Origin of the sequence: Streptomyces sp. NBC_00984, assembly GCF_045162475.1 — a bacterium.
In the GTDB taxonomy this organism is placed as follows: Bacteria; Actinomycetota; Actinomycetes; order Streptomycetales; family Streptomycetaceae; genus Streptomyces.
On the sequence record NZ_CP108734.1, the window covers coordinates 3,442,602 to 3,497,189 of the forward strand.

At 71.2% G+C, this 54,588-nt stretch carries 57 protein-coding genes, 3 pseudogenes and 1 CRISPR repeat array (1 of these 61 cut by a window edge); of the genes and pseudogenes, 33 read left to right on the top strand and 27 right to left on the bottom strand.

What is annotated here, in order from left to right; genetic code table 11:
* Positions 1-20 precede the first annotated feature (20 nt).
* Positions 21-212, top strand: coding sequence for a DUF1059 domain-containing protein (locus OG520_RS14880; protein ID WP_266415069.1), 192 nt, complete (start codon positions 21-23; stop codon positions 210-212).
* Positions 213-307: 95 nt separating this feature from the next.
* On the opposite strand, the gene OG520_RS14885 is transcribed toward OG520_RS14880, so the two are convergent.
* Positions 308-1,453, bottom strand: a complete 1,146-nt coding sequence (locus OG520_RS14885) for a cystathionine gamma-synthase (protein WP_406013491.1) — start codon at positions 1,451-1,453, stop codon at positions 308-310.
* 68 nt (positions 1,454-1,521) lie between these two features.
* On the opposite strand from OG520_RS14885, the gene OG520_RS14890 reads away from it, so the two are divergent.
* Positions 1,522-2,625, top strand: a complete 1,104-nt coding sequence (locus tag OG520_RS14890) for a hypothetical protein (RefSeq protein WP_406013492.1) — start codon at positions 1,522-1,524, stop codon at positions 2,623-2,625.
* 81 nt (positions 2,626-2,706) lie between these two features.
* Entirely contained in the window at positions 2,707-3,372 is a 666-nt protein-coding gene (gene msrA / locus OG520_RS14895) for a peptide-methionine (S)-S-oxide reductase MsrA (protein ID WP_406013493.1), read from the top strand.
* Positions 3,373-3,537: 165 nt separating this feature from the next.
* Here msrA and OG520_RS14900 read toward each other — a convergent pair.
* Positions 3,538-3,855, bottom strand: a pseudogene (locus OG520_RS14900) (RICIN domain-containing protein); the annotation flags it as partial.
* 275 nt (positions 3,856-4,130) lie between these two features.
* On the opposite strand from OG520_RS14900, the pseudogene OG520_RS14905 reads away from it, so the two are divergent.
* The 4 genes and pseudogenes from OG520_RS14905 to OG520_RS14920 form a co-directional block, all read left to right on the top strand.
* A pseudogene (locus OG520_RS14905) lies at positions 4,131-4,238 on the top strand (peptide-methionine (S)-S-oxide reductase); the annotation flags it as partial.
* 236 nt (positions 4,239-4,474) lie between these two features.
* On the top strand, positions 4,475-5,269 hold the full coding sequence (locus OG520_RS14910) for an integrase (protein ID WP_406013494.1): 795 nt from the start codon (positions 4,475-4,477) through the stop codon (positions 5,267-5,269).
* A gap of 303 nt (positions 5,270-5,572) precedes the next feature.
* Positions 5,573-6,430, top strand: coding sequence for a class I SAM-dependent methyltransferase (locus tag OG520_RS14915; RefSeq protein ID WP_406013495.1), 858 nt, complete (start codon positions 5,573-5,575; stop codon positions 6,428-6,430).
* 435 nt (positions 6,431-6,865) lie between these two features.
* Positions 6,866-7,303, top strand: a complete 438-nt coding sequence (locus tag OG520_RS14920) for a peptidase inhibitor family I36 protein (RefSeq protein ID WP_406013496.1) — start codon at positions 6,866-6,868, stop codon at positions 7,301-7,303.
* Between the two features lie 143 nt (positions 7,304-7,446).
* Here OG520_RS14920 and OG520_RS14925 read toward each other — a convergent pair whose 3' ends face one another.
* Positions 7,447-7,626 (bottom strand): hypothetical protein, encoded by a 180-nt coding sequence (locus tag OG520_RS14925; RefSeq protein WP_399327485.1) that lies wholly within the window; start codon positions 7,624-7,626, stop codon positions 7,447-7,449.
* Between the two features lie 499 nt (positions 7,627-8,125).
* Here OG520_RS14925 and OG520_RS14930 point away from each other — a divergent pair, with 499 nt between their 5' ends.
* A complete protein-coding gene (locus OG520_RS14930; RefSeq protein WP_406013497.1) occupies positions 8,126-8,521 on the top strand; it encodes a YrdB family protein in 396 nt (131 codons plus the stop codon).
* Between the two features lie 60 nt (positions 8,522-8,581).
* On the opposite strand, the gene gdhA is transcribed toward OG520_RS14930, so the two are convergent.
* Positions 8,582-9,961, bottom strand: coding sequence for an NADP-specific glutamate dehydrogenase (gene gdhA / locus OG520_RS14935; protein ID WP_406013498.1), 1,380 nt, complete (start codon positions 9,959-9,961; stop codon positions 8,582-8,584).
* A 206-nt stretch (positions 9,962-10,167) separates the two neighbouring features.
* Positions 10,168-10,338, bottom strand: a complete 171-nt coding sequence (locus tag OG520_RS14940; protein WP_406013499.1) for a hypothetical protein — start codon at positions 10,336-10,338, stop codon at positions 10,168-10,170.
* A gap of 168 nt (positions 10,339-10,506) precedes the next feature.
* Here OG520_RS14940 and OG520_RS14945 point away from each other — a divergent pair, with 168 nt between their 5' ends.
* Together OG520_RS14945 and OG520_RS14950 are read left to right on the top strand one after the other, a co-directional pair.
* Positions 10,507-10,638 carry a hypothetical protein gene (locus tag OG520_RS14945; protein WP_406013500.1) on the top strand — a complete coding sequence of 44 codons (132 nt, stop codon included), beginning with the start codon at positions 10,507-10,509 and terminating at the stop codon, positions 10,636-10,638.
* Complete coding sequence (locus tag OG520_RS14950) at positions 10,608-10,787, top strand: hypothetical protein (RefSeq protein WP_406013501.1); 180 nt, start codon at positions 10,608-10,610, stop codon at positions 10,785-10,787. Before OG520_RS14945 ends, OG520_RS14950 begins: the two co-directional genes overlap by 31 nt.
* A 37-nt stretch (positions 10,788-10,824) precedes the next feature.
* Here OG520_RS14950 and OG520_RS14955 read toward each other — a convergent pair whose 3' ends face one another.
* The gene (locus OG520_RS14955) at positions 10,825-11,337 is read right to left on the bottom strand and encodes a hypothetical protein (RefSeq protein WP_385334991.1); all 513 of its coding nucleotides are present in this window, start codon (positions 11,335-11,337) and stop codon (positions 10,825-10,827) included.
* Between the two features lie 84 nt (positions 11,338-11,421).
* Between OG520_RS14955 and OG520_RS14960 the strand changes: the two genes are divergently transcribed.
* Positions 11,422-12,018 carry an RDD family protein gene (locus OG520_RS14960; RefSeq protein ID WP_399327471.1) on the top strand — a complete coding sequence of 199 codons (597 nt, stop codon included), beginning with the start codon at positions 11,422-11,424 and terminating at the stop codon, positions 12,016-12,018.
* A 92-nt stretch (positions 12,019-12,110) separates the two neighbouring features.
* On the opposite strand, the gene OG520_RS14965 is transcribed toward OG520_RS14960, so the two are convergent.
* The 3 genes from OG520_RS14965 to OG520_RS14975 form a co-directional block, all read right to left on the bottom strand.
* On the bottom strand, positions 12,111-12,500 hold the full coding sequence (locus tag OG520_RS14965) for an ATP-binding cassette domain-containing protein (RefSeq protein ID WP_406016487.1): 390 nt from the start codon (positions 12,498-12,500) through the stop codon (positions 12,111-12,113).
* 104 nt (positions 12,501-12,604) lie between these two features.
* A complete protein-coding gene (locus OG520_RS14970) occupies positions 12,605-13,855 on the bottom strand; it encodes an Ig-like domain-containing protein (RefSeq protein ID WP_406013502.1) in 1,251 nt (416 codons plus the stop codon).
* Between the two features lie 278 nt (positions 13,856-14,133).
* Complete coding sequence (locus OG520_RS14975; RefSeq protein ID WP_406013503.1) at positions 14,134-14,517, bottom strand: hypothetical protein; 384 nt, start codon at positions 14,515-14,517, stop codon at positions 14,134-14,136.
* A 109-nt stretch (positions 14,518-14,626) separates the two neighbouring features.
* Here OG520_RS14975 and OG520_RS14980 point away from each other — a divergent pair, with 109 nt between their 5' ends.
* On the top strand, positions 14,627-14,914 hold the full coding sequence (locus OG520_RS14980) for a hypothetical protein (protein WP_406013504.1): 288 nt from the start codon (positions 14,627-14,629) through the stop codon (positions 14,912-14,914).
* 49 nt (positions 14,915-14,963) lie between these two features.
* On the opposite strand, the gene hutH is transcribed toward OG520_RS14980, so the two are convergent.
* The 5 genes from hutH to OG520_RS15005 form a co-directional block, all read right to left on the bottom strand.
* Positions 14,964-16,514 carry a histidine ammonia-lyase gene (gene hutH / locus OG520_RS14985; protein WP_385334977.1) on the bottom strand — a complete coding sequence of 517 codons (1,551 nt, stop codon included), beginning with the start codon at positions 16,512-16,514 and terminating at the stop codon, positions 14,964-14,966.
* Positions 16,515-16,606: 92 nt separating this feature from the next.
* Positions 16,607-17,776 (bottom strand): diguanylate cyclase domain-containing protein, encoded by a 1,170-nt coding sequence (locus OG520_RS14990; protein WP_406013505.1) that lies wholly within the window; start codon positions 17,774-17,776, stop codon positions 16,607-16,609.
* Positions 17,777-17,870: 94 nt separating this feature from the next.
* Positions 17,871-18,683: an enoyl-CoA hydratase/isomerase family protein gene (locus OG520_RS14995; RefSeq protein ID WP_406013506.1), complete on the bottom strand. Its 813-nt coding sequence runs from the start codon at positions 18,681-18,683 to the stop codon at positions 17,871-17,873.
* A gap of 123 nt (positions 18,684-18,806) precedes the next feature.
* A complete protein-coding gene (locus OG520_RS15000; RefSeq protein ID WP_266415104.1) occupies positions 18,807-19,979 on the bottom strand; it encodes an adenylate/guanylate cyclase domain-containing protein in 1,173 nt (390 codons plus the stop codon).
* 306 nt (positions 19,980-20,285) lie between these two features.
* Entirely contained in the window at positions 20,286-21,152 is an 867-nt protein-coding gene (locus OG520_RS15005; protein ID WP_399327459.1) for a biotin--[acetyl-CoA-carboxylase] ligase, read from the bottom strand.
* Between the two features lie 133 nt (positions 21,153-21,285).
* On the opposite strand from OG520_RS15005, the gene OG520_RS15010 reads away from it, so the two are divergent.
* From OG520_RS15010 to OG520_RS15025, 4 genes are all read left to right on the top strand, one after another.
* Entirely contained in the window at positions 21,286-22,869 is a 1,584-nt protein-coding gene (locus OG520_RS15010) for an acyl-CoA carboxylase subunit beta (protein ID WP_399327457.1), read from the top strand.
* Between the two features lie 14 nt (positions 22,870-22,883).
* Positions 22,884-23,108 carry an acyl-CoA carboxylase epsilon subunit gene (locus OG520_RS15015; RefSeq protein WP_406013507.1) on the top strand — a complete coding sequence of 75 codons (225 nt, stop codon included), beginning with the start codon at positions 22,884-22,886 and terminating at the stop codon, positions 23,106-23,108.
* Between the two features lie 153 nt (positions 23,109-23,261).
* The gene (gene mmpB / locus OG520_RS15020) at positions 23,262-23,390 is read left to right on the top strand and encodes a morphogenic membrane protein MmpB (RefSeq protein WP_399327453.1); all 129 of its coding nucleotides are present in this window, start codon (positions 23,262-23,264) and stop codon (positions 23,388-23,390) included.
* A gap of 31 nt (positions 23,391-23,421) precedes the next feature.
* Entirely contained in the window at positions 23,422-24,033 is a 612-nt protein-coding gene (locus tag OG520_RS15025; RefSeq protein ID WP_266415110.1) for a nucleoside triphosphate pyrophosphatase, read from the top strand.
* Positions 24,034-24,066: 33 nt separating this feature from the next.
* On the opposite strand, the gene OG520_RS15030 is transcribed toward OG520_RS15025, so the two are convergent.
* Positions 24,067-24,516, bottom strand: coding sequence for a hypothetical protein (locus OG520_RS15030; RefSeq protein ID WP_406013508.1), 450 nt, complete (start codon positions 24,514-24,516; stop codon positions 24,067-24,069).
* Between the two features lie 410 nt (positions 24,517-24,926).
* On the opposite strand from OG520_RS15030, the gene OG520_RS15035 reads away from it, so the two are divergent.
* Together OG520_RS15035 and OG520_RS15040 are read left to right on the top strand one after the other, a co-directional pair.
* Positions 24,927-26,681 (top strand): biotin carboxylase N-terminal domain-containing protein, encoded by a 1,755-nt coding sequence (locus OG520_RS15035; protein WP_266415114.1) that lies wholly within the window; start codon positions 24,927-24,929, stop codon positions 26,679-26,681.
* A gap of 212 nt (positions 26,682-26,893) precedes the next feature.
* Positions 26,894-27,457: a TetR/AcrR family transcriptional regulator gene (locus OG520_RS15040; protein WP_399327447.1), complete on the top strand. Its 564-nt coding sequence runs from the start codon at positions 26,894-26,896 to the stop codon at positions 27,455-27,457.
* 260 nt (positions 27,458-27,717) lie between these two features.
* Here the strand turns inward: OG520_RS15040 and OG520_RS15045 are convergent, their stop codons facing one another.
* Both OG520_RS15045 and OG520_RS15050 read right to left on the bottom strand, forming a co-directional pair.
* Positions 27,718-28,698 (bottom strand): DeoR/GlpR family DNA-binding transcription regulator, encoded by a 981-nt coding sequence (locus OG520_RS15045; RefSeq protein WP_399327445.1) that lies wholly within the window; start codon positions 28,696-28,698, stop codon positions 27,718-27,720.
* A 187-nt stretch (positions 28,699-28,885) separates the two neighbouring features.
* On the bottom strand, positions 28,886-30,325 hold the full coding sequence (locus tag OG520_RS15050; protein WP_406013509.1) for an NAD(P)H-quinone dehydrogenase: 1,440 nt from the start codon (positions 30,323-30,325) through the stop codon (positions 28,886-28,888).
* A 249-nt stretch (positions 30,326-30,574) separates the two neighbouring features.
* Between OG520_RS15050 and OG520_RS15055 the strand changes: the two genes are divergently transcribed.
* The 3 genes from OG520_RS15055 (at position 30,575) to OG520_RS15065 (ending at position 33,644) form a co-directional block, all read left to right on the top strand.
* Positions 30,575-31,012 carry a gamma-glutamylcyclotransferase gene (locus OG520_RS15055; protein ID WP_093549148.1) on the top strand — a complete coding sequence of 146 codons (438 nt, stop codon included), beginning with the start codon at positions 30,575-30,577 and terminating at the stop codon, positions 31,010-31,012.
* Positions 31,013-31,114: 102 nt separating this feature from the next.
* Positions 31,115-31,939, top strand: a complete 825-nt coding sequence (locus OG520_RS15060; protein WP_266415126.1) for a purine-nucleoside phosphorylase — start codon at positions 31,115-31,117, stop codon at positions 31,937-31,939.
* Positions 31,940-31,994: 55 nt separating this feature from the next.
* Positions 31,995-33,644, top strand: coding sequence for a phospho-sugar mutase (locus OG520_RS15065; protein ID WP_406013510.1), 1,650 nt, complete (start codon positions 31,995-31,997; stop codon positions 33,642-33,644).
* Between the two features lie 39 nt (positions 33,645-33,683).
* Here OG520_RS15065 and OG520_RS15070 read toward each other — a convergent pair.
* Positions 33,684-34,217: pseudogene (locus tag OG520_RS15070) on the bottom strand (phosphate ABC transporter ATP-binding protein); the annotation flags it as partial.
* 146 nt (positions 34,218-34,363) lie between these two features.
* On the opposite strand from OG520_RS15070, the gene OG520_RS15075 reads away from it, so the two are divergent.
* Both OG520_RS15075 and OG520_RS15080 read left to right on the top strand, forming a co-directional pair.
* A complete protein-coding gene (locus tag OG520_RS15075) occupies positions 34,364-34,795 on the top strand; it encodes a hypothetical protein (RefSeq protein WP_406013511.1) in 432 nt (143 codons plus the stop codon).
* A 279-nt stretch (positions 34,796-35,074) separates the two neighbouring features.
* Complete coding sequence (locus OG520_RS15080) at positions 35,075-35,326, top strand: hypothetical protein (protein WP_406013512.1); 252 nt, start codon at positions 35,075-35,077, stop codon at positions 35,324-35,326.
* 10 nt (positions 35,327-35,336) lie between these two features.
* On the opposite strand, the gene OG520_RS15085 is transcribed toward OG520_RS15080, so the two are convergent.
* The 5 genes from OG520_RS15085 to OG520_RS15105 all read right to left on the bottom strand — a co-directional run bounded on the left by OG520_RS15085 (position 35,337) and on the right by OG520_RS15105 (position 40,674).
* Positions 35,337-37,031, bottom strand: a complete 1,695-nt coding sequence (locus tag OG520_RS15085; RefSeq protein ID WP_406013513.1) for a phosphate ABC transporter substrate-binding protein PstS — start codon at positions 37,029-37,031, stop codon at positions 35,337-35,339.
* A 3-nt stretch (positions 37,032-37,034) separates the two neighbouring features.
* A complete protein-coding gene (gene pstA / locus OG520_RS15090) occupies positions 37,035-38,246 on the bottom strand; it encodes a phosphate ABC transporter permease PstA (RefSeq protein WP_406013514.1) in 1,212 nt (403 codons plus the stop codon).
* A gap of 13 nt (positions 38,247-38,259) precedes the next feature.
* On the bottom strand, positions 38,260-39,264 hold the full coding sequence (gene pstC / locus OG520_RS15095; RefSeq protein WP_406013515.1) for a phosphate ABC transporter permease subunit PstC: 1,005 nt from the start codon (positions 39,262-39,264) through the stop codon (positions 38,260-38,262).
* Positions 39,261-39,707: a hypothetical protein gene (locus tag OG520_RS15100; RefSeq protein ID WP_406013516.1), complete on the bottom strand. Its 447-nt coding sequence runs from the start codon at positions 39,705-39,707 to the stop codon at positions 39,261-39,263. Before OG520_RS15100 ends, pstC begins: the two co-directional genes overlap by 4 nt.
* 307 nt (positions 39,708-40,014) lie before the next feature.
* The gene (locus tag OG520_RS15105; RefSeq protein ID WP_406013517.1) at positions 40,015-40,674 is read right to left on the bottom strand and encodes a PH domain-containing protein; all 660 of its coding nucleotides are present in this window, start codon (positions 40,672-40,674) and stop codon (positions 40,015-40,017) included.
* 159 nt (positions 40,675-40,833) lie between these two features.
* Here OG520_RS15105 and deoC point away from each other — a divergent pair, with 159 nt between their 5' ends.
* Genes deoC through OG520_RS15120 form a run of 3 tightly spaced genes read left to right on the top strand, consistent with a single transcriptional unit; the run spans position 40,834 to position 44,130 of the window.
* A complete protein-coding gene (gene deoC, locus OG520_RS15110) occupies positions 40,834-41,796 on the top strand; it encodes a deoxyribose-phosphate aldolase (RefSeq protein ID WP_406016488.1) in 963 nt (320 codons plus the stop codon).
* Between the two features lie 5 nt (positions 41,797-41,801).
* On the top strand, positions 41,802-43,241 hold the full coding sequence (locus OG520_RS15115; RefSeq protein WP_399327422.1) for an aldehyde dehydrogenase family protein: 1,440 nt from the start codon (positions 41,802-41,804) through the stop codon (positions 43,239-43,241).
* The gene (locus tag OG520_RS15120; protein ID WP_406013518.1) at positions 43,231-44,130 is read left to right on the top strand and encodes an aldehyde dehydrogenase family protein; all 900 of its coding nucleotides are present in this window, start codon (positions 43,231-43,233) and stop codon (positions 44,128-44,130) included. Before OG520_RS15115 ends, OG520_RS15120 begins: the two co-directional genes overlap by 11 nt.
* Before the next feature lie 61 nt (positions 44,131-44,191).
* Here the strand turns inward: OG520_RS15120 and OG520_RS15125 are convergent, their stop codons facing one another.
* Entirely contained in the window at positions 44,192-44,611 is a 420-nt protein-coding gene (locus OG520_RS15125) for a hypothetical protein (protein WP_399327418.1), read from the bottom strand.
* 63 nt (positions 44,612-44,674) lie between these two features.
* Here OG520_RS15125 and OG520_RS15130 point away from each other — a divergent pair, with 63 nt between their 5' ends.
* Positions 44,675-45,382, top strand: coding sequence for a uridine kinase (locus OG520_RS15130; protein ID WP_406013519.1), 708 nt, complete (start codon positions 44,675-44,677; stop codon positions 45,380-45,382).
* A gap of 210 nt (positions 45,383-45,592) precedes the next feature.
* On the opposite strand, the gene OG520_RS15135 is transcribed toward OG520_RS15130, so the two are convergent.
* Positions 45,593-46,354, bottom strand: coding sequence for a SigE family RNA polymerase sigma factor (locus OG520_RS15135; RefSeq protein ID WP_266415157.1), 762 nt, complete (start codon positions 46,352-46,354; stop codon positions 45,593-45,595).
* Between the two features lie 192 nt (positions 46,355-46,546).
* Between OG520_RS15135 and afsQ1 the strand changes: the two genes are divergently transcribed.
* The 5 genes from afsQ1 (at position 46,547) to OG520_RS15160 (ending at position 50,367) form a co-directional block, all read left to right on the top strand.
* On the top strand, positions 46,547-47,224 hold the full coding sequence (gene afsQ1 / locus OG520_RS15140) for a two-component system response regulator AfsQ1 (protein ID WP_206433404.1): 678 nt from the start codon (positions 46,547-46,549) through the stop codon (positions 47,222-47,224).
* A complete protein-coding gene (locus OG520_RS15145) occupies positions 47,221-48,759 on the top strand; it encodes an ATP-binding protein (RefSeq protein ID WP_399327412.1) in 1,539 nt (512 codons plus the stop codon). The genes afsQ1 and OG520_RS15145 overlap by 4 nt, the downstream gene beginning before the upstream one ends.
* The gene (locus tag OG520_RS15150; RefSeq protein WP_406013520.1) at positions 48,759-49,376 is read left to right on the top strand and encodes a GerMN domain-containing protein; all 618 of its coding nucleotides are present in this window, start codon (positions 48,759-48,761) and stop codon (positions 49,374-49,376) included. The genes OG520_RS15145 and OG520_RS15150 overlap by 1 nt, the downstream gene beginning before the upstream one ends.
* A 144-nt stretch (positions 49,377-49,520) precedes the next feature.
* Positions 49,521-50,069 (top strand): VanZ family protein, encoded by a 549-nt coding sequence (locus tag OG520_RS15155; RefSeq protein WP_399327408.1) that lies wholly within the window; start codon positions 49,521-49,523, stop codon positions 50,067-50,069.
* Between the two features lie 94 nt (positions 50,070-50,163).
* Positions 50,164-50,367, top strand: a complete 204-nt coding sequence (locus tag OG520_RS15160; protein WP_266415167.1) for a PspC domain-containing protein — start codon at positions 50,164-50,166, stop codon at positions 50,365-50,367.
* Between the two features lie 69 nt (positions 50,368-50,436).
* Here the strand turns inward: OG520_RS15160 and OG520_RS15165 are convergent, their stop codons facing one another.
* Both OG520_RS15165 and OG520_RS15170 read right to left on the bottom strand, forming a co-directional pair.
* Positions 50,437-50,754: a hypothetical protein gene (locus tag OG520_RS15165; protein ID WP_399327406.1), complete on the bottom strand. Its 318-nt coding sequence runs from the start codon at positions 50,752-50,754 to the stop codon at positions 50,437-50,439.
* Between the two features lie 135 nt (positions 50,755-50,889).
* Positions 50,890-52,044 (bottom strand): adenosine deaminase, encoded by a 1,155-nt coding sequence (locus OG520_RS15170; RefSeq protein WP_399327404.1) that lies wholly within the window; start codon positions 52,042-52,044, stop codon positions 50,890-50,892.
* A gap of 103 nt (positions 52,045-52,147) precedes the next feature.
* Here OG520_RS15170 and OG520_RS15175 point away from each other — a divergent pair, with 103 nt between their 5' ends.
* Positions 52,148-52,918: an alpha/beta hydrolase gene (locus OG520_RS15175; RefSeq protein ID WP_406013521.1), complete on the top strand. Its 771-nt coding sequence runs from the start codon at positions 52,148-52,150 to the stop codon at positions 52,916-52,918.
* 134 nt (positions 52,919-53,052) lie between these two features.
* Positions 53,053-54,588: direct repeats of the CRISPR family, unit length 29 nt; unit sequence GTGGTCCCCGCGCGTGCGGGGGTGGTCCC (it continues 18 nt past the right edge of the window).

Sequence of the window (54,588 nt, forward strand, 5' to 3'; positions counted from 1 at the left end):
AACCGGCCGAGGAGGCTGCCATGACCAGGAAGATCGCTGACTGCCGCAAGCATCCGAGTGTGTCGCACTGCTCGCTCACCATCTCCGGTGAGGAAGAGGAAGTCGTACGGGCCGCGACGGAGCATGCGGTCTCCGTCCATGAGCACAGCGACAGCCCGGAACTGCGCGAACAGATCCGGGCGATGCTGGAGGACGAGAAGGTCAACGCCTGACACGCCGCGGACGGCCGGGCGGACCCGAGTGTGCGGGGCCGCCCGGATTTCTTGAGGTCCTAGGGCCTGTCCGACCATGATCCGCCGGACAGGCCCTAGCCGAGCGCCTGTGTCAGGTCGGCCAGCAGGTCGTCGGCGTTCTCGATGCCGACGGAGACGCGGACGAGGTCGGCCGGCACCTCCAGCGGGGAGCCCGCCGCCGAGGCGTGCGTCATGCGGCCGGGGTGCTCCACGAGCGACTCGACGCCGCCCAGCGACTCACCGAGGGTGAACAGCTTCGCCCGGTTGCAGACCTGGACCGCGGCCTCCTCGCCGCCCTCGACCCGGAAGGACACCATGCCGCCGAACGCCTTCATCTGCTTCGCGGCGATCTCGTGGCCCGGGTGCTCGGGCAGCCCCGGGTAGAGGACCTGGGTGACCTTGGGGTGCCGGGTCAGCAGATCGGTGACCTTGGTGGCGTTCTCGCTGTGCCGGTCCATGCGGACCGCCAGGGTCTTGATGCCGCGCAGCACCAGCCAGGCGTCGAACGGTCCGGCGACCGCGCCCATCGCGTTCTGGTGGTACGCCAACTCCTCGGCGAGTTCCGGGTCGCTGACGATCAGCGCGCCGCCGACGACGTCCGAGTGGCCGCCCATGTACTTCGTGGTGGAGTGCACCACCACATCGGCGCCCAGGGCCAGGGGCTGCTGGAGGTAGGGGCTGGCGAAGGTGTTGTCGACGACCAGGCGCGCACCCGCGGCGCGGGCCACACCGGCGATCGCGGCGATGTCGGTGATGCCGAGCAGCGGGTTGGACGGGGTCTCCACCCAGATCGCCTTGGTGCGCGGGGTGATCGCCGCCCGTACCGCCGCCACGTCCGAGGTGTCGGCGACGGAGAACTCGACGCCCCACCGCGAGACGACCTTCGCGAACAGCCGGAACGTGCCGCCGTAGGCGTCGTTCGGGATGACCACATGGTCGCCGGGGGTCAGCAGCGTACGGAGCAGGCAGTCCTCGGCGGCGAGGCCGGAGGCGAAGGCGAGTCCGCGGCGGCCGCCCTCCAGGGCCGCGAGGTTCTCCTCCAGTGCGGTACGGGTCGGGTTGGCGCTGCGGCTGTACTCGTAGCCGCCGCGCAGTCCGCCCACACCGTCCTGCTTGTACGTGGACACCTGGTAAATGGGCGGAACAACGGCGCCGGTGAGGGGATCGGCGGTGTTTCCCGCGTGGATCGCGAGGGTCTCGAAGCTGTGCTGGTCGCTCATGGGGCCCGAGCGTAGTTCGTCGCGAGGGCGCCCACCGGACTACCGGGCCGTCCGGTGACAATGGGTGCATGGAGATTCTCTGGTTCCTGCTCGCCCTGTGCATGCTCGCCGCGGTCGTCGGCCCCTTCGTGCTGCGCCGCCGCGGCGGAATCCGCCAGGTCGCGCCGGGTTCCCCGGACGCCGCCGACCCGGACGCCTACGGCTTCGTGCGCCAGGAGGAACTGGACATCCGGCTGCCGGGCCCGGACCAGGATCTTCTCGATGTGCTCGACGTCGTGCAGCGTTCCCAGGACTGGCGGGCGGCCTCGCAGCTGCTGGCCGGCACGCCCAAGGAGGGCGAGGTGCGGTGGCAGCGGGTGCAGGCCTTCGCCGGGGCCGCCTCGCTGGAGCTGGCGCAGCAGCCCGGTGTCGGTGGTGCGTGGCTGCGCAAGTGGCGGGCCCAGGCGCCGAAGGACGCGGGCGGTGCGGCGGTGCACGCCGAGTTCCTGGTGCAGCAGGCGTGGCGTTCGTCGACCGCGGGGACGGACGACTTCCGCATCATCCTGGAGGAGGCCCGCACGGTCTGCGGCGAGGCGGCGCTGCTGGCGCCGGGCGACCCCGTTCCGTACCTCACCGAACTGGCCGTCTCCCGCGGACTCGGCTACTCCCACGAGGAGTTCGACCGGCTCTGGGCGAAGGTGATGGACCGGGCCCCGGCCCACATGGGCGCGCACATCGCCGCGCTGCACTACTGGTGCGAGAAGTGGCACGGTTCGCGCGAGGACGCCGACCGCTTCGCCACCGCGGCCGCCGCCCGCGCCCCGCAGGGCTCGCTGCTGGCCGCGCTGCCGCTCTTCGCGGTGTACGAGCATCTGCCCGAGGTCAATCTGGTGCAGGGCTTCTACCGCGGCCTGGTGGTGACCAAGGCGGTCGAGGGTGCCCTGTTCGCGGTGCACGCGGCCCACCCCGACGACCCGATGCTCGCGCACGTCCGCCATCTGCTGGTCCTCTTTCTCGTCCGGATGGAGCGCTGGTCGGAGGCGATGAACCAGCTCGTCCACATCGACGGCCACGTGGGCGCCCTGCCGTGGACGCAGGACCCCGATCCGGCCGCCGAGTACACGGTCTACCGGGCGCTGGCGGTGGCCGGCTACGAGGCGAACGGCGGCAGCCCGGCGACGCTGCCGCGGTAGGGCCCGGCCCCGGCGGGCGGAATCCATGGCGCTCCCGCCGCGTTGTACGCACTGCACACCCACCCCAGGAGGAACCCCCGCATGTTCCTGCAACGCCGCACCCCTCAGCTCCCCACCCCGGAGGAGGCCCTGAAGGGCCGCCCCACCCCCGAATTCACCGTCCCGTCCCGCCACACGGTCCTCGGCAACCAGTTGCTCGGCCCGTACCCGCAGGGCCTGGAGGTCGCGGACTTCGCGCTGGGCTGTTTCTGGGGCGCCGAGCGCAAGTTCTGGCAGACGGACGGCGTCTGGACGACGCTCGTCGGCTACCAGGGCGGCTACACCGAGAACCCCGCGTACGAAGAGGTCTGCTCGGGTCTCACCGGCCACACCGAGGCGGTCCGCGTCGTCTTCGACCCGAAGACCGTCTCGTACGCCGAGCTGCTGAAGCTCTTCTGGGAGTCCCACGACCCGACCCAGGGCTTCCGCCAGGGCAACGACGTGGGCACCCAGTACCGCTCGGCGATCTACACCCACTCCCCCGAGCAGGAGGCCGCCGTGGCAGCCTCCCGCGAGGCGTACCAGAAGGTCCTCACGGCCTCCGGCCACTCCACGATCACCACGGAGATCCTCCCGGCGGAGGGCCGCACGTTCTGGCCGGCCGAGGCGTACCACCAGCAGTACCTCGACAAGAACCCGGCGGGCTACTGCGGGATCGGCGGCACGGGGGTCTCGTGCCCGATCGGGGTGGCTCCCGCCGGGGAGTGAAGGCCCGGAAGCCGCGCTGTCACCGCAACGACACTGCGCTCACGCTGTGTGTGCAGCGGTGATCGCCGTGCGGTGGGTGGGAAATGCCCACGGATGCCGCACACGCTGGCGCCAGACACAACGGAGCCCCACCGGGTGCAGCCGACGGAGCTCCGAAGGTGCGGTTCAGCCGAGGCGGAACTGCTGGTTGGGCTTGTCCTTGTCGGTCCACTGGACGAGCTTGGCGCCGTCCGCAGTGTCCTCACCGATGACGGACAGAAGCTTGCCGCTGTGGCGTGCCTCCAGGGAGAAGTACCCGTCGTCCTTCTGGACGAGCTTCCACTCCTGGTTGGGCTTGCCCTTGTTCGTCCACTGCACGACTGTCCCACCGTCCTCGGTATCCGAAGCAGTGACGGACAGGGCCTTGCCACTGTGCACGGCGATGACGTTGTAGTAGCCACCCGTCGTCGCCACCAGGTTCCAGTGCTGGTTGGGCTTGTTCTTGTCCGTCCACTGGACGACCTCAGCTCCGTCCTCGGTCCCCCGAGGCGGTGAAGGACACGAGCTTGTTGCTGTGACGGGCTACCAGAGCGGCAGTGAACACGGCCATGATTTCTCCTCGTTCAGTGATAAATCGACCACTGAAGTAACGACCACCAACCCGTCTACGGTCTGGCAACTGAGCCATACGGCCAGAAATCAACTCCTGACGACTCAGAAGAATCGACACGCCCTCGAACGACCGATCGGCGGGCATCGCACGACTGCGCCATGACACCGCCGATGACCGTCACCAGCAGTACCTCGACAAGAACCCGGCGGGCTACTGCGGCATCGACGACACGGGGGTCTCGTGCCCGATCGGGGTGGCTCCCGCCGCACCGCGACAGGCCGCCTGCGGCCCGGCGAATGCCCGCCCGCCTGCTTGTGGCCGGCGGGCACGTCTACGCCTATGCGAGAGGGGCGCGGCGAGGATCAGGCAGCGCTTCCGATGCGGTCCTCGCGCACCCCGGCCCCGGCCCCGGCCACTGAATCGTCGGGGTCAGCCGTCCGGTTACTGCCCGTGATCCGGACGGCTGCCGGGTGGCGCGTGGCCCTACCGCCGGGAGGGCAGGATCAGGGCATGCGGGTGACGATGACGAGTGCTGTGGCGCGGACCGGCCGCACGAATGAGGACTTCACCAGCGCCCTGCCGACGGCAGCGGTGCTGGTCGACGGTGCCGGCATCCCCGGCACCGCATCGGTCTGTCGGCATGGCGTGGCCTGGTACGCCAACCGCCTGGGAGGCGGCCTCCTCGTCCTTCTGTCCCTCGCACGGAACCGCAGCCTCCCGGAGCTGCTGGCCGAGGCCATCGAGCGGGTGACAAACGATCACCGGGACACCTGCGACGTAGCCGCCCCGATCAGCCCGTCGGCAGCCGTAGCCGTCCTGCGCCTGTCCGACGGCCTCGTCGAGTATCTGGTGCTCGGTGATTCGACCTTGGTGCTCGACCGGGCGGACGGCGCGCCGCTCGTCGTCTCCGATCCCCGGGAAGTGGTCATCAGCCGCCCCTACGCGTCCGCGCTCGAAGCCACTGCCGAGGGGAGCGACACGTACCACCGCGTCCTCCGAGAGCTACGGGCCAACCGGAACCAGCCGGGCGGCTTCTGGGTGGCCAAGGACGACCCCCGGGCGGCGGACGAAGCGATCACCGGGAGGTGTCCGGTCTCCGAGCTGGCCGGTGCCACTCCGCTCAGCAACGGGGCCAGCCGCATCGTGGACCGGTTCCGGCTCGCCGACTGGCCGACGGTCATCGCCCTCCTGGCATCGAGCGGACCCGCCGAAATCATCCGCCGTGTCCGGCAGGCGGAGGCCCGCCACGCGGTGGCGGCGGACGATGCGACGATCGCGCACTGCACCGGCCTCGGCGAGACTTGACCGCTGCTGACAGAGGGTGCCTGCACCTGCCATCCGACCCTGCGCGGTGGGAGGCCGGGCCCGCCGGCGCCGTACGGACGGCCCTCGTGGATACCGGGGACCGATCCGGGAAAGGATCACCGGCGTCCGAAGCATCGCCGACTCCACCGTCAACACCAAGCCCACCACCTCCGCCGCCTTCACCGCCTCCACTGCCTCCACCGCCCTGACCGAACAGCGCTTGCGGGACCCGTGGCTCACCCTTCTCGGCCGTCCAACCGATCGAAAGGTTCCCCCTCCTTGCACACGCAGACTTCGAATGCCGTGCCCGAACCCACTCCCACCCTGCTGGAGCGGCTCCCCGTTTTACGCCGTGGACTCGACCGGCTGGAGCGCAAGCCCACCGCGTTCGGCCTGGTCATGTGGGCTTTCGGCCTGGCCAAGCCGGTGTTTTTGGACCATGTGGTGACACCCGAGCCGCGCGCCGAACTCGGCCCCGTGCGCGAGCTCCTGGAGAGGAACCGGGAGTGTTACGCCGAACACCTCACCGGCTTCCTGGAGTACGCCGACCAGCTGGCCGGGATCCCCTTGAAAGGGGTGGAGAAGGCGTCCGCCGCCTACTGGGGCAACACCTGGCTGCCCCCGCTGGACGCGCTCTCGCTCTATGGCTTCCTCGCCTCCGAGAGGCCGGCCCGCTATCTCGAAGTCGGCTCCGGGAACTCCACCAAGTTCGCCCGCCGGGCCATCCGGGACCTCGGCCTGAACACCCGCATCACGTCCATCGACCCGGAGCCCCGGGCCCATATCGACCACCTCTGCGACGAGGTGATCCGTCTCCCGCTCCAGGACGCCGACCTCGGCGTCTTCGCCGAACTGGAGCCGGGCGACATCCTCTTCGTCGACGGCTCGCACCGGCTCCAGATGGGCTCCGACGTCATGGTGTTCTTCTTCGAGCTGCTGCCCCGCCTCAAGCCGGGGGTGCTCATCCAGGTCCACGACATCATGCTTCCGGCGGACTATCCGGAGTCCTGGCGCTGGCGCCTCTACTCGGAGCAGTACCTCCTGGCCGCGCTGCTCACCGCCGCGCCGGAGCGCTTCGACTCCAGTTGCCGAACGCCTTCATCCACGCCGACCCGGAACTGTGGAGGATCCTTGACCCGCTCTGGCGCCGGCTCGGCGTGACCAGGCACTTCCACCCGGGCTCCTTCTGGTGGCGGCACGCGGGCTGACGCTCCTCCGCCGCACCGGCTCCGGAGCGCCGCCGGCCGGCGGCGCTCCGCGCCCACCGTCGCCCAACTGCCGCGCGATGCGTCCGGTCGGGTACAGCAGCGCCTCCGGCACGCCTGCCGGAACGCGGCTGCCGACGGCCGCGCCCCGACATCCGTGCTGATCAAAGCGGTGCCGGAGGGCGGCGGCCCCTGCGGGACCACGAACACGCCAGCGCGAACACATTCGGTAATAATTTAAATACACAGAGTAATTTCCCCGAGGTGGAGACGCCCCATCGAGGAATCCGCGGTTTCCGGTCAACTCCGGGGCCGGTACAGGACTCCCGGGGCCCGAGCAGTTCCCTGCGCGCCCGGCACGGCCAGGCGATCAGCCCCTTGGAGAGAAGTGATGACGACCAGCTTCCAGCGACCCAGCAGTCTGGCCCGCGTGGCCGCCTCGGCAGCCGCAGCCGTGGTCATCGTGCTGTTCCCCGGCACCACCACTGCCGACGCCGCTGCCAACCACCTGCCGCCCGGCGTGGTCAAGCTCCAGGACAGCGAGCCGTGCCCGCCCGCCACCCTGTGCCTGTACCGCGACTACAACAATCGAGGCCCGGCCTACGGCATCGGCGCCGGCCACCACGTCGACCTGCGCGACCTGCCCATGAGCGGCGGCGTCAACGGCCCCACCGCGGCCGACGAAGTCTCCTCGTGGGTGAACAACACCAACCACCTCGCCGTGCTCATCGACACGGACGAGGAGACAATCCGCCCGCTGTTCCCACAGCAGTCCCTCCAGGAGCCCCCGCAGACGAACGACACGGTCGACATCGTCCGCTGGGTGTAACACCGGCCGAACCGTCGGCGAGGCCGCACCCGAGCGGCCCATCGACCCGCAGCCCCGGTGCCGTGGCCGTCTCCTGCGATCAGGGGGCGGCCACGGCCATGTGAAGGCTCCGCAATGCCCCGTCCCACGACGCCGGGCGCCGATCAACGACGACGGGTTGATACGAGTTCGGCGAAGGCACGCAGCACCGCCGCTCGTTGCGCGGGAGCGGTGCCGCGCACGGCGATGACGAGGGCCAGCAGGAAGGTCACCGCGAGGACGACGACCACCGCGAGCAGCACCTTCGGCGTGCCGACCGCTAATTGCAGAATGAGAGTGTTCATGAGACCCCTCCGATGGCGGGAACGATGAGATACCGACCGCTTGGAGTCCGGGAACCAACAGGGTGCGCTGCAGCCCATCACATGCGACCGACGGCGATCACCGCCATGTCCGGTCGAGGCTGCGCCCCAAGACAGGCCCCGGCTAACGTCCGTAGCGGGTAGGGCAGCTCATCCACCTGTGGAAGGTGTTCATGTCCGTCCCCCCAGAGGTCGGGTCCTCGTCGACACGAGCACCATCGGGTTGTGTTGAGCACCCCCAGCCTGCCCCATCCCTGCCGTCCGGCGCCTCCCGCAAGAACGCCTGTGGCCGAGTCGTTACGGATCGGCCGCCCGGCCGCCCGTCGCTTTGCGCAGGGCAGGGATCGGGAGGTAGGGCAGGCGCCCTGCCTCTCGGGTGCATGCGATCAACGGGCCCGGCATCAGGGAAAATGAGCCATCGCACTCGCGCCGGAAACAATTCCGGCGGGATCAACCGCCGCACGAAGAGGGCCGTCCACCGATGACGAGCGAAGACCACAGCATTCCCGCCTCCCCGGCCGGGCGGCCCTGGTTCATGGTCAATGAAGTCGTGGCGTTCGTCGTCGAGTTGGCGGCGCTGGCCGCTCTGGGCTGGTGGGGTTTCGCCACCGGGGACGGTGTGGCTTCCCGGCTGCTGCTCGGGATCGGGGCGCCCGCGGTCGCCGCCGTGGTCTGGGGCCTGCTCGCCGCCCCTCGCGCCCGCTTCCGGCCACCGCTCGTGGGGGTTCTGCTGGTCAAGGCGGTGGTGCTCGGCTGTGGTGTGTACGCGGTCCACGCGGTGGGGCATCCGGGGGCGGCAGCGCTCTTCGGGGTGGTGGTGGTCGTGAACACGGGGCTGGCGGAGACCTTTCGGCGCCGCGTCGCGGCGGCTGCCTGACACGGCCGGGGCCCGGCCGCGCGAGGCGGCCGGGCCGGGGTTGGTGTCAGGGGTGTCGGGTCAGATCAGGCCCTGTGCCAGCATCGCGTCCGCGACGAGTTCGAAGCCGGCGATGTTGGCGCCGACCACGTAGTTGCCGGGGCTGCCGTAGCGCTCCGCCGTGGTGTAGCAGGAGTCGTGGATGTGGCGCATGATCTCCGCGAGGCGCTCCTCGGTGTGGGCGAAGGTCCAGGAGTCGCGGGAGGCGTTCTGCTGCATCTCCAGGGCGCTGGTGGCCACGCCGCCCGCGTTGGCCGCCTTGCCGGGGGCGAAGGCGACACCCGCCTCCTGGAGGACGCGTACGGCCTCGGGGGTGGTGGGCATGTTGGCGCCCTCGGCGACCGCCTTCACACCGTGGCGCACCAGGGCCACGGCGTCGGCCTCGTGGAGTTCGTTCTGGGTGGCGCAGGGCAGGGCCACGTCACAGGGGACGTTCCAGACGCCGGTGCCGGAGACGTACTTGACGTGCTCGCCGCGGCGTTCCGCGTACTCGGAGACGCGGCCGCGGCCGGCCTCCTTGATCTCCTTGAGGAGGGCGAGATCGATGCCCTTCTCGTCCACGACGTAGCCGTTGGAGTCGGAACAGGTCACCACGGTCGCGCCGAGCTGCTGGGCCTTCTCGATCGCGTAGATCGCGACATTGCCCGAGCCCGAGACGACGATGCGCTGGCCGTCGAGCGACTCGCCCCGGCTGCGGAGCATCTCTGCGGTGAACATGACACAGCCGTAGCCGGTCGCCTCGGTGCGTGCCTGGGCGCCGCCCCAACCGAGGCCCTTTCCGGTGAGTACGCCGGACTCGTAGCGGTTGGTGATCCGCTTGTACTGGCCGAACAGGTAGCCGATCTCCCGGCCTCCGACGCCGATGTCACCGGCGGGGACGTCGGTGTACTCGCCGAGGTGGCGGTGGAGTTCGGTCATGAACGACTGGCAGAACCGCATGATCTCGGCGTCCGAGCGGCCCTTGGGGTCGAAGTCCGCGCCGCCCTTGCCGCCGCCGATGGGCATGCCGGTGAGCGCGTTCTTGAAGATCTGCTCGAAGCCGAGGAACTTCACGATGCCGAGGTTGACCGAGGGGTGGAAGCGCAGCCCGCCCTTGTACGGTCCGAGGGAGCTGCTGAACTCGACCCGGAAGCCGCGGTTCACGTGGATGTCGCCGGAGTCGTCCGACCACGGCACCCGGAAGATGAGCTGGCGCTCCGGCTCGCACACGCGCTCGATGATCCGGGCGTCCACGAACTCCGGCCGCTTCGCGAGTACCGGGCCGAGGGTCTCCAGGACCTCCCGTACCGCCTGGTGGAATTCCCTCTCGCCCTGGTTGCGCCGGAGGATCTCGGCGTACAGCGGCTCGATGACGCGGCTCTCGGTGGCGTGCGGGGTTACGGAATCAGGGGTGGCCTGCATCAGGTCAAGACCTTCCGTCGGTGGGCATGCGCGCGAAGACGCCCCCGTCCCGGGGGCGCCGGCGGTCCCCCCTCGCCATTGAGGGCGTCGCCCAGACATCGCACGCTCTGCGGCTCACGGAAGCGACGTACAGAACCGTTGTGGCATGTCGATTGTCCCAGTCGCTCCGGAAGTCCTTCAACGGGACCCGCACAGTGGGCCGCGGACTACGCTCGCGCCTCGCGGCGCAGCATCCACAGCCCCGCTCCGGACGCGAGGGCGACCACCCCGGCGACCACGCTCAGCGCGATCTGCAGACCGCTCTCCTCCACCAGGAAGTTGAGCGAGACGTTGGCGGCGATCGCCGCGCAGAACATGAACCAGAGCAGTGCTTTCATGGGATTCCTCCGTGGTCGGGACGGTGTCTCGTGATGACTCCATGTTGCTGGCGGGAGGCGGCCACCACGAGGGGCCGGCCCCCCGGATCCATGGTGTAGACAGCTGCACCACGGTGCCGGTGCGCGAAGCCGCGGTCCCGTCCGGAGGGCGCCGCCAGGGTTTGCCGGGTGGGGATCACCGAGAGCGCCGGGACGCGCGACAGGGAACGCGAGGCCGTACCGCTGGTCTCCGCGCCGGGCGCCGTCGTACGCGGGGACGACGCCCCCTGGTGGTGCGGATACCCGCCGCCGGGCCGGTGACGGTACGGATCGCCTGCTCGCCGTGGCTCCGGGCGGACGGCGGCGGGTGCCTGCGGCAGGAGGGCGAGTGGACGCGGCTGACGGTGGAGCGGGCCGGTGAGTACCGGCTGGACTCCCACTACCGGCTGTGGCCGTTCGGGTCGTGCTGACGGAGCGGGCGGGACTTCACCGGTACGGCCCCGGGGTTCAGTCCGTGACACCGAGGTCCCGACGCATCAGCTCCCGCATCGTGTCGAGGAAGGGGTCGGCCGCCTTCAGGTCCTCCAGGGCCTGTTCGACGCTCTCGCCGTCCCGGGCGAGGCCCCGGTCGAGGCGTTTGACGGTGCCGTCACCGGCGGCGAGCACCCGGTTGAGGTCGCGGGACGCCTGGAGTATCCGTTCGGGGACGATCATCTGCGCCTCGGCGTAGCGGTCGCGGTGGTCGAGGCGGGCCTCTTCGAGCTGGGTGCGTTCCTGCTCCGTGTAGACGCCGTCACGGATGCGGTGCAGGGCGTCCTTGAGGAGGGTGTGGAACTGCCGGGAGGCCCGGTTCATGGCCGTGTACTGGGTGCGCCGCTCCTCGAACTTCCGCTGTTCGCCCGCCAGTCGTGACTCCTCGGCGCGCTGGCGTACGGTCAGCCGCTGCACGAACACCGGGGCGAGGAGGGTGCCGAGCACTCCGACTACTGCGGTGATCATGGCGGTGATGGCGGCGGTCATGGGTGCGAGACTAATGCGGGGTGCGCGGCGGTGTGAGTGTGGTTCCCGGGCACACGGTGACGCCTCATCAGACATGATGCTGTCATGACAATTCCACGGGGTGAGGGTCGTACCCGGAACCTCTCCGGACCACCTCTGCCGACGGCCCGCGCGGCCTTCCCGCCCGCGCCCGGGTACCACGCCGAACCGCGCGCGGCACGCGTACCGCCACGTGCGGGCGACATGCGCCGCTATCTCGCCGTCGGCCTCGACTGCTACCTCTGCCTGGTGGCCGCCGGCTTACTGGTCCGGCCGTACGTGGACACGGCCGGGGTCACCGAGGCGGTCGGCCTGCTGCTCGGCCCGACGCTCGCCTTCTCGTTCCTCAACCATGTGGTGCTCACCGCGTTCACCGGGGCGGGCGCGGGCAAGCTGATCATGGGGATACGGGTGGTCAGACTGCCCGACGCCGGGCGCCCGGGGCCCTGGCTGCTGCTGCGGCGCTGGCTGTACGGGCTGTGCTGGCTGCCGCTGCAACCCTGGTACGGGCTGCGCTCACTCCTCTCGGGCCCCGGTGTCCTGCCCCGCAACACGCTCTGGAACGGCGGGAACGGCGAGCTGCACGCCGATCCGCTGGGCCTGCGCCAGGTCCGCCGCGGCGACCTCACCGCCCACCGGACCGCGCCGGACGCCCGCCGCTGACCGGCCGATCGACCGCGCCGGACGCCCGCCGCTGGCCTCCCTCCCGCCTCTCCGTGCCCGCCCCCGCCCCGCCCCGCCCCTCAAGTCCCGTATCAGGCCGACGCGTTCTCCGTGATCGTGACCTTTCCCTTGCGGATGGTTCCGACGGACTCTCGCGCCTCGGCGGCCCTCCTACGGCGCTCGGCCGCCCGGCCGCCGAGCGGCACGAGCGCGGTCTCGACGTTCTCCTGGGCGGTGAGCGTCGGGATGAGGTTGAAGCTCTGGAAGACGAAGCCGATGTTCTGGGCGCGCACCCCGGTGAGCTCGGCCTCGCTGAGCTTCGCGAGGTCGGCGCCGTCGAGTTCGATGCTGCCGCTCGCGGGTCGGTCCAGACCGCCGAGCATCTGGAGCAGGGTGGACTTGCCGCCGGTGGGGCCCTGGATGACCAGCCGGCCGCCGTCCTCGATGGTCTTACGAACGCCGGAGGCGGCGGCACCGCGGATCCGAGGGGATCCGGGTGCCGCCGCCTCCGTACGGGATTCGGGGGCCGGTCGTCGCCTAGGGCCACGACCAGCGGCTCGCGCCGGGTATGGCGCGTGGGGTCGGGTCAGGCCTGGGAGCCCGCCGTCCATTCCGCCCAGCTCATGTTCCAGCCGTTGAGGCCGTTGTCGGGGGTGATGGTCCGGTCCGGGGAGTTCTTGACGATGACCACGTCGCCGACCATGGAGTTGTCGTAGAACCAGGCGGCGGGCTGGTTTGCGTCGCTCGCGCCCTTCACATCGGCGAGGCCGACGCAGCCGTGGCTGGTGTTGGCGCTGCCGAAGATCGACCGCGAGCCCCAGTAGTTGCCGTGGATGAAGGTGCCCGAGGTGGACAGCCGCATGGCGTGCGGCACGTCCTTGATGTCGTACTCGCCGCCGAAGCCGACGGTGTCACCGTTCATCCGGGTCTCCTTGAACTTCTCGGAGATCACCATCTGCCCGTTGTACGTGGGGTTGGCGGAGGAGCCGGAGGAGATCGGGATGGTCTTGATCGTCTTGCCGTCCTGGGTGACGGTCATCATCTTCGTGTTGGCGTCGACCGTCGAGACCTGGTTGCGGCCGACCTTGAAGGTGACCGTCTTCTGCTGCACGCCGAAGACGCCGTCCGCGCCCTCGACGCCGTCCAGCGCCAGCTTCAGCGTGACGGTGGAGCCGCCCTGCCAGTAGTTCTCGGGGCGCAGGTCGAGACGCTGCGAATTGAACCAGTGGCCGACGACCTGCTGACCACTGCTGGACGTCACGGTGATACCGGCCTGGACGGCCTTCTTGTCCGTGATCGCCTTGTTGAAGTTGATCGAGACCGGCATGCCGACGCCGACCGTGGAGCCGTCCTCGGGGGTGAAGTTCCCGATGAAGCTGTTGGTGGGCGAGACGGTGGTGAAGGAGGAGTTCTCGTGCGCCTCGCGGCCCTTGGAGTCCTTCGCCGTCGCGGCGATCTTGTACGTGGTCGAGCGCTCCAGCTGGACGTCCGGCTTCCAGCTCTTGCCGTCGGCGGAGAGCGTGCCCTTGACGGTGGCTCCGGCCGAGGTGGTCATGGTGACCTGGGACAGCGTGCCCTTGGCGACGGTGACCTTGGCGTCGTTGTTGATGCTCGCGTTGGTCGCGCTGTTCTTCGGCGAGATTGCTATCTGCGCTTCCGAGGCGTCCTGGGCCGCCGCCTTGTCGACCTCGGCCGCCTGCGACTTCTTCGAGCTGTCGGCGCCGCTCTTGCCCCCGCCGTCGTTGCAGGCAGTGAGCACCAGAACGCCGCCGAGCAGTGCGGACGCGGCCATCAGGCCCCTGCGCCGCTTGCTGTCCGTCATCACACGCTTCTCCATCGTTGCCGAATCCCCAAAAACCCCGAGCAGAGCCGCCGTCGCCCGGCGAAACCCGTCAATGGTCCTAGAACCCATGGAAAGGGTCCTCCGTTCCCCATCCGCGAAAGATGTGGGGAACAACACTCATCGACGCATCCGCGGCTGCGGTGGTTCCCGACGCCGATCACGTAAGGACGACCGGCGAACGACACGGCCCCGGTCCGCGTGCGAAGCGGTCCGGGGCCGGTGTTCACCAGCTGCTGATCCCGCCGCTCACGGCGACGTGACCGTCGTCGTCCTCACCCATTGTGCGGGACGCCGCCACCGCCCTCTCCGTCGTCCTCCTCGTCCTCCTCGCCGTCCTCGTCGTCGAGGTCCCAGGCGTCCGGGTCGTCCGGGTCGTAGTCGACGATCTCGCTGCTCCAGGACGCCTGGGCGAGCTCGACCCCGGGCACCTCGCCGACCAGGTCGAACGGGTCGACGAGGGAGGCGAGGGCCTCCGCACCGTCCTCCCGTACGGCGTCCTCGGCGAGCATGCGTTCCTCGGCGGACTCACCGCCCGGTTCCCCGTACTCGACGGCGATCGACTCCAGTGCGGTGCCGCTGAGGGCCGCGGAGTCCGTGATCTCCAGCAGCATTTCGACCCGAAGTCGAACAAACCGTGATGTCTCAGATGTGCTCATGTGCCGGAGCGTAAGCTCCCCCACGCCCCCGGCTTTCCCGCGACCCGCTGCTTTCACTAGCATCGGCGCACACGCCTAACTCACGGCTGTGACAAGGGGGATCGATTCCGTGGTCGTCGCTCGTCGCCCGCTCCTGACCGCCACCGCCGCGGCCACGTTGCTGGCCGCCCTGTGGTTCGTCCCGTCCGCCAACGCGACGGACGAACCGGCCGGCGCACCGGGCGCACAAAGCAAACCGGCCGCCACCGCCGGGGACCCCGCGGCCGGTCCGAGACTGGCCGACACCGGGACCGGGATCGACACCACCCCGTATCTGATCGGCGGCGTCGCGTTCCTGGGCATCGGCGCGGCATTCGTCTCCCACTCGGCACGCCGCGCCGACGCCCTGTCCGCCTAGAAAGCGACGCTTTCTCCGCCTGGCACGCGCCCGGACCGCCGGACAGGCCCTATGCCAGCGGGCCGGTCACCGGTTCGACCGCCGCGACCAGCTTCCCCGCGCGCACGAACGCGTCCGCCGCGGCCAGGTCCGGCGACAGGAAGCGGTCCGGCCCCGGCCCCTGGACCCCTGCCGCACGCAGCGCCTCGATGGCGGCCTGCGAGGCGGGCGCGGGGGTGAGGCCCTGGGCGGCGCGCAGTTCGATGGCGCGGGTCGCCGCGTAGAGCTCGACGGCGACGATCCGGGCGAGGTTGTCCACGGCGGTACGGAGCTTGCGCGCCGCCGACCAGCCCATGGAGACGTGGTCCTCCTGCATCGCGGAGGACGGGATCGAGTCGGCCGAGGCCGGGACCGCGAGCCGCTTCATCTCGCTGACCAGGGCGGCCTGGGTGTACTGGGCGATCATCAGGCCCGAGTCCACCCCGGCGTCGTCGGCGAGGAACGGCGGCAGCCCGTGCGAGCGGTTCTTGTCCAGCAGCCGGTCGGTGCGGCGCTCGGTGATGGAGCCGAGGTCGGCCGCGACGATCGCCAGGAAGTCGAGCACGTACGCGACGGGGGCGCCGTGGAAGTTCCCGTTGGACTCGACCCGGCCGTCGGGCAGGACGACGGGGTTGTCGACGGCGGAGGCCAGTTCGCGGCCCGCGACGATCCCGGCGTAGTCGAGGGTGTCGCGTCCCGCGCCGTTGACCTGGGGGGCGCAGCGCACCGAGTAGGCGTCCTGCACACGGGGCGCGTCGTCCTGGTGGTGGCCGGTGAGGCCCGATCCGGCGAGGACCCGGAGCATGTTGTCGGCGCTGACGCCCTGGCCCGGGTGCGGGCGGATGGCGTGCAGCTCCGGGGCGAGCACCTTGTCCGTGCCGAGCAGCGCCTCCAGGGAGAGGGCGGCGGTGATGTCGGCGGAGGTGTAGAGGTTCTTCAGGTCGGCCAGGGCCATCACGAGCATGCCGAGCATGCCGTCGGTGCCGTTGAGGAGGGCGAGGCCCTCCTTCTCGCGCAGCTCGACCGGGGCGATGCCGTGGGCGGCGAGCAGCTCACCGGCGGGGCGCACGGTGCCGTCGGGGCCCTCCGCGTCGCCCTCGCCCATCAGCGCCAGGGCGCAGTGGGAGAGCGGGGCCAGGTCGCCGGAGCAGCCGAGCGAGCCGTACTCGTGGACGACGGGCGTGATGCCCGCGTTGAGGACGTCGGCCATGGTCTGCGCGACCTCGGGGCGTACGCCGGTGTGCCCGGAGGCGACCGTCTTCAGCCGCAGGAACATCAGCGCGCGGACGACCTCGCGCTCGACGCGCGGCCCCATGCCGGCGGCGTGCGAGCGGACGATGTTGCGCTGGAGCTGTGCGCGGAGATCCTGGCTGATGTGGCGGCTGGCCAGCGCCCCGAATCCGGTGGAGACGCCGTAGACCGGCTCGGGCTTGGCGGCCAGCGCGTCCACGATCGTGCGGGCGGCGGCGAGCGCGTCGACGGCGGCTGCGGAGAGCTCGACACGGGCGTTGCCGCGGGCCACGGCGATGACGTCCTGAGCGGTGGTACCGGACGTCCCCACCACGACTGTATGCATATCCATATTCAGAAGCGTACGGACTGAATCCCTTCATGTCACTAGTGGTCGCGTCACTAGTGGTCGCGTGGTTGACCCCTTACCGATCGGCGCGGCATTCAGGGACGGCTGCCCCGCAGATGGCGGCGGTCGTGCGCGGGCTTGGGCGGCGAGTCGGCCAGCCGGAGCACCTCGCCGTCGCGCCCCGCCACCACCGGTTTGACCGACCGGGCCGCCTTCGCCCGGTACTGGGCCGCGTCCGCCAGCCGGAACAGCCGCCGCGCCGACACCACCGGGCCGATCGGATCACCGGTCGACGCGATCCCGCACGCCACCCCGTCCCCCTGCTCCAACTCAACTGCCCGTTCGCAGAGTTCGGTGGCCACCCGGACCACGTCGTCCGCCTCCGGGCCCACCGTGAGCAGACAGAACTCGTCACCGCCGAGCCGGGCCGCGAGCGCGCCGGGCAGCATGGCGCCGCAACGGGACAGCACCGAGCCGAAACGTTCCAGCAGCCGGTCGCCGACCGCATGGCCATGGGTGTCGTTGACCTGCTTCAGACCGTTGAGATCGCAGACGACCAGACTGACCACCGCCCCGTCCGCCCGGTGCCGCTCCACCGCCTCGTCCAGCCGCACATCGACGGCACGGCGGTTGGCCAGACCGGTGAGCGGATCGGTGAAGGCGAGCTTGCGGACCTCTTCGAGCCGTTCGGTCTGGGAGATCCCGGCGGCGACGACCGCGGCCAGCACGGTCGCGAAGTCCGCGTCCGCCCGCCCGAACACCGGCACCCCCACCGGGCGGGCCACGTACAGCTCGCCCCAGGCCCGCCCGTGCAGCACGATCGGCGCGACCACGCAGCAGCCGCGCCCGCGCCGGCGCAGGGCGGCCACCCGCTCCCGGCCGTACCCGCTCCCGTACTCCCGCGGCCCCGCGTCCCCGCCCGACATCGCGCCCGCCGAGCCGTCGGCGGTCTCGACCCAGGCGTCCGGTTCGCCGCCCCCGGCCCACCGTTCATGCAGGAACTCGGCGATCTCCGGGAACTGGTGCACCGGATACGCCTCCGCCTCGGGGAACTCCTCCTCCCCTTCGGCCCGTTCACCCGCGTTCACCAGCACGCGCAGCTGCCCGCGCCCGCGCTCCCACACGGAGAGCGCGGCGAAACTGCCGCCCAGCGCCTCGCACGCCCCCAGCGCAGCCGCTCGCCACGACCCCCGCGGGGTGTGTGCCGCCGCCATCGCCTGCGCAAGCGAAACCACGGCCCGCAGCCGTGCATCATCACCACCCATCGCTACAGCTTATGTAGGTTTGTGGTGATTTGATCAGTTTGGGGCTGAGCCGCGTTCGCTTCGTGTCTATTCAGTTATGGAAAGTCGCACTGCGTCACTCGCCGGGCCAGCTCGGCTTCCTCTTCTCGTTGAACGCGGCCACGCCCTCGGCCCGGTCGCCGGAGAAGGCCACCGACCGCCAGGCGGCGTCCTCGACTTCGAGACCGGACCGGAGATCGAGGCCGTGGCCGAGCCGCAGCGCCCGCTTGGCGGCCCGCAGTCCCACCGGTGAGTTGGCGGCGATCCGGCCGGCGAGCGCCAGCGCGGCCGTCCGGTCCTCCCCGGCCTCCACCAGTTCGTCGACCAGTCCGCTGTCGAGCGCCTCGGCCGCCTCCACCCGCCGGGCCGTGAAGACCAGCTCGGCGGCGCGCGCCGCACCGATCCGCCGCGGCAGCAACTGCGTACCGCCGCCGCCCGGGATGACGCCGACCGACACCTCGGGCAGGCCGACCACGGCCGTGCGGTCGGCGACGATCAGGTCGCAGGACAGCGCCAGCTCGAATCCGCCGCCGAGCGCGAACCCGTGCACGGCGGCGATCGTCGGCATCGGCAGTTCGAGCACGCCGGTGTACGCGGACCGGGCGGTGGGGCGCTGGCGCAGCAGATCGGCGTCGGTGAAGGAATTCCGCTCCTTCAGGTCCGCGCCCACGCAGAAGGCCCGCTCATGGCTGGAGGTGAGGACGGTGACGCGTACGCCGGGATCGGCGGCGAGCGCGAGGCACGCGGCGGCGATCGAACGGGCCATGTCGGTGCACACGGCGTTCATCGCCCTGGGCCGGTCGAGGACCAGCTCGGCGACGTGTTCCTGCCCCTCGTGGACCCGTACGACGACGAATTCCCCGAACCGCTGCTCGGACGTGACGGTCATGACTGCACCCCTCCGGTTAACGATCGTTACCGGAGGGATCCTATGGGGCGGCCCGGACAGCGGTCCCGGGCGAGTCCGGGCCCGGACGAGGGGGCGGAATCCGGGATTGCGGAAGGGCCGGGTTCAGGAGGTGCCGCGGCGCGCCAGCAGCCAGGGCTCCACCACGCCGAGTCCGCGCACCGGGCGCTGCCACATCGGCTGCAGCCCGTAGCGGTACTTGGGCACGGCGGCCGACTCCACGCCTTCCTGGCGCTCCTTCTCCGCCACCGCGGCCTCCTCCGCCGCCTGCGCCTCGGAGGCCGGGGCGTCGCCGGTACGGGTCAGCTCCTCCGCGAAGGCCCCGTCCACCAGCACGGCGTCCTTCGGCGCTATCGACGTCAGCCGGCTGGCGAGGTTCACGGTCGTACCGAAGACATCGCCCATCCGGGTGGTGACCGTGCCGAACGCGATGCCCACGCGCAGCGCCGGCATGATCTCGTCCTGGTTCATCGCCTCGATCAGGCGCAGCGCGATCTCGGCCGCGGTGCCCGCGTCGTCGGCGGCGAAGAGGACCTCGTCGCCGAGGGTCTTGATGAGACGGCCGCCGTGGGCGGCGACCAGGTCGGCCGAGGTGGTCTCGAAGGCCTCGACCAGCTCGCCGAGCTCCTCCTCCTCCAGCCGCCGGGTCAGCCGGGTGAACCCGACGAGGTCGGCGAAGCCGACGGCCAGGCGGCGGTCGACCATCTCCTCGTCGTCGGCGGCCTGCACGACCCGCCCGGTGGCGGCGGCCAGCTGGCGCCGCCACACGTAGACCAGGAACTCCTGGAGCTCCGGGAGAAGCAGCTCGACCAGCGGGTACGTGACCTCGGTACGGGTCATTCCGGGCTCGGGCGGCTCGGTCAGCCCCTCCAGGAACGAATCGATCTGCCACTCCGCCAGCCGGGCGGTGGTCTGTCCGGTGGACCGGGCCACCTGGATCGCCATCGGTTCGCTGAGCAGCCCCGCCTCGACCAGACCGGCGAGCCGGCGCAGCGCCAGCACATCGGCCTCGGTGAGCGCCTTGGCCTGCCCGATGTCGGCGAAGCCCATGGCCCGCCAGAACCGGGAGGCCAGATCCATCGAGACACCGGCGGTACGGGCCGCCTGGAACGGCGTGTAGCGACGGTCGGCGCCCAGGATCAGCTGTTCCAGCCGGATCGCGAGGGGGTCGTCGGTCGGTTCCGCCGTATGGTCGACTTCGTGATGCGGTGTCGCGTGGACCGAGGGTTCCGACGGGGGCTGTGTGCCCGCACCGGAGGTCGTGTCGTCGACGGTCACCAGCCGCCTCCTGCCCGTTCCCTGCGCACTGCCCTGCCGATCTGTCGGTGGATCGCCTCAACGATACGGCAGGTGTGCCGTGGCTCACGCCCCTATGGCGTCCCGGAATGTTCCTGGGTGAGCCGGGGGGCGTGGGTGGTGACGGCCGGTGGGTGGTTTCCAGGAGGGCATGGTCTCTATGCCCCGGGTACGTGTTCGGGTGGCTCGGCAGGGGCGGCACCGCCAAGCCGCGGCGGACGCGGCGCAAGTCCCTTCGCGCGGGCCCGGCGAACCGGCGCCCGGCGCGACGGCCCACCGCTGCCCGCCTCAGACCAAACCGCCGCCCGCACCCCGCAGGTGGACGATATCGCCGGCCGATACCGGTTCCTGGAGGCCGTCGTCGGTGGACAGGATCAGGCGGCCGTCGCCGTCGATCGCCACGGCCTCGCCGATGAGCGTGCGGTCGCCCGGCAGCTGGGCCCGTACCGTCCGGCCGAGCGTCGCACAGCCCGCCGCGTACGCCTCCTGGAGGCCGCTCGCCGCCGCGTCGCCGTCCGCCGCGCGCCACTGGCCGTACCAGTGCTCCAGCGAGCGCAGCACGCCCCGCAGCAGCGTCTCGCGGTCGGTGGAGACGGCCCCGGCCAGGGCCAGCGAGCCGGCCGTGGGGGCGGGCAGTTCATCGGCGCGCAGGGAGACGTTGAGGCCCATGCCTACGACGACACCGTCCCCGGCGCGCTCGGCCAGGATGCCGCCGGCCTTGCGCTCCGCGCCCTCCACCGTGACCAGGAGGTCGTTGGGCCACTTCAGGGCCGTGTCGACGCCCGCGGCTTTCGCCAGGCCGGTCGCCGCGGCGACACCGGTGAGCAGCGGCAGCCAGCCCCACCGCTCGACGGGGACGGCGCCCGGCGTCAGGTAGACGGAGAAGAACAGGCCCGAACGGGCCGGAGCCGTCCAGGTGCGATCGAGGCGACCGCGGCCCGCGGTCTGCTCCTCGGCGACCAGCACGGTGCCTTCGTCGAGCCCGGCCGCCGCGCGCCGGGCAAGATCGGAGTTGGTGGAGCCGATGGTCTCCACGACGTCGAGCGAGGTCCACAGCCCGCCCGGCCGCAGCAGTCCGCGGCGCAGCGCGGGAACGTTCAGGGGCGGCCGGTCCAGGTCCGACCAACGGCTCTGTGGCGCATCCGAAGGTGTCATGCAAGCCAGACTAGGTGTGGCAAACGACGCACTGCCGAACCGTATCCACGCCGATACCCTACGGATCAGTAGGTGTTCAGCACCTGATCAGCAGCACAGTCGTCCCCGTGACCAGGCAGGGAGCCGCCACCCGATGTCCGAGCCGGAAGAGACCGACATCCACACCACCGCGGGCAAGATCGCGGACCTGCAGCGCCGAATCGACGAGGCGACGCACGCGGGCTCCGCGCGCGCGGTCGAGAAGCAGCACGCCAAGGGCAAGTTGACCGCCCGCGAACGGGTCGATCTGCTGCTCGACGAGGGTTCCTTCGTGGAGCTCGACGAATTCGCCCGGCACCGCTCCACCAACTTCGGCATCGAGAAGAACCGCCCGTACGGAGACGGCGTCGTGACCGGCTACGGGACGGTCGACGGCCGCCCCGTCTGCGTCTATTCGCAGGACTTCACCATCTTCGGCGGCTCGCTCGGCGAGGTCTACGGTGAGAAAATCGTCAAGGTGATGGACTTCGCGCTGAAGACCGGCTGCCCGGTCATCGGCATCAACGACGGCGGTGGCGCCCGGATCCAGGAGGGCGTGGCCGCGCTCGGTCTGTTCGCGGAGATCTTCCGCCGCAATGTGCACGCCTCGGGTGTCGTGCCGCAGATCTCGCTGATCGTCGGACCGTGCGCGGGCGGCGCGGTCTACTCCCCCGCGATCACCGACTTCACGGTCATGGTCGACCAGACCTCGCACATGTTCATCACCGGCCCCGACGTCATCAAGACGGTCACCGGCGAGGACGTCGGCTTCGAGGAGCTCGGCGGCGCCCGCACCCACAACACCACCTCCGGTGTGGCGCACCACATGGCGGGCGACGAGAAGGACGCCATCGAGTACGTCAAGTCGCTGCTGTCGTACCTCCCTTCGAACAACCTGTCCGAGGCGCCCGCCTTCCCCGAGGTGGCGGAGCTCGCCACCACGGACGAGGACCGCGAGCTCGACACCCTCATCCCGGACTCGGCGAACCAGCCGTACGACATGCACACCGCCATCGAACACGTGCTGGACGACGGTGAGTTCCTGGAGACCCAGGCCCTGTTCGCGCCGAACATCATCACCGGCTTCGGGCGCGTCGAGGGCTACCCGGTCGGCATCGTCGCCAACCAGCCGATGCAGTTCGCGGGCTGCCTGGACATCAACGCGAGCGAGAAGGCCGCGCGCTTCGTCCGCACCTGCGACGCCTTCAACGTGCCCGTGCTGACCTTCGTCGACGTCCCCGGCTTCCTGCCCGGCGTCGACCAGGAGTACGGCGGCATCATCCGCCGCGGCGCCAAGCTGATCTACGCCTACGCCGAGGCGACCGTCCCGCTGATCACCGTGATCACCCGCAAGGCGTTCGGCGGCGCGTACGACGTCATGGGCTCCAAGCACCTGGGCGCCGACATCAACCTCGCCTGGCCGACCGCGCAGATCGCGGTGATGGGCGCGCAGGGTGCGGTGAACATCCTGCACCGCCGGACGATCGCCGCCGCCGAGGATCAGGACGCCACCCGCGCCGAGCTGATCGCCGACTACGAGGACACGCTGCTCAACCCCTACGTGGCGGCCGAACGCGGTTACGTCGACGCGGTGATCATGCCGTCCGACACCCGCGCCCACATCGTGAAGGGGCTGCGCCAGCTGCGTACCAAGCGGGAGTCGCTGCCCCCGAAGAAGCACGGCAACATCCCCCTCTAGAAAGGGTCCTGGCCATGATCAAGGTCGTACGGGGCAACCCGACCCCTGAGGAGCTGGCCGCCGCGCTGGCGGTGGTGCGGGCGCGCGCCGCGGCGACGACGACGTCCGACGAGTCGTCCGGTGCGCCGGCCGGCGTACCGGCGCTGCCCGGCGAGTGGTCCGACCCGGGACGCATCGCCCGGCGCACGCGTCATCTGCCGGGGCCGCGGGCCTGGGCCCGGACGTACTGGCCCGGGTAGTCGCGGGAGTGTCCCTTCGCGCACGTTCCGGAGGTCCGGGCCCTTTCGGGTCCGGACCTCCGGTGCATCCGGAGCGAACTGGTCCGTACGCACCACGGCGGCTGAGTACCCGTACTCAGGCGCGCCGTCCGTCACGGCAGCAGGATCGTTTCCATGCTGTGGTCCGACCCCGAGAACAAGCCGCCGAAGGAACTGCGCGACGCGCAGGACATGATGCGCCGCGTGGGGCTGGTGCTCGCTCTCGCGATGGTGGTCGCGATGTTCGTGGCCGGCCTGCACTGAGCGGGGCCGGGGTCCGTCCGCCTCTTCTACGATGGCGCGTATGACTGATCAGCGCCGTCTCGTGCTCGCCTCCGCCTCGCCCGCCCGTCTCGGTCTGCTGAGGCAGGCCGGATTCGCGCCCGAGGTGATCGTCAGCGGGGTGGACGAGGACGCGCTGAGCGCCCCGACACCGGCCGAGCTGGCGCTCGTGCTCGCCGAGGCCAAGGCCGCGGCGGTGGCCGGCCGGGCGGAGGCGGCGGGTGCCCTGGTGATCGGCTGCGACTCGGTGCTCGAACTCGACGGCGAGGCGCTCGGCAAGCCGGCCGACGGCGAGGAGGCCATCGCCCGGTGGAAGTCCATGCGCGGCCGGGCCGGTGTGCTGCAGACGGGCCACAGCGTGATCGACACCGCTACCGGACGTACCGCGTCGGCGACCGCCTCCACGACCGTCCGCTTCGGCGAACCGACGGACGCCGAGATCGCCGCCTACGTGGCCACCGGCGAACCGCTCCATGTCGCGGGCGCCTTCACCCTGGACGGCCGCTCGGCGCCGTTCGTCGACTCCATCGAGGGCGACCACGGCAACGTCATCGGGCTCTCGCTGCCGCTGCTGCGCCGGCTGCTGGGCGAGCTGGGGATCTCCGTCACCGAGCTCTGGGTCTGAGCGGACGTCCCGGGTCCGGGCGGACGCCCCGGATCAGACCGGCGCCGGAGCGCTCGCCCCGGCGTCGTCGGCGGGCTCGTCGGACCGGGTGCCGTACGCCACCAGCGTCAGCACTATCAGCCCGAGCACCACCATCAGACACCCGAACGCGGTCCAGCCGACCAGCCCGACCGTCAGCGCGCCCAGCACCCCGTGCACCACCGCGCAGACGATCAGGACGATGCGGGCGATACGGCCGGGGGCCCGGTCACGGATGCCGGCGAGCAGCAGGAGCAGCCCGCACAGCAGCAGGTACAGGCCGAAGGCGCCGCCCGTCGCCCAGGTGCCGTTGGACATGACGGCGGGGTCCATCCCGGCCAGTGACATGTCCTGGTTCTTCACGACCGTCGCCAGGATGCCGTTGATGAGCACGATGCCCACGGCTTCCACGAACAGCACGATCGCGGCCACGAACGCCACCGGTCTGCGCACCACGGTGCTCACCCCCTGTTACCTGCAGTACGTGCGATAGCGCGGACCCTACTAACCGGTAATCCTCCGGACAAGGGTCCGGCGATCTCCGCTTCCGCCCCGCGCTCGTGGCGCGCGCGGGCGCACACTCCGCGCGCCCCCCTTGTCGCGGCTCTCGTGCGTCGCGCAAAGAATCGTTCGCCCATTAGTGGGGACTCGACAAAGAAACGCGGGGAGTCACAGCTCGTACGAACAGAGACCTGGACCACACCTCGTGGCTACTGTGCGGTTATGAAACCCGGCGTACCGTGGTGCCACAAGGGATTTCGCGACTTGAGCAAGCCTCGAATCACACTCCGTGTGGGCAAGCTCACCATTGGGGACGGGTCGTAGGGCCGTGTCGGTAGTCCCTAAACTCAGCTTGTTTCAAGGAGGGAGCCATCGTGCGCAAGGTGCTCATCGCCAACCGTGGCGAAATTGCTGTCCGTGTTGCTCGGGCGTGCCGGGATGCCGGGATCGGGAGCGTGGCCGTCTACGCGGACCCGGACCGGGATGCTCTGCATGTGCGTGCGGCCGACGAGGCATTCGCTCTGGGCGGTGACACCCCGGCGGCCAGCTATCTGGACATGGCCAAGGTGCTCCAGGCGGCCAAGGACTCCGGGGCCGACGCGATCCATCCCGGGTACGGGTTCCTGTCGGAGAACGCCGAGTTCGCGCAGGCCGTGCTCGATGCGGGGCTGACGTGGATCGGGCCGCCGCCGCAGGCGATCCGGGACCTGGGCGACAAGGTCGCGGCCCGGCATATCGCGCAGCGTGCCGGGGCCCCGCTGGTGGCCGGCACGCCCGACCCGGTGTCGGGTTCCGGGGAGGTCGTCGCCTTCGCAAAGGAGCACGGGCTGCCGATCGCGATCAAGGCCGCCTTCGGTGGCGGCGGTCGCGGGCTGAAGGTGGCGCGCACGCTGGAGGAGATCCCGGAGCTGTACGACTCCGCGGTCCGTGAGGCCGTCGCGGCGTTCGGCCGGGGCGAGTGCTTCGTGGAGCGCTACCTCGACCGGCCGCGCCACGTCGAGACGCAGTGCCTGGCCGACACCCACGGCAACGTGGTCGTGGTCTCCACCCGTGACTGCTCGCTCCAGCGCCGCCACCAGAAGCTGGTCGAGGAGGCCCCGGCCCCGTTCCTGAGCGACGCGCAGAACGCGGAGCTGTACGCGGCGTCCAAGGCCATCCTCAAGGAGGCCGGCTACGTCGGTGCGGGCACGGTGGAGTTCCTCGTCGGCACGGACGGCACGATCTCGTTCCTGGAGGTCAACACCCGCCTGCAGGTCGAGCACCCGGTGACCGAGGAGGTCACCGGCCTCGACCTCGTGCGCGAGATGTTCCGCATCGCCGACGGCGAGGAGCTGGGCTACGGCGACCCGGCCGTGCGCGGCCACTCCTTCGAGTTCCGGATCAACGGCGAGGACCCGGGCCGCGGCTTCCTGCCCGCCCCGGGCACCGTCACCCTCTTCGCCCCGCCGACCGGCCCCGGCGTCCGTCTCGACGCGGGCGTCGAGTCCGGCTCCGTCATCGGCCCCGCCTGGGACTCGCTGCTGGCGAAGCTGGTCGTGACCGGCGCGACCCGGCAACAGGCACTCCAGCGCGCCGCCCGTGCGCTGGCCGAGTTCAACGTCGAGGGCATGGCCACCGCCATTCCCTTCCACCGCGCGGTCGTCGTCGACCCGGCCTTCACCAGCGAACCGTTCCAGGTCCACACCCGCTGGATCGAGACCGAGTTCGTCAACGACATCAAGCCCTTCACCGCCACCGCCGACGCGGAGGCGGAGGAGGAAGCCGGCCGCGAGACCGTCGTCGTCGAGGTCGGCGGCAAGCGCCTGGAGGTCTCCCTCCCCTCCTCCCTCGGCATGTCCCTGGCCCGCACCGGACTCGCCGCGGGCGCCAAGCCCAAACGCCGCGCCGCCAAGAAGTCCGGCTCCGCGGTCTCCGGCGACACCCTGGCCTCCCCGATGCAGGGCACCATCGTCAAGATCGCCGTCGAAGAAGGCCAGCAGGTCCAGGAAGGCGACCTCATCGTCGTCCTGGAGGCCATGAAGATGGAGCAGCCGCTGAACGCGCACCGCTCCGGCACCGTCAAGGGCCTCGCCGCCGAGGTCGGCAGCTCGGTCTCCTCCGGCGCCGTCATCTGCGAGATCAAGGACTGATCGAGCGGTACCCGACGTTCCACCGGGGCCCCTGCCGAGTCGTGCGACTCGGCAGGGGCCCCGGTCGTGCGTCGCGCCCCGGCAGCGCGCCCCGGCCTCGCTCCTCGGCCTCGGTCCTTTTGACGGACGCGCGATGGCATCCTGGACCTCGGGGCGGAGAAAGGGAGGACTGCGCAATGGCGATCAGTACGGCACGGACGCCGGCCCGGCACATGCGTGCCGACGCGCGCCGGAATTACGACCGGCTGCTGAACGAGGCCCGGACCGCCTTCGCGGAGCACGGCACCGACGCGTCCCTGGAGGACATCGCGCGGCGCGCGGGCGTGGGGATCGGCACGCTGTACCGGCACTTCCCGAACCGGCACGCGCTGATGAACGCGGTATTCCAGGAGGCCCTGACATCCCTGATCACCCGTTCCCGTGAACTCGCGGGGGCGGCGCAGCCGTGCGCGGGCCTGGTGGAGTGGCTGGGCGCGATCATCACCCACGCGGGTGAGTATCGCGGGCTCGCCCAGGCGCTCATGTCGACGTCGCGGGACGAGACTTCGGCGCTGTCGCAGTGCAATGTGCCGCTGCGCGAGGCGGGGGCGGTACTGCTGGCGCGGGCGCAGGCGAGCGGGGCGGTGCGGCCGGATGTGTCGATCGACGACCTGATGCAGCTGACCAATGCCATCGCGCTGGCCGCCGAACAGTCGCCGGACGACCCGGAGTTGGCGGGTCGGTTGCTGATGCTGACCTTGCAGGGGCTGAAGGGGGCACATGCGGAGGCGGGTTGAGGGAGTGGGGGCCGGGGGCATGCCTTGTGGTCCGCTGCGCGGGGCCTGTTCCCCTGCCCGCCCCTTCCCGTAACCGGGGCTCAAACGCCGGCGGGGCAGGATATTCGCCCCCGGCGACCCGAGAAGACGGGCCCGGCAGGGCTGGGTTTTCGACCCCCGCGACCTGAGGAGACCGGCCCGGAACGGCTGGAATTTCGACCCCCGCAACCCAAGGAAACGAGCCCGGCAGAGCTGGGTTTTCGCCCCACCGAGGCCGGGTTCTATCGGCGGCGCAGGTCCGCGACCCTCGCGCGGTCTCCCGGGCCCTGGCCCGACTCCGTCAGGGACGCCGCGCTCCGCAGTTGCTGCGAGCCCTGGCCTCCGGGGCCGCCATGTGTCGTACGACGCTGTCCGGGCAGTGGCATGTCGCGGCGGCCCTGCCGGCCGTGCGGAAGGGGCTCGGCCGCCGTGGGGCCGCTGCCCGAGCCGGCCACCGCGATCTGCACCCCCTGGTCCGCCAGGGCCTGCAGTTCGGTGGCGGCACGGTCGTCGTGACCGGGCGGCTCGTCCGTCACCAGGCGGGTGATGAGATCCGTCGGCACCGTCTGGAACATGGTGTCGGAGCCGATCTTGGTGTGGTCCGCCAGGACCACCACCTCCGCGGCCGCCTGCACCAGCGCCCGGTCCACGCTCGCGGAGAGCATGTTGGACGTGGAGAGGCCGCGCTCCGCGGTGAGCCCGCTCCCGGAGAGGAACGCGCGCGCGACCCGCAGCCCCTGGAGGGACTGCTCGGCACCGCTGCCCACCAGGGCGTAGTTGGAACCGCGCAGCGTGCCGCCGGTCATCACCACCTCCACCCGGTTGGCATGGGCCAGCGCCTGGGCGACCAGCAGCGAGTTGGTGACGACGGTCAGACCGGGAATCCGCGCGAGCCGGCGGGCCAGCTCCTGCGTGGTCGTTCCGGCGCCGACGACGATGGCCTCGCCCTCTTCCACGAGACCGGCGGCCAGGTCGGCGATGGCCGTCTTCTCCGCGGTGGCGAGATGGGATTTCTGCGGAATGCCGGACTCCCGCGTAAAACCGCCCGGCAGTACCGCACCGCCGTGCCGGCGGTCGAGGAGTCCTTCTGCCTCCAGTGCCCGCACGTCCCGCCGTACGGTCACTTCGGAGGTCTGGACGACGCGGGCGAGCTCACGGAGCGATACCGCCCCGTTGGCACGCACCATTTCGAGGATCAACTGACGACGTTCTGCAGCGAACACGAAACTGACAGTAACGTGACCGCCCGAGTGTTTTCAGCAGTTTGCGCCGAATAACGGATGTTGTACATACAAGGGGCCGCCAAGTGGTATAGGCGGCCCCGTTGTTGTTCTGTACTGATCGGACGGCGGTCGTCGGGCCGCCCGGGTTGCCGGGAGTTGCCGGGGATTACCGGGTTCCCGAAGGCGCTTACGCCTCGCCCGCGCGCTTACGGGTGTGCAACTGCCTGGCCACTTCCGCGATCGAACCCGACAGGGACGGATACACGGTGAAAGCGTTTGCGATCTGTTCTACCGTCAAATTGTTGTCGACCGCGATCGAGATGGGGTGAATGAGTTCACTCGCACGCGGTGCGACGACACAGCCGCCGACCACGATGCCGGTGCCCGGCCGACAGAAGATCTTGACGAATCCGTCGCGGATTCCCTGCATCTTGGCGCGCGGGTTGCGCAGCAGCGGCAGCTTGACCACCCGGGCGTCGATCTTGCCGGCGTCGACATCGGCCTGGGTGTAGCCGACGGTGGCGATCTCGGGGTCGGTGAAGACGTTCGAGGAGACCGTCTTCAGGTCCAGCGGGGCCACCGCGTCGCCGAGGAAGTGGTACATCGCGATCCGGCCCTGCATGGCGGCGACCGAGGCGAGGGCGAAGATCCCGGTGACGTCACCGGCCGCGTACACGCCGGGCGCGCTGGTGCGGGAGACCTTGTCGGTCCAGATGTGGCCGGACTCCTTGAGCCGGACCCCGGCCTCCTCCAGGCCCATGCCCGCGCTGTTCGGGATCGCGCCGACCGCCATGAGGCAGTGCGAACCGGAGATGACCCGGCCGTCGGCGAGGGTGACCTCGACCCGGTCGCCGACGCGCTTCGCGGCCTGGGCGCGGGAGCGGGCCATGACGTTCATGCCGCGGCGCCGGAAGACGTCCTCCAGCACGGCGGCCGCGTCCGGGTCCTCGCCCGGCAGCACCCGGTCGCGGGACGAGACGAGGGTGACGCGTGAGCCGAGCGCCTGGTAGGCGCCCGCGAACTCGGCGCCGGTCACGCCGGAGCCGACCACGATGAGCTCCTCGGGCAGCTCGTCGAGGTCGTAGACCTGGGTCCAGTTCAGGATGCGCTCGCCGTCGGGGAGGGCGTCCGGGATCTCCCGGGGGTGCCCGCCGGTCGCGATCAGCACGGCGTCCGCGGTGAGCGTCTCCTCGGTGCCGTCGGCGGCGGTCACGACGACCTTGCGGGAGCCGTCGGAGGCCTGGAGGCCCGCCAGGCGGCCCCGGCCGCGCATCACGCGGGCACCGGCGCGGGTGACGGAGGCGGTGATGTCGTGGGACTGGGCGAGCGCCAGGCGCTTCACCCGTCGGTTGACCTTGCCCAGGTCGACGCCGACCACGCGGGCGGCCTGCTCGACGTGCGGGGTGTCGTCCGCGACGATGATGCCCAGCTCCTCGTACGAGGAGTCGAAGGTGGTCATCACCTCAGCCGTCGCGATCAGGGTCTTCGAGGGCACGCAGTCGGTGAGCACGGACGCGCCGCCGAGGCCGTCGCAGTCGACGACGGTCACCTCCGCGCCGAGTTGGGCGCCCACCAGTGCCGCCTCGTAGCCGCCGGGTCCGCCGCCGATGATCACGATCCGGGTCACGAAAAGTCCGCCTCGCGTATGTCATCCCGCGGCCGTCTGCTGCCCCGGCCGGGGGTCCGGGGGAACGCCCCGGGGGAATGCAGTACGTACTTCATTGTCCCGCACGCGCCAAGGTGCTTCGCCCCGGGGCCCTCCATACGTGCGCCGGGGCGTGCGCGCCGGGGCCCGGGGGTGGCGTGCGGAACCCCGTAAGTGGTCTTCCGCACCGGAGTCGACGTTCTTCCCGTCACCTCCCGTACCCTCGAACCCATGTCGCTCTACGCCGCGTACGCCGGCAACCTCGACGCGCGGCTGATGACGCGCCGCGCACCGCATTCCCCGCTGCGCGGCACGGGCTGGCTCAACGGCTGGCGGCTGACCTTCGGCGGGGAGCAGATGGGCTGGGAGGGCGCGCTCGCCACGGTGGTGGAGGCGCCCCGTTCCCAGGTCTTCGTGGCGCTGTACGACCTGGCGCCGATGGACGAGGACTCCATGGACCGGTGGGAGGGTGTCGGCCTCGACATCTACCGCCGGATGCGGGTGCGGGTGCACACCCTGGACGGCGAGGAGCCGGCCTGGATGTATGTGCTGAACGGCTACGAGGGCGGGCTGCCCTCCGCCCGCTATCTGGGCGAGATCGCCGACGCCGCGGAGTCCTCGGGCGCCCCGCACGACTATGTGATGGAACTGCGCAAGCGCCCCTGCTGACCCGGCCGACCAGCGCTTTTGTGTGAAAGTACGAGGATGCGTGTGCAGACTCTGCGCATAGGCATCTACGCGCGTAGGGAATCACCGGCTACCCTCATCCGCGTGAACGCATCAGTTATTCCGGACCACATCCAGGGCGACCCGTACGCCGCCGCCTCCGACGCCGCCGCCCGCCTGCGCGAGCTGACCGGTGCCGAGACCCACGACGTCGCGCTCGTGATGGGTTCCGGCTGGGCACCCGCGGGCGATGCGCTCGGCACTCCGGAGGCCGAGTTCCCGGTGACCGAGCTGCCAGGTTTCCCGGCGCCCGCCGTACAGGGGCACGGCGGCACGATCCGCTCGTACAAGATCGGCGACAAGCGGGTCCTGGTCTTCCTCGGCCGCACGCACTTCTACGAGGGCCGGGGCGTCGCCGCCGTCGCGCACGGGGTCCGTACCGCCGTCGCGGCGGGATGCGGGACCGTCGTCCTGACGAACGGCTGCGGCGGTCTTCGCGAGGGCATGCGCCCCGGTCAGCCGGTGCTGATCAGCGACCACATCAACCTGACGGCGGCCTCCCCCATCGTCGGCGCCAACTTCGTCGATCTGACCGATCTGTACTCGCCGCGGCTGCGCGCGCTGTGCAAGGAGGTCGACGAGACCCTCGAAGAGGGCGTGTACGTGCAGTTCACCGGTCCGCACTACGAGACCCCGGCCGAGATCAACATGGTCCGCGTCATGGGCGGCGACCTGGTCGGCATGTCCACCGTGCTCGAAGCCATCGCCGCGCGCGAGGCCGGCGCCGAGGTGCTGGGCATCTCGCTGGTCACGAACCTCGCGGCGGGGCTGAGCGGGGAGCCGCTCAACCATGCGGAGGTGCTGCAGGCGGGGCGGGACTCGGCGACCCGGATGGGTTCGCTGCTGGCCCGGGTGCTCGAGCGGATCTGAGCCGGGCCCGAACACCGGCGAGGCTGAATTCCCACACCGCAGAAAGGCGGACACCGTGCAGCAGGACCTCATCGCGCAGGCCAGGACATGGCTCGCGGAGGACCCCGATCCCGAGACCCGCGACGAGCTCGCCGGGCTCATCGAATCCGGGTCCGCCGAAAGTGCCGACGAGCTCGCCGCACGGTTCGCCGGCACGCTGCAGTTCGGCACCGCCGGGCTCCGCGGTGAGCTGGGGGCCGGGCCGATGCGGATGAACCGTTCCGTCGTCATCCGGGCGGCGGCCGGTCTCGCCGCGTATCTGAAGGCGCAGGGGCAGGGCGGCGGGCTCGTCGTCGTCGGGTACGACGCCCGGTACAAGTCCGCCGACTTCGCCCGCGACACCGCCGCCGTGATGACCGGCGCGGGCCTGCGGGCGGCGGTGCTCCCCCGCCCGCTCCCCACCCCCGTGCTCGCGTACGCCATACGGCACCTGGGCGCCGTCGCCGGCGTCGAGGTGACCGCCAGCCACAATCCGCCGCGCGACAACGGCTACAAGGTCTACCTCGGCGACGGCTCGCAGATCGTCCCCCCGGCGGACGGCGAGATCGCCGCCGCCATCGCCGCGGTCGGCCCGCTCGACGGCGTGGCCCGGCCCGACGACGGCTGGGACGTCCTCGGCGACGAGGTCCTGGCGGCCTACCTGGCCCGTACGGACACCGTGCTCGCCGCCGGATCGCCGCGTACCGCCCGGGTCGTGTACACCGCCATGCACGGTGTCGGTACGTCCGTGCTGACCGCCGCCTTCGACCGTGCCGGATTCCCCGCGCCGGTGCTCGTCGCCGAGCAGGCCGAGCCCGACCCGGCCTTCCCCACCGTCGCCTTCCCCAATCCGGAAGAGCCCGGCGCGATGGACCTCGCCTTCGCGACCGCGCGCCGCGCGGACCCCGACATCGTCATCGCCAACGACCCGGACGCCGACCGCTGCGCCGTCGCCGTCCCGGACCCCGGCGCCGACGGCGGCTGGCGGATGCTGCGCGGCGACGAGGTCGGCGCGCTGCTCGCCGCCCATCTGGTGGACCGCGGCGTGACCGGTGTCTTCGCCGAGTCGATCGTGTCGTCCTCGCTGCTCGGCCGGATCGCCGGGAAGGCCGGGCTCGGCCACGAGGAGACGCTGACCGGCTTCAAGTGGATCGCCCGCGTCGACGGCCTGCGGTACGGGTACGAGGAGGCGCTCGGCTACTGCGTCGACCCCGACGGCGTACGCGACAAGGACGGCATCACGGCCGCCCTGCTCGTCGCCGAGCTCGCCTCCGGGCTCAAGGAGCAGGGGCGTACGCTCCTCGATCTCCTCGACGACCTCGCGGTCGCCCACGGGCTGCACGCCACGGACCAGCTGTCGGTCCGGGTGAAGGACCTGTCGGTGATCTCCGACGCCATGGCGCGGCTGCGCGAGCAGCCTCCGACCGCGCTGGCGGGCCTCGCCGTCACCTCGGCCGAGGACCTGGCGCGGGGCACGGCGCAGCTGCCGCCCACCGACGGGCTCCGCTACCAGCTGGAAGGCGCCCGGGTGATCGTCCGCCCGAGCGGCACCGAGCCGAAGCTCAAGTGCTATCTGGAGGTCGTGGTGCCGGTCGGTTCGGCGGACGAGCTGCCGACGGCCCGCGCGAAGGGCGCTGAGCTGCTCGACGGGATCAAGCGCGATCTGGCGGCGGCGGCCGGTATCTGAGCGGGAGCGGGGCGGCCGGCGCGGCGGGGCCCCGGGGCGTCATCCGAAGCGGCCGTTCACGTAGTCGGCGGTCCGGGCGTCCTGCGGGGCGCCGAACATCGCGCCGGTCGGGCCGTGTTCGACGATCACACCGGGCGTGCCCTGTTCGGCGAGGAAGAACGCGCAGTGGTCGGAGACCCGCGCCGCCTGCTGCATGTTGTGCGTGACGATCACGATGGTGACCTCCTCCTTGAGGTCGGCGATGGTCTCCTCGATCCGGCGGGTGGAGGTCGGGTCCAGCGCGGAGCAGGGTTCGTCCATCAGCAGCACCCGGGGGCGGACCGCCAACGACCTCGCTATGCAGAGGCGTTGCTGCTGTCCGCCGGAGAGCGCGCCGCCGGGCTGGCGGAGCCGGTCCTTGACCTCGCGCCACAGGCCCGCCTTGGTCAGGCATTCCTCGACGAGATCGTCCCTGCCGTCCCTGGCCGCCTTGATGCCGTTGAGCTTCAGGCCCGCGAGGACGTTGTCGTACAGGGACATGGCGGGGAACGGGTTGGGCTTCTGGAAGACCATGCCGATCTCGCGGCGGGCGCGGGTGATGCGGCGGCCCCGGCATTTCGACGAAGAAGCCGACGACCAGTCCGCTCACCGCCACCGGCGCGTGCACCGCGCTTCCGCCCGTCCCCTCCCCCGGCGGGAGCAGCGGGTCGACGGTGAAGGCGAGGTGCGGGGACCCCGGCGTGGGCCTGGCGAGGGTCTCCCGTGCGCCTGCCTCGCCGCTCTGGCTGAAGGCGAACTTCGCGTTGCCCGCACCCGCGCAGAGGGTCGACTGCCATGAGCTGATCGCCTCGGTGACGAGCTCCGACCCGGTCACCCGGCGCTCCGCCCGGTCGGCCGGGCAGGTGTTGCCCACCGGCTGGAAGTGCAACGGCACCACGAGGCGCTGGGCCCAGTTGGACGTGGTGAGGGGCGAGGTCTCCAGCCGGTGGTTCGAGCCGGTCCCGCCGTCCACGTCGTGCCCGCCGCGCGGTACGACGACGAGCCAGCAGGGACGGGTCCCGGTCCGGCCGGACTTCTTCACCGGCTCGCCGCAGCCGAGCTGCGAGGCCTCCTGCCCGGACTGCATCTGGAAGGTGAACTCGCCCGTGCCGTCCGCGTGCGTGACGGCGTAGGGCTCCTCGTTGGAGTCGATCGAGCTGAAGTAGGTCCAGTCGCGGGACCCGGCGGCCGCGGGGCCGCCGTCGGCGGGCCGGAACGGGACGTACGACTCGCCGGAGCCGTTCCCCACGTACTCCTTCTCGGCGGGGTCGGCGGCCCCCACCCCGATCTGGCGCAGCGCGGTCCAGTTGCCGCCCTGCCCGCCGCTCCCCTGGGCGCCGAACTGGCACTGCTCGCGCGAGGGCCCCCGGGGGTCGTCCCCCCAGCACTGCATGATCTGGAGGTAGTCGTAGGTGAAGCCGTCCTGCGTCGGCCTGCCGCCGGTCCAGGTGATCCGCACCCCCTGGCCGCGCAGCTGCTCGGTCTGGTGGACGGTGACCTTCAGCTTCGAGAAGTCGTCGTACGGGCCCTTGCGGCCGGTCACCGTCACCGCCGAGCCCGTCGCCGCCCGGGCGGGGGACGTGGTGGCGGGCAGCGGCAGCAGCGCGACCACCAGGGCGGCGAGCAGGGCCCCGATGCCGGTGGCGATGCGTCGGCGGGTGTGACGTCCGGGTGTCATCGCAGCCCTTCCTTGCGACGGCTGCGGGCGGCGAGCGCCCGCGCGGTGAGCGGTGGTCCGACGACCACGCCGACGAGCAGGACGGCGGAGAGCGCCATCAGCACGCCGCGCAGCCCCGGTGAGCCGCCCGCGGCGAGGGTGACCGGGTTGCCGACGACGGAGGCGTCCCCGGTCCCGGCACCGGCCGAGCCGTCGATCCGTTCGCCGGTGTCGGGGTCGACGGCGCCCGAGGCCGCACCGCCCCCCGTCCCGCCGGACGCCCCGTCCGTACCGGTGGAGCCTCCCGACGCTCCCGCGGCCCCGGCGCCGCCCGCGGAACCCGCGCCGCCGCCCGTACCGCCACTGGTGGATCCGCCGCCGGAACCGCCGCCGTTCGCACCGGCGTTCACCCGGGTCCGCTCCTTGGCGCCCGCCGTGCCGTCCGCGCACTGCGTGGTGCCGCGCTTGTCGCAGGCCTGGGGGTACGGGGCGTTCCTGGCAAGGGTGTTGGAGCCGTCGGCGGAGAATGTGGGGTTGCGGCAGCTCTTGATGTCGACGGCGGCGGTCGGCGCGCCCGGGATCCGGCGGACCTGGGTGAATCCGGCTTCGACGAGGTTCTTGGGCAGCGGCGAGTAGCCGAGTTCCTCGGCCTGCTGCTGGCCCTCGCAGAGGAAGTAGTTGGCGAAGGCGCCGAGCGTCCTGCCCTTGGCGGCGGTGAACGGCGACTCGGCCGCGGTGGGCACGATCATGTAGCTGTAGGAGGAGAGCGGGTAGGTGCGCCGGTCGGCCGAGCGGTAGACGCCGTCCAGGATCTGGGTGAGGTAGTTCTCGGAGTTCTTGTCCTCGTTGATCCGGGCCTTCATCAGCGCCACGGCGACACTGGAGGCGGTCGGCTCGACGTAGTAGCCGGAGGCGTTGAGCACCTTCGCCACCGGGAAGTGGGTCTTGATCGCGTACGAGTACTCGACGTAGGTGATCGCGCCTTCGGCGTGCCCCTGCTTGGTGTAGCCGGAGACGCCCAGCGAACCGGACTTGGCGATCGTCGAGGAGCCCGGCACGACGGGGAAGTACGAGGTCATCCCGCAGGGGGTGGAGCGCCCGGCACGCCTGCAGTACGCGTCCCACAGCGCGCCGTGCTCCTTGGCCAGCCAGGTGGTCAGCTGGGCGGTCGTGCCGGAGCCGTCGGAGCGCACGACGGGGATGATGCGGCGGGCGGGGAGCACGAGACCGGGGTTGTCGGCCCGGATCTCGGGGGCGTTCCACATCGTGAGCGTGCCGGTGAAGATCTTGGTGATGACCTCGCCGGAGAGCCGCAGGTTGGTGACCCTCCGGCCGCCGATCCGCAGGTTGTACATGAAGGCCGTGCCGCCGGCCACGATCGGCATGTACGCGTATCCGCGCTTCGGCGGCGCGTCCCGCATGCCGGACTCGGTCAGTCCGTACGGGATCTCGGAGACGGCGAAGTCCGCCGTGCCGTTCTTGAACTGCTCACGGCCCACCGAGGAACCGACCGGCGAGTAGTTGACCGTCATGCCGCTGTTGGCGGCGACGTTGCGGCGCCACTGGTCGAGCGCGTTGGAGCTCCAGGTGGAGCCCCCGCCGCTGATCTTCGTGTACGAGGCGGCCTGGGCGGTCGTCGGGTGCAGGGCGAGCAGCGCGCACACCAGCGCCGCCACCGCCATGGTCAGTCGGGAGACGGTTGCCGGTCTCACTGGTCACTCACTCCTCGTATCCATGGGTGTTTCGCGGGGCGCGCGCCGCCCGGACCGGGCGGCGAACCGTTCGGCGTCACGCCGCGACGCCTGGACCCGGCGGTGCTCCTGACGCCTGGTCAGCTGCCCCGGTCCCCGGCCGCCGATGACGCGGGCGACGACGAACAGCACGAGCACCAGCGCCATCAGGACGGCCGCCGTACCGAAACCGCGGGCGATCATCGTGGGCTCGGGCGACTTGACGAACTCGAAGGTGGCGAGCGGCAGCGAGACCTGCGGCCCCGACAGCGGATCGCCGTTGATCTCGGCGGTGAATCCGGCGGTCAGCAGCACGGGCGAGGTCTCGCCGATCCCGCGCGCGGTGCCGAGGATGACGGAGGTGGTCAGCCCGGACCGCGCGGTCGGCAGCACCACGTGCCGGACGGTGCGCCAGCGCGAGGTGCCCAGCGCGTACGCGGCCTCCCGCAGCGTCCCCGGCACCAGCCGGATCACCACGTCCGCCGCCCTGATGATGATCGGCAGCATCATCACGGCGAGCGCGAGGGAGGCGGCGAGGCCGGACCGGTCGAAGCCGAGGGCGAGGATCACCGTCGCATAGACGAACAGGCCCGCGACGATCGACGGCAGCGCGGTCATCGCCTCGACGACGGTCCGCACGAACCGGGCGAAGCGTCCCGACACCTCGTTGAGGAAGACCGCGCAGACCATGCCGGTGGGCACGGTCAGGGCGAGCGCGACGGTGATCTGCTCCAGCGTGCCGAGGATCGCGTGCAGGATGCCGCCGGCCGAGAGCGGGTCCAGCGGGCCCGCCTCGGCCATGTCCTGGGTGAAGAAGTTCAGGTGCGGCAGCGCCTTGCGGCCCTCCCACAGGGTGAAGACGACGACGAAGCCGAGCGCGACGACCATGACCAGGCCGAGGCTCTGCACGACGACGGCGGCCAGCCGGTCCCGTACCGCGGGGCCGTTCTCGTCGAAGGAGACCAGCAGTCCGTACAGGGCGAGGAACAGCCCGTACGCGACGGCCAGGAAGCCGACGGTCCCGCTGAACGGCAGCAGCCGGGCGAACAGCAGCCAGGTGATCGACAGCGCGGCTGCCGCGGCGCCGAGCAGCGCGTACACGTCGGTGGCGCGCAGCAGGCCGAGGGACCGCCGCCGCTCCCCCACGGGCGCGTCCCGTTCCGCGGTGGTGACGGGCCTCTCGGGTGCGATGGTCATCTGCTGGGTCCCCTCACTCACTCGCCGCGCCGGACCGGCTGCGGGCGACGATCGACGACGCCGCGAAGTTGACGACGAGCGTCATCAGGAAGAGCGCGAGGCCCGCGGCCATCAGCGCCGACATGCCGAATTCGCTGGCCTCGCCGTAGCGCAGGGCGATCAGCGCGGCAACCGAACTGGCCCCGCCCTGCACCACGTGCCACTGGATCTCGAAGACCGGCGAGATGATCAGGTAGACCCCGATGGTCTCGCCCAGTGCCCGGCCCAGACCGAGCATGGTGCCGCCGATCATGCCGCCCTTGCCGAACGGCAGGACGACGCTGCGGATCATGCCCCAGCGGGTGGCCCCCAGCGCGTACGCGCCCTCGCGCTCACCGGCCGGCGCCTGCGAGAACACCTCGCGCATCACCGAGCAGGCGATCGGCGCGACCATCAGTGCCACGACGACCCCCGCGACCAGCGTGGAGGAGGTGTACACGCTCTCCGGGGCGAGCGGGTCGGACGGGTCGGCGCCGTCCACCCGGAAGAGCGGGATCCAGCCCAGGTAGGTCGCGATCCACCGGGCGGTGGGGAGGATCTTCCCCTCGAAGAAGAACAGCCCCCACAGCCCGTAGACGACCGACGGTACGGCCGCCATCAGGTCGACGACGCTGATCAGCGTGCGGCGCAGCCGGGGCGGCGCGTACTCGGAGATGTACAGCGCCCCGCCGACCGCCAGCGGTACGGCGACGGCGATGGCCACCAGCGCGATGAGCACCGTCCCGACCAGCACGGCGGCGATCCCGAAGCGGCCGGCGTCCGGCTCCCACGTCTCGGTCGTCAGGAACGACCAGCCCGCCCGGGACAGCGCCTGCCAGGCCCGGTAGAGCAGGAATCCGCCGACCAGCAGCATGACCGCGAGCACCAGCCCGCCGCCGTCGCGGGCCACGCCCCTGAACACGCGGTCGGGCAGCCCCGGATCCGCGTACAGCCGCCGCGGCGCGTCCGGCGCCGCGGTCCCACTCGTATCTCTCGTCACGCGGTCGACGCTGCTGCCGCGTCATGGACATGCACGCTCCGAGGTGTGAATGAGGTGTGCCCTAAAGGCAACTTCCGGTGACGCCCCCCCATCTCGGCGAGCAGCGCGCGGAACCGTTCGTACGCGGCCCGGCACGTCGAATGGCGCTCGTAGGCCCGCGCCGAGACGACCGTGGCCCGTCCGCCCCGGTCCCGGAGTAACCACATCCAGCCGTTGCCCCCGGGCGTGTGCTGCACGCCGCCCGTCAGATCCTGCTGCCGCGCGCACAACTCCTCGAAGGCGGCCCGGCATTCGCCGTACTCGCCGTACGAGCCCGCGGAGACCGCGACCACGCGTCCGTTCTGCGCGACCATCCGCCAGCCGTATCCGCCGTCCGAGTCGATGTCTATCCGGCAGCGCGCGCCCGTGGCGTCCGTTCTGCCGGGACCGCCGTCGTCCGTCATCTCGTCCCACCCCCCGCCGCCCGCTTCGGAAGTCGGGCGGCACGCGCAATGTATGGAGGCGGGCATGACCGCCGGGACCGGAAACCGTCGCAGCGGTCGGCTTTCACCCGGAAGTTGCCCCTCGTGCGCCCGGCATACACAGATGCGGCAACTCGCATACCTACCGGAGACGTCCACGACGGGCGGCGCGACCGCCGCCGGCGACTACGTCGACGTCAAGCAGGACCCCGGGCATGAGTGAAGCCCGCACCGGCCCGGTGCGGGCTTCACCGGATCAGGCTCCGGTACGCGCCCTCCCCGACCGGCCTCAGCCGGCCGCGAACAGCACCACCAGCAGCACCGCGCCCACCACCGCCGGTGCGATCACCTCGTACGCCCAGCGCACCGCGACGGACGGCTCCATGGAATCCGTGGCCGCCGGGGCGGCACCCGGGCCCGTCTTCGCCCGCTCCACCAACTCGCGCAGGTCGGCCATGCTCTGGTCGGCCGACGCCATCCGGGCCTTGGTGTCGCGGACATCGGCGTGCACGGACGTGCGGTCGTACGGGTCGTCCAGCGACCGCCGGGACTGCTGCCGGGCCGCCTTCTTCCGCTGCCGCAGCGAGACCGGCACCGCCCACAGCTGGTACTTGGCGCCGCCCTCGGTGAACAGCTCACTCGAATACCCGGCCCGCAGATCGGCGACCTCGGTCCACGGCATGGTGATCGTCCGGAACGGGTTACGGATCCGGATGCGCCGCTCATTGGCGAGCACGACGGGCCGCAGCGTGAACGCGACGACCAGCGGCACCGCGGTCAGCATCCCCGCCACCGCCAGCCACCGCACCCGGTCGTCCCCCCGGATCACGGCGTCCCCGCCGATCCAGCAGATGAGCAGAAGCAGCAGGACACCCCCGACGATCCCGGCGGGCGAGCGGAAGGTCCGGTCGGCGTAGACCGGCTCGGCGGGTGGTGTGGGGCTCGTCATGGGCCCGATTCTGCCTGACGGGCGCAAGGGGCGCCGGGGCGGCCGCCCCGGTACCGCGCCGCACGATGCAGGGGTGGCCGCCCCGGTACCGCGCCGCACGCGGAGAACCGGTCCCCCTGTACAGGTCGCTACGCGCGTAGATATGCTCCTCTGGTGACCATGCCCACCACAGCTCCTGCATTCTCCGACGCGACCGCGTCCGACAGTGCGCTGCGCCGCTTCCTGCACGGGCTGCCCGGCGTCGACGCCGTCGGCCTCGAAGCGCGCGCCGCGTCCCTCGGAACCCGTTCGATCAAGACGACGGCCAAGGCCTACGCCATCGATCTGGCCATCTCGATGATCGACCTGACGACGCTGGAAGGCGCGGACACCCCGGGCAAGGTCCGGGCCCTCGCCGCCAAGGCCGTCCGTCCCGACCCGACCGACCGCACGACCCCGCACACCGCGGCGGTCTGCGTCTACCCCGACATGGCGGCGACCGCCGTCGCCGCGCTGGCCGGTTCCGGTGTGAAGGTGGCGTCGGTGGCGACGGCCTTCCCCGCCGGCCGCGCCGCGCTCGACGTGAAGCTCGCGGACGTCCGCGACGCCGTGGCCGCCGGGGCCGACGAGATCGACATGGTGATCGACCGGGGAGCCTTCCTCTCCGGCCGCTACCTGAAGGTGTACGAGGAGATCCTCGCCGTGAAGGCGGAGTGCGCGCGGGCCGACGGCCCCGACGCCCGGCTGAAGGTGATCTTCGAGACGGGCGAGCTGTCCACGTACGACAACATCCGCCGCGCCTCCTGGCTCGGCATGCTGGCGGGCGCCGACTTCATCAAGACGTCGACCGGCAAGGTCGGGACGAACGCCACGCCCGCGAACACCCTGCTGATGCTGGAGGCCGTGCGCGACTTCCGGGCGCAGACCGGCGTGCAGATCGGCGTGAAGCCGGCCGGCGGCATCCGTACCTCCAAGGACGCGATCAAGTTCCTGGTGCTGGTGAACGAGACCGCGGGCGAGGACTGGCTGGACAACCACTGGTTCCGCTTCGGCGCCTCCAGCCTGCTGAACGACCTGCTGATGCAGCGCCAGAAGCTCAGCACCGGCCGTTACTCCGGCCCCGATTACGTGACGGTGGACTGATCCCCATGGCATCTGCATTCGAGTACGCCCCCGCCCCCGAGTCGCGCTCGGTCGTCGACATCGCGCCCTCGTACGGGCTCTTCATCGACGGCGAGTTCACCGAGGCGGCCGACGGCAAGGTCTTCAAGACCGTCTCGCCGAGCAGCGAAGAGGTGCTCTCCGAGGTCGCGCAGGCCGGTGCGGCCGACGTCGACCGGGCCGTGAAGGCGGCCCGCAAGGCGTTCGAGAAGTGGTCGGCACTGCCCGGCTCCGAGCGCGCCAAGTACCTCTTCCGGATCGCCCGGATCATCCAGGAGCGCAGCCGCGAGCTTGCCGTTCTCGAAACCCTCGACAACGGCAAGCCGATCAGGGAGACCCGTGACGCGGACCTCCCCCTGGTCGCCGCGCACTTCTTCTACTACGCGGGCTGGGCCGACAAGCTGGACCACGCCGGCTACGGCGCGAACCCGCGCCCCCTCGGCGTCGCGGGCCAGGTCATCCCGTGGAACTTCCCGCTGCTCATGCTCGCGTGGAAGATCGCCCCGGCGCTCGCCACCGGTAACACAGTGGTCCTCAAGCCCGCCGAGACGACCCCGCTCTCCGCGCTGTTCTTCGCGGACATCTGCCGCCAGGCGGGCCTGCCCAAGGGTGTCGTGAACATCCTCACCGGGTACGGGGACGCGGGCGCCGCCCTCGTCGAGCACGAGGACGTCAACAAGATCGCCTTCACCGGCTCGACCGCGGTCGGCAAGGCCATCGCCCGCCAGATCGCCGGTACGGACAAGAGGGTCACCCTCGAACTGGGTGGCAAGGGCGCCAACATCGTCTTCGACGACGCCCCGATCGACCAGGCCGTCGAGGGCATCGTCACCGGCATCTTCTTCAACCAGGGCCAGGTCTGCTGCGCGGGCTCGCGACTCCTGGTCCAGGAGTCGATCGAGGACGAACTGCTGGACGCCCTGAAGCGCCGGCTGTCCACGCTCCGGCTCGGCGACCCGCTGGACAAGAACACCGACATCGGCGCGATCAACTCCGCGGAGCAGCTCGCCCGGATCACCGCACTGGCCGAGACGGGCGAGGCGGAGGGCGCCGAACGCTGGTCCGCCCCCTGCGAACTCCCCTCCGCCGGTTACTGGTTCGCCCCGACGCTGTTCACCCACGTCACCCAGGCGCACACCATCGCCCGCGACGAGATCTTCGGCCCGGTGCTGTCGGTGCTGTCGTTCCGCACGCCCGACGAGGCGGTCGCCAAGGCCAACAACAGCCAGTACGGCCTCTCGGCCGGCATCTGGACGGAGAAGGGCTCCCGCATCCTCGCGGTGGCGAACAAGCTCCGGGCGGGCGTCGTCTGGGCCAACACGTTCAACAAGTTCGACCCGACCTCGCCCTTCGGCGGCTACAAGGAGTCGGGCTTCGGCCGCGAAGGCGGCCGTCACGGCCTGGAGGCGTACCTCGATGTCCGATAACCGTCTGAGCGTCTTCAAGACCTACAAGCTGTACGTCGGGGGCAAGTTCCCCCGCTCCGAGAGCGGCCGGGTGTACGAGGTGACGGACTCGAAGGGCAAGTGGCTGGCGAACGCCCCCCAGTCCTCCCGCAAGGACGCGCGCGACGCGGTCGTGGCCGCCCGCAAGGCGTTCGGCGGCTGGTCGGGGGCGACGGCGTACAACCGCGGCCAGATCCTCTACCGCATCGCGGAGATGCTGGAGGGCCGCAAGGACCAGTTCGTACGGGAAGTGGCGGACGCGGAGGGCCTGTCGAAGTCCAAGGCGGCGGCCGTCGTGGACGCGGCGATCGACCGCTGGGTCTGGTACGCCGGGTGGACCGACAAGATCGGCCAGGTCGTGGGCGGGGCGAACCCGGTCGCGGGCCCGTTCTTCAACCTGTCCACCCCCGAGCCGACCGGCGTGGTCACCGTCCTGGCACCCCAGGAGTCGTCGTTCCTGGGCCTGGTCTCGGTCGTCGCCCCGGTGATCGCGACCGGCAACACGGCCGTCGTCATCGCTTCGGCGGACTCTCCGCTGCCCGCGCTCTCGCTGGGTGAGGTACTGGCCACCTCCGACCTGCCGGGCGGAGTGGTGAACATCCTGTCCGGGAGGACGGCGGAGATCGCGGCGCCGCTCGCGTCCCACCAGGACGTGAACGCCATCGACCTCACGGGCGCCGATGCCGAGCTGGCGAAGGAGCTGGAGATCGCGGCGGCCGACAACCTGAAGCGGGTCCTGCGCCCACAGCCTGTGGACGGAACCGTGGACTGGACGACCGATCCGGGCACCCACCGGCTGACGGCCTTCCTGGAGACGAAGACGGTCTGGCACCCGACGGGCGCACTGGGCGTCTCGGGCTCCTCCTACTGACCGGCCCCGCGCAACAGCGGCCCGTTCCTCCGGCACTCCGGCGGAACGGGCCACTCCCGGCTCAGCTGCCGTGCAGCGCCTTCGCCACCGGCCCGACCAGCGGCAGGTCCTTCAGCGCACCACCGCTGGTCAGCGGGTCGGTGACGGCGGCCGTGGACAGCGGCTTGAAATCGGCGAGCTGCGTGCCCACCGCGTTGTCCAGCGGATCCGTGCCCGTGCCGGCCAGCGGGTCGAGCGGCAGATGCGTCACCGGGGCGATGCCGTTCCTGAGCGAGTGGCCGAGCGCCCCGGTCACCGCGCCCCCGGCGGCCTCCCCGGCCTCGCCGAGGCTGCTGTCGGCGCCCACGACCGGCACGTGGGGCAGCGGCGCCGCCTGGGCCGCCGCACCCCCCGCACCGAGCGCGGCACCCACCGCGGTGACGGTCAGACCTGCCCTCAGCAGAGCGCGGCGCCGGGACTTGGAAAGTGCATGACGTGCCATGGAATTCCCACCTGATCGAGACGATCGAGTAATCACCCGAGTGCGCAGAGTAGTTGAGGTGTGATGCTCGATACCAACACGGGCACCGGGGGATCCCCTGCGCGGGTCAATGCCTCACACTCGTGTTCTGTGAATTCCCAACCGATCCCGACCCGCGTCGTGCTGCTCGCGGGCCCTTCCGGCTCCGGCAAGTCCTCCCTCGCCGCCCGCACCGACCTGCCGGTGCTGCGCCTGGACGACTTCTACAAGGAGGGCGACGACCCCACGCTGCCGCTCGTCCCCGGCAGCACGGACATCGACTGGGACTCCGCGCAGTCCTGGGACGCCGACGCCGCGGTCGCCGCGATCACGGAACTGTGCCGCACGGGCCGCACGCACGTCCCGGTCTACGACATCACCACGAGCTCCCGGGTCGACCGGGAGGCCCTCCACATCGAGCGCACGCCGCTGTTCGTGGCCGAGGGGATCTTCGCCGCGGACATAGTCGAGCGGTGCCAGAAGCTGGGCGTACTGGCGGACGCGCTGTGCCTGCGCGGCCGTCCGACGACGACGTTCCGCCGCCGCCTGCTGCGGGATCTGCGCGAGGGGCGCAAGTCGGTGCCGTTCCTGCTGCGGCGCGGGTGGCGGCTGATGCGGGCGGAACGGCGGATCGTGGCGCGGCAGACGGCGCTGGGCGCGCACCCGTGCGGCAAGGAAGAGGCACTGGGCCGGCTGGCCGCCGCGGCGGCCGGGCGGTGCCGCCGGGCGCCCGCGGCACGGGGGACGGTCTAGGGCCTGTCAGGCGGATCAGGGTCGGACAGGCCCTAGCGACCCTCCCCCCGACCGGGGCTCCGCACGCGCACACACGCACACATACGCACGCAGACACGCGAACGGGGCCGGACGGGACCCCCCGGCCCCTCCGACCCCGCAGCACTTCCCCCGTACTCCGCCGCCTCCCCCGAAGCAGCGGCCCCGTTCTCCCCCGTGTCCCCCCTCGCCTCAGGCCACCAGCTCGCCGAAGGACTCCTCCTCGTCACGGCCGAAGCTGAGGACCTCGTCCTCGCGCAGCCGGCGGAGCGACCGCCAGATGCTGGACTTCACCGTGCCGACACTGATGTCGAGGATGGCCGCGATCTCCGGATCGGTGCGGCCCTCGTAGTAACGAAGGACCAGCATCGTGCGCTGGAGTTCCGGCAGCCGCGCCAGCGCCTGCCAGAGCACGGCGCGCAGTTCCGTGCCGCGCATCGCGTCCGTGTCGCCCGCCGTCTCCGGCAGCTCCTCGGTCGGGTACTCGTTGAGCTTGCGCCTGCGCCAGGCGCTGATGTGCAGGTTCGTCATGGTGCGGCGCAGATAGCCGCCGACCGCCGCCTTGTCACTGATCCGGTCCCACGCCCGGTACGTCGAGAAGAGGGCGCTCTGCAGCAGATCCTCGGCCTCGAACCGGTCGCCGGTCAGGTGGTAGGCGGTTGCGTACAGGGAGGCGCGGCGCTCCCGGACGTAGGCCGTGAACGCCGCTTCGGCGTCCTCGCCCTGTGCCGGGACCTTCCGCTCCCCCGTGACCTCCCCGTACGCGCTGCCCCCGTTGTTCCCCCCGTTGCCCCCCACAGGCGCGTCAACCACCGTCATGTACGACGGGTGCTGACGCCCGGCGCCACGAACGCACCCCCGTCCACTCCCGGCGCCGGACTTCTCGATACTCCGGCCGACGTCATGGAGACGCGTGACAACTGCGCTTGCGGTGATGCTGTGAGTTGCGTTCATCTCGCGCCCCCCATCGGTGGAGTCCGTCCGTTCCTTGTGCCAATGAGCTTGCCGGGGCAGTTTCATGGCACTGTCCGCCGACTGTCACAGGCCTGTCACAGGGCCTGCCGTCCGTGCGCGGAGGGTGCGCCGGATGTATGAGTCGGCCCCAACTGTCGAACTGGGGCTCCACCATGGGTCAGAATGACCAGCGTGCCTTTCCTGTTGCTGATCGAGGACGACGACGCCATCCGCACGGCCCTCGAACTCTCGCTGTCGCGCCAGGGCCACCGTGTGGCCACTGCCGCGACGGGAGAGGACGGCCTGAAACTGCTGCGTGAGCAGCGGCCGGACCTGATCGTGCTGGATGTGATGTTGCCCGGGATCGACGGCTTCGAGGTGTGCCGGCGTATCCGGCGCACCGACCAGCTGCCGATCATTCTGCTGACCGCGCGCAGCGACGACATCGACGTCGTGGTCGGGCTGGAGTCCGGTGCCGACGACTATGTGGTGAAACCCGTGCAGGGCCGGGTGCTCGACGCCCGTATCCGTGCGGTGCTGCGTCGCGGCGAGCGCGAATCCACCGACTCCGCGTCCTTCGGGAGCGTGGTGATCGACCGTTCCGCCATGACCGTGACCAAGAACGGGGAGGATCTGCAGCTCACGCCGACCGAGCTGCGCCTCCTGCTGGAGCTGAGCCGCCGGCCGGGTCAGGCCCTGTCCCGGCAGCAGTTGCTGCGGCTGGTCTGGGAGCACGACTACCTCGGTGACTCCCGGCTGGTCGACGCGTGTGTGCAGCGGCTGCGGGCCAAGGTGGAGGACGTGCCGTCCTCGCCGACGCTGATCCGTACCGTCCGGGGTGTGGGCTACCGACTGGACTCGCCTCAGTGAGCGATGCCGTCAAACGGAGCCTGCTCACCGGGCTTCGCTGGACCAGTCTGCGGCTGCGTCTCGTCGTGGTGTTCGCGCTGGTGGCGCTGACCGCCGCGGTGTCCGCCTCGGGGATCGCGTACTGGCTGAACCGCGAAGCCGTGCTGACCCGTACCCAGGACTCCGCGCTCGGGGACTTCCGCCAGGAGATGCAGGGCCGGGCCGCCTCGCTGCCGCTCCATCCCACCAGGGACGACCTGCAGAACGCCGCGGTGCAGATGGCGAGCAGCTCGCCCGGCTACAGCGTGCTGCTGGTCGACGAGCGCGACACCGGCAAGCCGATCGTCGGCAACTCCGACCTGGACACCTTCACGCTCGACAACGTGCCGCTGTCGCTGCAGAAGGCGGTCAACAAGAAGCAGCCGCTGGAGACGGGCAACAAGTACGAGTACCACCTGTTCTGGCAGCGGACCAGTATCCGCGGCACGCCGTACCTGGTGGGCGGTACGAAGATCATCGGCGGTGGCCCGACCGGCTACATGCTGAAGTCGCTCGACCAGGAACGGCAGGATCTCAACTCCCTCGCCTGGTCCCTGGGCATCGCCACCGGGCTCGCGCTGATCGGCTCGGCCCTGCTCGCGCAGGCCGCGGCGACGACCGTGCTGCGGCCCGTTCAGCGGCTCGGCGACGCGGCCCGCAAGCTCGGCGAGGGCAAGCTCGACACCCGGCTCGTGGTGTCCGGCACGGATGAACTGGCCGATCTCTCCCGTACGTTCAACAGGACCGCGAGTTCGCTGGAGAAGCGGGTCGCGGACATGAGCGCGCGGGACGAGGCGAGTCGGCGGTTCGTCGCCGACATGTCGCACGAGCTGCGTACCCCGCTCACCGCGCTGACCGCCGTCACCGAGGTGCTGGAGGACGAGGCGGACAGCCTCGACCCGATGATCGCGCCCGCGGTACGCCTGGTGGTGAGCGAGACCCGGCGCCTCAACGACCTGGTGGAGAACCTGATGGAGGTCACCCGCTTCGACGCGGGTACGGCCCGGCTCGTCCTCGACACCGTCGATGTCGCCGACCAGGTCACCGCCTGCATCGATGCCCGTGCCTGGCTGGACGCGGTGGATCTGGACGCCGAGCGCGGCATGATGGTCCGCCTCGACCCGCGCCGGCTCGATGTGATCCTGGCGAATCTGATCGGCAACGCGCTCAAGCACGGCGGTTCGCCGGTACGGGTCGCGGTGCGGACCGAGGGCGACCAGCTCGTCATCGAGGTGCGCGACCACGGTCCGGGCATCCCCGAGGACGTGCTGCCGCATGTCTTCGACCGGTTCTACAAGGCCAGCGCCTCGCGCCCGCGTTCCGAGGGCAGCGGTCTCGGCCTGTCCATCGCCATGGAGAACGCGCACATCCACGGCGGTGATATCACGGCCGCGAACTCGCCGGACGGCGACGGCGCGGTGTTCGTACTGCGGCTGCCGCGCGATGCCGAGCAGCTCACCCGTTCCGCCGGCGGGCACGACCCCGGGGACCGGGACGAGGAGGGCGAGGCCACGTGATGGGCAGCGACAACCGCCGGGCGCGCCGTTCGGCCCTGGCGCTGGCCGGGGCCGTGGCCGTGGCCGTACTGGCCGCGGGCTGCGGGATCAGGTCCACCTCGGTGCCGGTGGACGCGGGGGCCGCGCCGTCCCAGGTGCCGTGCGCGATGTCCGCGGAGGACATCACGACGCAGGCGCTCAAGGGCATACCCGTACAGATCTATCTGGTCTGCTCCTCGCAGCTGGTCACGGTGGACCGTACGGTGCAGGTCGCCGGGACCGGCTCGGACCGGGTCCCGGTGGCGCAGGCGCTCCTGGACGAACTGCGGCAGAAGCCGCCCGCCGAGGAACGGCGGGCCGGGTACTCCACGGCCGTCCCGGAGAACCTGCGGGTCGGCGCGGCCCGCACCGGCGACCGGCAGGGCACGCTGCGGCTCAGCGAGCAGCCGGAGGACCTGCGGTCCGAGGCGCTGGCGCAGATCGTGTGCACGTACGCGGAGAGCGACACGCTCGCCCCGAACGGCACGGTGGTGCTGGGCGGGCCGGGGAACTACGCGCCGCGCGGCTATCTGTGCACCTCGGAGATGAAGGCGCGGCCCAAGGTGGTCCCGACGCCGGGGGCGGGCAAGGGGGCCTGAGCGGCGCGCACGGGGTGTCCGGCGGCCGGTTCTCCGGCCTCGGGCGGCTCGGGGCGGCCGGGCCCGGATCCGTGCTCCCGCGCCGGACGGGCCGGATTCCGGGTCGGCGGAACCGATCCTGCCGTTCGCCGCGTCTTGGGGGACGTGCGTCAAGGTTCGGACGGTCAAGCCGTCATCCGCTTCCGCGCGGCCGGGGTCTCTCTCCTCCTCGCGCATCTGCTGCTTGTCGGGTGGCTGACCCTGCGCCCCCTCGACGTGCCCTGGACGACCGCCTCGAATCTTCATCCGCTCGCCGGTATCCGAGCCGATCTGTCCCTCGGCCCGGTCGAGGCCGCCCGCCGGATCGGTGAGGGCCTGCTGCTGCTCGCCCCGCTGGGCGTACTGCTGCCGATGGCCGGGGGTCGGCTCTCCGTCTCCCCGTGGGCCTCGCTGGCCCGTACCGTCGCGGCGGGGGCGCTGATCTCCACGACCATCGAACTGGCCCAGACCGGGGTGCCCGGACAGGTCGTCGACGTCGACTCGCTGCTGCTGAACACGACCGGCGTGGCGCTCGCCCACCTGCTCGTCGTACCCATGTGCCGGGCACGGCTGCGCCGCAGGAAGCAGGAGCGGGTCAGGGTGGCCCCCCGCCCCAGGGACGAGCCGGGCCAGGGTGCGACCCCGACGATTCCCAGGGTCGGTATCGCCCCGTAGAGCGACGCTTTGCCCCCCTTCGCCGGGCCACCATGGAGCCATCGGGAGCACGACGGAGCTGCTCCCTCAGCAACGGTTCGCGAAGGAGCCCACCATGGCCGCACTTGCCCGCCCCCGTGACGGACGCATGATCGGCGGAGTGTGCGCAGCGCTGGCACGGCGCTTCGGCACCTCCGCGGGAACCATGCGCGTCATCTTCCTGGTCTCCTGCCTGCTGCCGGGGCCGCAGTTCCTGCTCTACCTGGCACTGTGGGTGCTGTTCCCGTCCGAGAAGACGTCGTCGGCCACCGCCTGGTGACCCTCGTACAGACACGCCTGTGGGGCGGGCACCCGGTCCGGGTGCCCGCCCCACAGGCGTGTACGGGTGTCAGCCGCCGAGCGGGAGACCGTTGGCCGACAGGCCGCTGGTCTTCATGCCGCCCGCGGGCAGACCGCCGAGCAGGCCCTTGACCGGGGTGGTGACGTCGCCGACGAGCTTCTGCTGGCCGGTACCGAGGAGCTTGGTGGCCGTCTCCTGGACCGGCAGGCTCTGGGTCGCGGTCTCCAGCGCCGCGCCCGCGACCGGCAGGGCGGTGGTCGCGGCGTCGGTCGGCAGCACCGCGGCGGAGGCGGTACCCGCGGCGGCGGCGGCGAAAGCGGCACCGAGAGCGGCGACGCCGAGAGTCCTGACAGCAGACTGCTTCATGTGAAATTCATCCTTGGGGAGAGGGACGTGGGGGCTCCGAAACGTAGCCATCCCACCGCCCTTCCCGCAAACATGCCGACACGCGGAGAAAGGCCGGGAATTCGACGTCCCGGCCTTTCTCCGCAAGGGCGCCGATCAGCCCGCGGAAGTGGAAGAAACGCTGGTCGCAGCGGTCTGCTCGAAGAGCCACTCGGACTTCAGCTCGGCATATCCGGGCTTGATGACATCGTTGATCATCGCCAGGCGCTCATCAAAAGGAATGAATGCCGACTTCATCGCATTGACGGTGAACCACTGCATGTCGTCGAGCGTGTATCCGAAAGTCTCGGTCAGCTTCTCGAATTCGCGACTCATGCTCGTACCGCTCATCAGCCGGTTGTCCGTGTTCACGGTGGCCCGGAAATGCAGCTTCCGCAGCAGCCCGATGGGGTGCTCGGCGTACGAGGCGGCGGCGCCTGTCTGAAGGTTGGAGGTCGGGCACAGCTCCAGCGGGATGCGCTTGTCCCGTACGTAGGAGGCGAGGCGGCCGAGCTTCACGCCGCCGTCGTCGGCGACCTCGATGTCGTCGATGATGCGGACCCCGTGACCCAGCCGGTCCGCACCGCACCACTGGAGCGCCTGCCAGATCGACGGCAGGCCGAAGGCCTCGCCCGCGTGGATGGTGAAGTGGTTGTTCTCGCGCTTGAGGTACTCGAAGGCGTCGAGGTGCCGGGTGGGCGGGAAGCCCGCCTCCGCGCCCGCGATGTCGAAGCCGGCCACGCCCTGGTCGCGGTAGCGGTTGGCCAGCTCGGCGATCTCCAGGGAGCGGGCGGCGTGCCGCATCGCGGTGAGGAGGGCGCCCACACGGATACGGTTCCCGTCCCGGCGGGCCCGCCGCTCGCCCTCGCGGAAGCCCTCGTTGACCGCCTCGACGACCTCTTCGAGGGTCAGCCCGCCCTCCAGGTGCTGCTCGGGGGCGTACCGCACCTCGGCGTACACGACACCGTCCGCGGCCAGGTCCTCGGCACACTCGGCGGCCACCCGGACCAGCGCCTCACGGGTCTGCATGACGGCGCAGGTGTGGGCGAAGGTCTCCAGATAGCGCTCCAGCGATCCGGAGTCGGCCGCCTCGCGGAACCAGATGCCGAGCTTGTCGGGCTCGGTCTCGGGAAGTCCTTCGTATCCGCTCGCGAGGGCGAGGTCGACGATCGTCCCCGGGCGCAGGCCGCCGTCGAGGTGGTCGTGCAGAAGCACCTTGGGGGCACGCCGGATCTGATCCTGGCCGGGCACATGAAGGGTCGGGCTCATCATCTGCGCACTCTAGTCCCTACGCGCGTAGATTGTCGCTTGTCGATACGTAACAGTGACCGCCAATACAGGTGGAGTACACCCGCCCTTCTGACACTGTTCTGTCATGGCACAGAGCGCACTCCCCCTGCCTGCAGCCAGGCTGGGACGGGCCGTCAGGACGGCCGGAGCTCCAACCGCGGTCAGCGGCGTGGTCCTGCTGCTCCCGGACGGCGAGGCCGACTCGCACCGCCGCCCTTCCCCTCTCTCCTACGCATCCCAACTCCCGCTGGCCCGCGCCCTGGCCCGCGCCGGCCAGGAGGACGGGCTCGCCGCGCACGTCGTGCGCTACCGCTGCCGGGGCTGGAACGCGACAGCCGCCCACCTCGCGGCGGACGCCGAGTGGGCGGTGGACGAGGTCGTACGGCGTTACGGCGACGTCCCCGTCTGCCTGGCCGGCCACGGCATGGGCGGCCGGGCCGCACTCCGCGCGGGCGGCCACGCGGCGGTCGACTCCGTCCTGGCGATGGCCCCCTGGCTGCCCGAGGGCGGGGCGGACGGGCCGGACGGCCCGGAGCCGGTGAAGCACCTGCTCGGCCGCCAAGTACTGCTCGTCCACGGCACCAACGACGCCCGCACCGACCCCGAGCTGTCCTTCCGGCTGGCCGAGCGCGCCAAGAAGACCAACCGCGACACCTGCCGCTTCGAGGTCCACTCGGACGGCCATGGCCTGCGCCAGCACCGCGCCGAAGTGATGGCCCTGGCCGCGGACTTCGTCCGGGGATCCCTGTTCGGCCGGGCCTACGCACGACCGGTGGCCGACGCACTGGCGGCACCGCCTCCGCTGGGGTTGCGCATGCCGCTGGCGGCGGGGTTCGGGAAGTCGCTGCGGGGGTGACCGGCTGCCTGATAGCAACGCGCCGTTCGAGAGCAGGGGAACGAGAAACAATGACGCTTATGCCACGTATGCCGGATTCAATGAAAGTGAAGAAAAACAGCACCTCCCCCCGATAAAATCGCAGGTCACGAACTGTGGTCCCCGCGCGTGCGGGGGTGGTCCCGCACCCGACGACGACTGACCCGGAAAGCGCCGGTGGTCCCCGCGCGTGCGGGGGTGGTCCCACAGGAGCCCCGCCGAATGCCTGCCGAGTACGGTGGTCCCCGCGCGTGCGGGGGTGGTCCCGGTCCGAGACCTGGCACGGCCCCAGCGGTATGGTGGTCCCCGCGCGTGCGGGGGTGGTCCCGAGACCGAGTGACCGACGCCAGTCCGGCGGGGGTGGTCCCCGCGCGTGCGGGGGTGGTCCCGGGTTGTCCGCGGGTGGTCTCAAACAGAGGCTGTGGTCCCCGCGCGTGCGGGGGTGGTCCCGGGAACGGCCGCGAGTCCATCTACGACTACGAGTGGTCCCCGCGCGTGCGGGGGTGGTCCCTGGCCTATCTGCTGGACGCTGTCCTAGTCGATGTGGTCCCCGCGCGTGCGGGGGTGGTCCCGCGGCCAGTGCTGAAGGTAGCGGAACGGCGGTGTGGTCCCCGCGCGTGCGGGGGTGGTCCCTGGTCCCGCACCTTCACCGGAATTGCATCATTGTGGTCCCCGCGCGTGCGGGGGTGGTCCCTCACAGTTGGCATGTCAATACAGAGTTGGCCAGTGGTCCCCGCGCGTGCGGGGGTGGTCCCAACACGGCTGCAACCCGGATGCTCCGGGCAACGTGGTCCCCGCGCGTGCGGGGGTGGTCCCGGTGCCGGGACGGGAACCGCAGGGTCAAGGCAGTGGTCCCCGCGCGTGCGGGGGTGGTCCCCACATGTGGGGCCCGGAGCCGGGGAAGAACGGGTGGTCCCCGCGCGTGCGGGGGTGGTCCCACCTTCGAGACTTCGGATGCGGAGTCGATGCAGTGGTCCCCGCGCGTGCGGGGGTGGTCCCCGTCGTCGTACCGGCCGATGACGAGCGGGTCCGTGGTCCCCGCGCGTGCGGGGGTGGTCCCGCTCAGCATTGTCACGTGACGTTGCTTCAGCGTGTGGTCCCCGCGCGTGCGGGGGTGGTCCCCCTGAGACCCCGTCCGGACATTCGGATGGGGGTGGTCCCCGCGCGTGCGGGGGTGGTCCCTCGTACCCGTCGGCGGTGTCGGCGCGCTCCAAGTGGTCCCCGCGCGTGCGGGGGTGGTCCCAGGGTGACCGTCCCCGGCAGCATGACCGTCTGGTGGTCCCCGCGCGTGCGGGGGTGGTCCCCCGGGCGGTAACGGCGGTTCTACCGGTACCGGGTGGTCCCCGCGCGTGCGGGGGTGGTCCCCCGGGCGGTAACGGCGGTTCTACCGGTACCGGGTGGTCCCCGCGCGTGCGGGGGTGGTCCCAGGTGTCCGGACGGGCCTACGGGTGGTGCTGCGTGGTCCCCGCGCGTGCGGGGGTGGTCCCGACTTCGACGAGCCGTACGACGACGAGTTCGAGTGGTCCCCGCGCGTGCGGGGGTGGTCCCGTGGAGGCCGCCCGCAGCGTGCTCGCCGGTGGGTGGTCCCCGCGCGTGCGGGGGTGGTCCCGTCCTGGAGGCCGACGGCGCGCTGCGCAGGGTGTGGTCCCCGC

What these genes read in the sequence shown, in the direction of transcription:
- OG520_RS14890 (WP_406013492.1), top strand. Translation starts at nt 1,522, where the DNA reads ATGGAGATTCTCTGGTTCCTGCTCGCCCTGTGCATGCTCGCCGCGGTC.
- OG520_RS14970 (WP_406013502.1), bottom strand. Translation starts at nt 13,855, where the DNA reads ATGGAGAAGCGTGTGATGACGGACAGCAAGCGGCGCAGGGGCCTGATG.
- OG520_RS14955 (WP_385334991.1), bottom strand. Translation starts at nt 11,337, where the DNA reads ATGACCGCCGCCATCACCGCCATGATCACCGCAGTAGTCGGAGTGCTC.
- msrA (WP_406013493.1), top strand. Translation starts at nt 2,707, where the DNA reads ATGTTCCTGCAACGCCGCACCCCTCAGCTCCCCACCCCGGAGGAGGCC.
- OG520_RS14910 (WP_406013494.1), top strand. Translation starts at nt 4,475, where the DNA reads ATGCGGGTGACGATGACGAGTGCTGTGGCGCGGACCGGCCGCACGAAT.
- OG520_RS15010 (WP_399327457.1), top strand. Translation starts at nt 21,286, where the DNA reads ATGTCCGAGCCGGAAGAGACCGACATCCACACCACCGCGGGCAAGATC.
- OG520_RS15005 (WP_399327459.1), bottom strand. Translation starts at nt 21,152, where the DNA reads ATGACACCTTCGGATGCGCCACAGAGCCGTTGGTCGGACCTGGACCGG.
- OG520_RS15160 (WP_266415167.1), top strand. Translation starts at nt 50,164, where the DNA reads ATGGCCGCACTTGCCCGCCCCCGTGACGGACGCATGATCGGCGGAGTG.
- OG520_RS15150 (WP_406013520.1), top strand. Translation starts at nt 48,759, where the DNA reads ATGGGCAGCGACAACCGCCGGGCGCGCCGTTCGGCCCTGGCGCTGGCC.
- OG520_RS15175 (WP_406013521.1), top strand. Translation starts at nt 52,148, where the DNA reads ATGGCACAGAGCGCACTCCCCCTGCCTGCAGCCAGGCTGGGACGGGCC.
- gdhA (WP_406013498.1), bottom strand. Translation starts at nt 9,961, where the DNA reads ATGCAGGCCACCCCTGATTCCGTAACCCCGCACGCCACCGAGAGCCGC.
- OG520_RS14975 (WP_406013503.1), bottom strand. Translation starts at nt 14,517, where the DNA reads ATGAGCACATCTGAGACATCACGGTTTGTTCGACTTCGGGTCGAAATG.
- OG520_RS14885 (WP_406013491.1), bottom strand. Translation starts at nt 1,453, where the DNA reads ATGAGCGACCAGCACAGCTTCGAGACCCTCGCGATCCACGCGGGAAAC.
- OG520_RS15170 (WP_399327404.1), bottom strand. Translation starts at nt 52,044, where the DNA reads ATGATGAGCCCGACCCTTCATGTGCCCGGCCAGGATCAGATCCGGCGT.
- OG520_RS15100 (WP_406013516.1), bottom strand. Translation starts at nt 39,707, where the DNA reads ATGACGGACGACGGCGGTCCCGGCAGAACGGACGCCACGGGCGCGCGC.
- OG520_RS15165 (WP_399327406.1), bottom strand. Translation starts at nt 50,754, where the DNA reads ATGAAGCAGTCTGCTGTCAGGACTCTCGGCGTCGCCGCTCTCGGTGCC.
- hutH (WP_385334977.1), bottom strand. Translation starts at nt 16,514, where the DNA reads ATGGATATGCATACAGTCGTGGTGGGGACGTCCGGTACCACCGCTCAG.
- OG520_RS14920 (WP_406013496.1), top strand. Translation starts at nt 6,866, where the DNA reads ATGACGACCAGCTTCCAGCGACCCAGCAGTCTGGCCCGCGTGGCCGCC.
- OG520_RS15015 (WP_406013507.1), top strand. Translation starts at nt 22,884, where the DNA reads ATGATCAAGGTCGTACGGGGCAACCCGACCCCTGAGGAGCTGGCCGCC.
- OG520_RS14925 (WP_399327485.1), bottom strand. Translation starts at nt 7,626, where the DNA reads ATGAACACTCTCATTCTGCAATTAGCGGTCGGCACGCCGAAGGTGCTG.
- OG520_RS15055 (WP_093549148.1), top strand. Translation starts at nt 30,575, where the DNA reads ATGTCGCTCTACGCCGCGTACGCCGGCAACCTCGACGCGCGGCTGATG.
- mmpB (WP_399327453.1), top strand. Translation starts at nt 23,262, where the DNA reads ATGCTGTGGTCCGACCCCGAGAACAAGCCGCCGAAGGAACTGCGCGAC.
- OG520_RS14990 (WP_406013505.1), bottom strand. Translation starts at nt 17,776, where the DNA reads ATGGGTGGTGATGATGCACGGCTGCGGGCCGTGGTTTCGCTTGCGCAG.
- OG520_RS15105 (WP_406013517.1), bottom strand. Translation starts at nt 40,674, where the DNA reads ATGACGAGCCCCACACCACCCGCCGAGCCGGTCTACGCCGACCGGACC.
- OG520_RS14960 (WP_399327471.1), top strand. Translation starts at nt 11,422, where the DNA reads ATGACAATTCCACGGGGTGAGGGTCGTACCCGGAACCTCTCCGGACCA.
- OG520_RS15135 (WP_266415157.1), bottom strand. Translation starts at nt 46,354, where the DNA reads ATGAACGCAACTCACAGCATCACCGCAAGCGCAGTTGTCACGCGTCTC.
- OG520_RS14940 (WP_406013499.1), bottom strand. Translation starts at nt 10,338, where the DNA reads ATGAAAGCACTGCTCTGGTTCATGTTCTGCGCGGCGATCGCCGCCAAC.
- pstA (WP_406013514.1), bottom strand. Translation starts at nt 38,246, where the DNA reads ATGACCATCGCACCCGAGAGGCCCGTCACCACCGCGGAACGGGACGCG.
- OG520_RS15025 (WP_266415110.1), top strand. Translation starts at nt 23,422, where the DNA reads ATGGCGCGTATGACTGATCAGCGCCGTCTCGTGCTCGCCTCCGCCTCG.
- OG520_RS15040 (WP_399327447.1), top strand. Translation starts at nt 26,894, where the DNA reads ATGCGTGCCGACGCGCGCCGGAATTACGACCGGCTGCTGAACGAGGCC.
- OG520_RS15120 (WP_406013518.1), top strand. Translation starts at nt 43,231, where the DNA reads ATGTCCGATAACCGTCTGAGCGTCTTCAAGACCTACAAGCTGTACGTC.
- deoC (WP_406016488.1), top strand. Translation starts at nt 40,834, where the DNA reads ATGCCCACCACAGCTCCTGCATTCTCCGACGCGACCGCGTCCGACAGT.
- OG520_RS15115 (WP_399327422.1), top strand. Translation starts at nt 41,802, where the DNA reads ATGGCATCTGCATTCGAGTACGCCCCCGCCCCCGAGTCGCGCTCGGTC.
- OG520_RS15125 (WP_399327418.1), bottom strand. Translation starts at nt 44,611, where the DNA reads ATGGCACGTCATGCACTTTCCAAGTCCCGGCGCCGCGCTCTGCTGAGG.
- OG520_RS14995 (WP_406013506.1), bottom strand. Translation starts at nt 18,683, where the DNA reads ATGACCGTCACGTCCGAGCAGCGGTTCGGGGAATTCGTCGTCGTACGG.
- OG520_RS15130 (WP_406013519.1), top strand. Translation starts at nt 44,675, where the DNA reads ATGCTCGATACCAACACGGGCACCGGGGGATCCCCTGCGCGGGTCAAT.
- OG520_RS14880 (WP_266415069.1), top strand. Translation starts at nt 21, where the DNA reads ATGACCAGGAAGATCGCTGACTGCCGCAAGCATCCGAGTGTGTCGCAC.
- OG520_RS14930 (WP_406013497.1), top strand. Translation starts at nt 8,126, where the DNA reads ATGACGAGCGAAGACCACAGCATTCCCGCCTCCCCGGCCGGGCGGCCC.